This is a genomic window from Sphingobacterium tenebrionis, from assembly GCF_037126265.1.
In the GTDB taxonomy this organism is placed as follows: domain Bacteria; phylum Bacteroidota; class Bacteroidia; order Sphingobacteriales; family Sphingobacteriaceae; genus Sphingobacterium; species Sphingobacterium tenebrionis.
Genome location: NZ_JAYLLN010000035.1, coordinates 1 through 42620 on the forward strand (window position 1 = coordinate 1; position 42620 = coordinate 42620).

The following is a 42620-nucleotide window of genomic DNA, read 5'->3' on the forward strand; positions in this document are numbered from 1 at the left end:
GGCATCAACAAGGATAGTAATTTACGTTCGGCTTCTTGCAAGGGATAACTGTTTTAAAGATGCTAAACTAAGAAATTTTTAGTATTCCCCCCCAAGGATTCAGCTTGATCCTCAATAGCGAGCCTGGGGAAAAGCAATTGGATTTTTTGTCGAAGCTTTGTGATAAGTATGATATTAAGCTGGCGATCCATAATCATCCGGAGCCTTCGCATTATTGGAATCCGGATGTGATTCTGAAAGCTATTGAGGGTAAGAGTGCAAGAATTGGTGCGGCTGCAGATGTGGGGCATTGGATGCGGTCGGGTTTGGATCCGATAGCGTCTTTGAAGAAGTTGGAAGGGAAGATTTTTCATCTGCATTTTAAGGATTTGAATGAGTTTGGGAGTAAGAAAGCGCATGATGTGCATTGGGGAACGGGAAAGCTGGGTATGGAGGCTGTCCAAGCTGAATTGAAGAGACAGGGTTTTAAGGGGATGATTTCTGCGGAGTATGAGTATAACTGGAAAAACAATATGAATGATGTGAAGGTGAGCGCGGAGAATTTCAGGAAGGCTGTAGGGTTATTGGGGAGATAAGGATTCTGCGTCATTGCGAGGAGGTACGACGAAGCAATCTTTCGTTTAGTAGAAAGATTGCTTCGTTCCTCGCAATGACGCGGTTGTGCAAAGCCTATCTAAACAACTCATTGATATCCTCTTTTGTAAGGGATTTCACAAAAGATTCCTCCGTATTTATCAACGAGGTCGCTAAATATTTCTTCATGCCCTGCAAAGCCAGTATCTTTTCCTCAATACTATCCTTCGCTATAAATTTATAAATAAACACATTCTTTTTCTGGCCGATCCTATGGCTACGATCAATAGCCTGCTGTTCTACAGCTGGATTCCACCATGGATCTAAAATAAACACATAATCCGCCTCCGTTAAATTCAACCCCGTTCCACCAGCTTTAATGGAAATCAAGAAAACCTGAACATCATCCTGCTCTTTAAATTTCCGAACCGCCTCATTTCGATCACTCGTCCCCCCATCCAAATAAGCATATTTTATCTTATTCCTATCAAAATAATCCCTGAAAATCTGAAGATGCTTCACAAACTGTGAAAATATCAACACCTTATTACCTTCCTTCAGAATGGATTCCATGGTTTCAATAGCGGCATCAAATTTTCCGGAACCATCTTTATAATTCGCATCGATCATCAGTGGATGGTTTGCTAATTGCCTTAATTTGGTCAAGCCCTGCAACAACGCGATCTGTGAAGCTTTTCCCGAAAACGCCCCATCCAATAACGCATTTCTATATTCCGATTTTACCGTTTCATAGTATTCCTGTTGTTCCTCGGTCATACTGCAATAAAAGATCTGTTCGGATTTTGGGGGCAATTCCGTTGCTACCTGCGCTTTGGTCCTCCTCAAAACAAAAGGCTTGATAATAGCCTGCAATTTTTTCGCTTTGGCCTCATCCTTCTTTTTCTCAATCGCCAGCACGAATTCATTCTGAAAATAGGAAAAGCTTCCCAATAGACCTGGATTGACGAAATGCATCTGAGACCAGATATCTGCTACCGAATTCTCGATCGGTGTTCCACTCAGTGCCAATTTATTTCGGCCTTTAAAATGCTTGATCGCAGTAAAAGACTTAGACCTTGGGTTTTTTATGTTTTGACTTTCATCCAGGATGATGTAGTTGAAATAATAATTGCTAAAAAGTTCCTCATCGATCCGCGCAATGCCATAGGTACTTATCACAAGATCAAAATGTGAAAATGCAAAGCTATCTCGACTCCGAGTCCCTCCGGTATGTAACAATACCCTCAGTTTGGGAACAAATTTCTCCGCTTCCTTTTGCCAATTGAAAATCAATGAGGTAGGAACAATCAAGAGGGATGTTTTAGGAAGGTCGGTACCCACATTGGCTTCTTTCTGCTTCTGCAACATCGCTAGGGTCTGCACCGTTTTTCCCAAGCCCATATCATCTGCCAACAAACCACCAAAACGGTATTCATCCAAGAAATGAAACCAATTATAACCAGCCTTCTGGTATGGCCTCAATTCTCCTTTAAAATATGCTGGTGCAGCCTGATCAACAATTTCATCAAATTCACCGAGTTTATTGAGCTTCCGCTGAAGACTTACCTGCGTATGCTCACTAATCTCATTCAAAAGACCAATATGCGTTTTGTTCAATCGCAATTCTTCCTTATGAGCAGAAAACTGGAAGAGATGTTCGTATTGGGAGAACCATTCCTGCGGAATGATTGCTATTTCGCCATTTGGCAACTCAAATTCCTGGATTTTTTGGAGGATATGTTGCCGCAGTTGCATGAAAGGGATTTCATAATCCCCAAATCGGACAACCGCTTTAATATCAAACCAGTCATTCTTTTCCTCAATTTCAATGCTGATACTAGTTTTCCCGATCAAGAACCGCTTGTCACTTTCTGATTGAATAACCTCAAATCCTTTTTCCTGGAGTTCGGTCAAATGTTCATTGACCCATTCAATGGCCGACATCCGTATACCTAGGGCATTGCTGCTGGTAGCATAAGTACCAAATAGAGGGTCTACCTTTTCTAATCCCAAATCTGAAAGATATTTCGATCGGTTTTCCTCCCATGCCATGGATCTTTTGATACGATAAAATTGGTGTTTATCCAGTTCCCGGTTATAGACATATTTTACGGTTACAGCATGCTGACCCCCTGCGGGGAAAGTAAAATCGCCATATTGGAAGTTTAATTGGAGTTGGGTTTCCTGTTCTGGCGAATGTATGATCCTTAATTGGGGTTTCGCGTTTTCCTTATACACGATAATATCAAACCCTTCGGCATAAACATGATGCTTCTCGATCAGGGAAGTGACAAATGTTTCGAAATACCTTCTTTCGGTATTCCTAGGGATGGAAATAAAGCGTTTATTTAAAAATGGCGTTAGTTTTTTGCCTTCTAGCTCTTCATCAAAATGATATAAGGTGTTGTCCAATAATAACCAAGCCTGTTGATTGACAATGACTTCGGCGTTCTTGAACATGAATTCCATTCGGAAACCATCATATTTTAAAGTTGGAAAATAGCGAGTCTCTGTTTCATTTCTTCTAAAATGAAAGAGGATGGATGTTGGTTTTTCAGCTAATTTAAGTTCTTGTTCGGCCGGATACCCATCTTTGCTCATTAAAAATAACGGTTTATCACCAATTATTTTAAGGATGGCCAACAATCCCTTTTCAATCTTCGGGCGAATGGAATCATAGATCTGCTGGTCGAAAATCTTGCTGAAATAGGTGATTGGACGGATGGCTTTTTTATGAAATCTTTTGATGATCTGGGTCTGCTCCATTTCATCGCAGAGTTGGATCAATTTTGCATCCACTTCATCTATTGCCTTGGCATATTCATCCACCGTGTTACTAAAAACCCGTTTATAGGATAAGGAATAAGATCCATTTTGATTTAGATACACGATATGTGGTTCGATGAGGTAGCCCAGGTAAGGGTGTTTTCCCAAAGAATAAACCAAGCGATAGGGTAAAGAAGTGTCTGTCTGCTGCATGATGGATCGTTCCTTCTCGAAAAAGCTACTAATATACAGTTATTCGCGCTTTTTCGCCTCCAAATAGCAGATTAAATTATTGTGAAATATCTATTTTTCCCTGAAAGACTTGTTCCGCTGGCCCAGATAAATAAACCTGACTGAAGCTATTGCCTTCTTTGTGGAAGGAGATGTATAATTGTCCTCCTAAAACACGGATAGGGATGTTAAAATCGCCATCTTCCCCAGATTGAAGGGCAACCGACATGGCTGAAGCAACAGCACCTGTACCACAAGCATAGGTTTCATCTTCTACACCACGCTCAAATGTGCGGACAAAATAACCGTTTTCTTCTTTTTCAATAAAATTAACATTGATGCCTTCAGTTTTGTAGGTTTCATTGTTTCTGATGGCATACCCTTCTTGAAAAACATTCTTCTCTTGTAGGTTTTCGGTAAACTGAACATAATGTGGAGAACCGGTATTCATCACAAAAGCTTCACCATCCTTATGATGGTCATGGACATCAATCATTCCCAAATTCACCTGATTACCGTCAATACTGGCATCATGTTTTCCATCTACTGCCAAAAAGACAGTATTAGATCCCGCAACTCCCAGATCTCTGGCAAAGGCTACCAAACAACGTCCTCCATTGCCACACATACTCCCTTCTTTTCCGTCTGCATTGAAGTAAAGCATTTGGAAATCATAATTATTTGTGTTTTGAAGCAGCATAAGACCATCTCCGCCGATTCCAAAACGTCGATCGCAAAGTTTTTCGATCAAATCTTGGTTTTTAGCATCGAAAATTAAGTTTCTGTTGTCGATTAAGATGAAATCGTTGCCAGCACCTTGGTATTTATAAAATGAAATTTGTTGTGCCATAAGGTTGAAAATGTGCTGTAAATTTAATATTCTTGTTACAATAAACCCAGTTTTTGTTAAATCATGTTAAATGGTTGACATACATTGCTTCCATTAACATTTTTTAACTGACAAAACCAATTAAGAGAATTGTAATGGTATTACATTTGACTTAACGAAAATGAAATTATAACAAAAATAGATAAATCAACAATAGTATATGAAAAAGATAGGAGCAACATTATTGGCGGCCATTGTTGGAGGAGCTGTAGCTGTAGGGGGTTTCAAGCTTCTTGAAAAGAAACAAATGGACGGCATGACGTTCGAAGAGCGTCAGAAAGTATATTACGCAAATAATCCGGGGGAGGAAATCATGTCCTCAACTGGAAATCCAGATTTTACCCAGGCAGCAGCTGCTGTATCGCCTGGCGTAGTGCATATTCAAGTAACGGTATCAAGCCGTAACTCAGGAGGTGGCGGTGGTTCGCCATTCGATATGTTTGAAGAATTCTTCGGAGTTCCTCAGCAAAGACGTGGCCAGGGTCGCCCGATGACAGCCTCAGGTTCTGGCGTGATCATCTCTCCTGATGGATATATCGTGACAAATAACCACGTGGTAGAAGAAGCAGATAAAATTGAAGTGGTATTAACGGATAAAAGATCCTATGAGGCCAAAGTAATCGGTCGTGATCCGAATTTTGATTTGGCTTTGATCAAGGTTAATGCAACAGGATTACCAATGGTTAAATTGGGTAATTCAGATAATGTACAGATCGGAGAATGGGTGTTAGCAGTAGGGTATCCGCTTGGATTACAATCTACAGTAACTGCTGGTATCATTTCAGCAAAAGGTCGTCAGATCGGTATTTTGGGAGAATCGCAGCAACCACAGCGTCGATATGGACAAGGACAACAAGAGCAGATTATCAATACTGCAGTAGAATCCTTTTTACAGACAGATGCGGTTATCAATAAAGGTAATAGTGGCGGTGCATTGGTCAATGCGCGCGGTGAATTGATCGGTATCAATTCAGCGATTGCTTCGCCAACAGGAACTTATGCAGGATATGGATTTGCTATCCCAATCAATCTAACCAAGAAGATCGTAGATGACTTCAAAGAATTCGGAAGTGTTAAGCGTGGATATATTGGGGTAACATTCAGTGAGATGAATGCTGATGTGAGAAAGCAGTACGGAATTGATGATCTGAATGGGCTTTATGTAAGCGATGTGGTGAAAGGTGGAGCGGCGGAAGCTGCAGGCATCAAATCTGGTGATATTTTGACCAAAGTTGAAGGAAAAACCATCTATGGATCTCCAGATCTACAAGAGCATGTAGCAAGATTGCGTCCAGGCGATAAAGTTAAATTGACCTACAAGCGTGATGGTAAAGAAAAAGATGTTACGATTACTTTAAAAGGCGAAGAGGCAAATAAGTCTAAATCACAGGATGAAGAGTCTAGTGCATCAGCAACTGAAATCTTCAACAAGTTGGGAGCTAGCTTTGTCCCTGCAAATGCACAAGTTAAGAAAGAATTGGGTATTAATTCCGGTGTAGTTGTTTCTCAAGTACATAGCGGAGGTATCTTCGAATACTTCGGTGTGGAAAGAGGATTGGTTATCACCCATATTAACGGAAAAGCCGTAAATAATGTGGATGATGTGGAATCTGCATTAGGTAGTACACAGCGAAATATCGTAAGGATAAAAGGAGTTCCTGAACGAGGAAGCTCTGTTGAATTTAATGTTCCTTTGAAATATTAGGAATAGATTATAGGCGTTAGATTATAGGCGATAGATAATAGACGATAGACCTTTCCCGTCATTGCGAGGAACGAGATTCCGTCATTGCGAGGAACGAAGCAATCTTTCGATTAGTGTAAAGATTGCTTCGTTCCTCGCAATGACGGTTTTTTTATAACAGCTAATATCTAATATCTAACATCTAATATCTATAATCTATCATCTAACATCTATCATCTAATTTACTATCTTTGAAACCATGAGAATTTTAATGGTGTGCCTGGGCAATATTTGTCGTTCTCCATTGGCACATGGGATTTTAGAACATAAGGTAAAAGAGGCGGGCTTGGATTGGGAAATTGATTCTGCTGGTACAGGTGATTGGCATATTGGACATGCCCCCGATAAAAGATCGGTACAGGTTGCAAAAGACCATGGCATCGATATTTCCATGCAACGTGCGCAGTTCTTCATCCCTGATCTATTCGAAGCCTATGACCGTATTTTAGTGATGGACAGACAGAACTATAAAGATGTTATTGCCCAGACTGAAAACCAGGAGCATAGAGATAAAGTCACTCTATTTTTGGATAATGACATCGTTCCGGATCCCTATTATGATTCCAATATGTTCAAGCCGGTTTTTGACCTGATCGAAAAACGTTGCCAACAGCTGGTTGCTGAATGGCGATAATTCGATTTAACATTAGCTAAAGGTCTATAAGCGAATTAACATCAGCAAAAGGTCTAAAAGCGAATTGACATCAGCAAAAGACTATTTACAAAATGATTTCAAATGCAAGCAGCAGAAATAAATACCAAATGGAAACACCTTCAGCAAGTCATTGCTGATCGATTTGAAATGGATACGCCAGATATCAAGATCATGCTTTTTTTGATCGGGGTGCAGGAATTGGGAAAGGGACCTCAAGCCTTTTCAAAAAGAGAAAAAGAGGAATTGATGCATATCGCCAATTGCCGTTTGTTCAGTAGTTTGGGATTTTATGAACTGGAAGGATCAGATGAACAAGGTTGGCCGCATTGGAAATTGATAAAACCCATTCCAAATTATACCCTCATGGAACAAGAGATGATCATCAAATCCTTGGTTATCGACTATTTTGAAGAACAAAACATTATCTAACAAAAGAAAAGCAAAATATTATCCAAAAAATATATGAAGAGATTACTGTTTTTATGCGCATTATTCTTAGGGATTTCCTTTGCGCAGGCACAAACGCCTCAATTTTATTATGTGGAAATCAAGACCAATAAAGGCGATGCGCTTTTAAAACTCTATAATGAGACCCGAAAACATCGGGACAATTTTGTGAAATTGGTTAGGGAGGGATATTATGATTCTCTCATGTTTCACAGGGTGATCAACAACTTCATGATTCAAGGTGGAGATCCGGATTCCCGTTACGCAGCCAGCAGACAAAAACTGGGCGAAGGTGGACCAGATTATAAGATCCCTGCAGAAATCCAACCAGAATTGATCCATAAAAAAGGAACCATTGGTGCGGCGAGGGATAACAATCCAGCCAAAGAATCCGCAGCATCTCAGTTTTATCTGGTTCAGGGACGCGTATTTTCACAAACAGCCTTGGACTCCTTGGAAAAATTTAGATTAAAGGGGGTAAAACTTACGCCTTTACAACGCCAGACCTATTCCACCATTGGTGGTACGCCACATCTGGATGGAAACTATACTGTTTTTGGTGAATTATTGCGTGGTGTAGATATGGTCGACAAGGTGGCTATCGTTAAAACCGATAGTAATGATCGTCCTTTGGATGATGTTCGTTTTGCAATGCGCGTGCTGAACAAAAGAGAAGCTCAGGATCTAGAGCGCGAATTACTGGGATTGCCACCTAAAAAAGGCTTGTTCAGAAAATTATTCGGCTCCAAAGGACCTTATAAACTTCCTTAAAATAGAGATATAAACTTCCGTAAAATGAAGATATTAACCTATAATGTAAACGGTATCCGCGCAGCGCTTAAAAAAGGCTGGTTGGAATGGTTAAAACTCGAAAATCCTGATGTCATCTGTATACAGGAGATCAAAGCAAGCCCTGATCAGGTTCCAGAGGTCGTATTATTGGAGGAAATGGGCTATGAACATTACTGGTATCCAGCGCAGAAAAAAGGCTATAGTGGAACGGCCATTTTCACCAAAATAACGCCTAAGCATATTGAATATGGCTGTGGACATGAAGATTATGATTTTGAGGGAAGAGTGATCCGTGCCGATTTTGATAAAGCATCCGTGATGAGTGTTTATTTCCCATCAGGGACTACTGGAGATGTAAGACAGGATTTTAAATATAAATTCCTGGATGATTTTCAGATGTATTCGAACGATCTATTGAAAGAGAAACCAAACTTGGTGGTTTGTGGTGATTTTAATATCTGTCACCGCGCCATCGATATTCACAATCCAAAATCCAATGCCAATAGTTCGGGCTTCCTTCCTGCCGAAAGGGAATGGATGGAAAACTTTATCAATTCGGGATATATAGATTCCTTCAGGCACCTGAATCCTGATCCGCATCACTATACCTGGTGGTCTTATCGTGCGGGAGCCAGAGGTAAAAACCTGGGCTGGCGCATCGATTACAATATGGTCTCCAATGGCCTAAAAGATAATATCGTTTCTTCTAGAATCCTTCCATCTGCGGTTCATTCCGACCATTGCCCGGTGGAATTGGTATTGGCTTAATCATATTCCCGAAGAGCGGAATCCAAAAGATATTTAAACAGACCTCAGGGTCTGTTTTTTTGTTTTTAAGGATTTTTCTCGTTAAATTAGTTTTTATGAACAAATCCTTCATCCTGATTTGCTTAGGGTTAGCCGTATTTCTGCTGCTGCTATCAGGCTTCCAATTATACGCCCAGTATAAAGGAGGTGAAGGTTTTTCATTTTCTGATTTTCTTGTCCCCAGCTCGCTGCTGCTCTCTTGTATTGTTTTTATCAATCTCTGGAGAACCTATAAGCAGCAATCTGCTGGTTAAGCTATGCTTTTCTAAAAATCAACCCTAAATTTTATTCATGAAAAAGCCAATTTTAGTCATAAAATTTGGTTCGGCTTCCATTACCAATCAAGGTGAGGTGGATGATCGGATCGTGTTGGAGATTGCCCGACAATGTGCGCAACTTCAATCAACCTATAATATTGTTTTAGTTTCTTCGGGTGCGGTTGCTGCCGGCAAACGATTTATTCCGAAATATACCGGCGCTTTGTCGCAGCGGAAAGCCGCAGCAGCCATTGGAAACCCCTTATTGGTCATGACCTATGCCTCCTTTTTTCGTCCTTATAAAATAGCTTTGGCACAGAGTCTATGCGAAAGACATCATTTTTCCAATCGCAGTCAATTCCTGCAATTGAAAAGTACCTACGAAACCCTATGGAAAAACAATGTCATCCCCATCGCCAACGAAAACGATGTGGTGAGCAATAAGGAATTGAAATTCTCCGACAATGATGAATTGGCTACCCTTATCGCAGTAGGATTTGGGGCAGAGAAACTGCTTTTCAGCACTTCCGTACCAGGGGTTCTGAATGAAAGGGGAGAGGTTATCCCGCAGATTGATAAGATTGATCGTTCGATTTTGGCTCTGCCGAGCAAGGGAGTTTCTGATGTCGGTTTGGGTGGTATGGTATCCAAACTGAACTTTTCCCGAATGGCTACGCAGATGGGAATTGAAGTGGTTATTTTTTCCATGGAATCGGAGAATGGGCTGCTTAAGGCCGTTCGAGGCGAAAACGGTACAGTATGCTTGCCCCAGAAAAAACAATTATCCTCCAAGAAAAAATGGTTGGCAAGTGGGAGTTTGATTTCGGGTTTGATTCAGGTAGATGATGGCGCTATTGAAGCGATCCTGAAAAGGAAAAGTTTATTGGCTGTTGGGATTAAGAAGGTTGTTCAGGATTTTGTAGTAGGGGAAGTTTTTCAGATTATGGATGAACAGCAGGTGGTACATGCGGTCGGAAAATCCAGAATTGATTCTGTTAGCCTGATGCATGGATTGAAATCAAGGGAGGGACTTCGGAATCTGGAAATTGCTCATGCAGACGATATCGTCCTGTTATAGGCAGCAAAAGTTTATGTCAAAAAGAAGAAAGATGAAAAACTTAGAAAAAGAAGATAAAGTAGGAATACAAGCGGAACTGGAACAGGCTAGGCAAGCTAAATGCACCATGGCCAGCATGTCAAATGCCGATAGACAAGAGGTTTTGAAAAAAATTGCTTCAAGTCTTTTAATAAACAAGCAGCGGATCATCCAGGAAAATCAGAAGGACTTGGTAAAATTGGATGATAAAGATCCAAAGCGCGATAGGTTATTATTGGATGAGGCCAGAATAGAACAGATGGCAAGTAGCGTTTTGGAAGTGTCGGAATTGGAGGATCCAACAGGTCAGCTGCTCTTGGAAAGGGAGCTTCCGAATGGATTGTTGATCCGTAAAGAAACAGTTGCCCTTGGGGTCATCGCGGTCATCTATGAGTCCAGGCCAAATGTGACCATTGATGTGGCCAGTCTTTGTTTGAGGTCTGCGAATGTCTGTTTATTGCGAGGAGGCTCAGATGCTTGGTACAGTAATTCCTGTTTGGTTGAAATCCTTAAGGAGGTTCTGGTCTCTGTTGGTTGTAATCCCCATCTTGTTCAATTGCTTCCCGTAGAGCGAGAACATGTGGATGAGCTGTTGCATGCTCGTTTCTATGTCGATCTGATTATCCCAAGAGGGTCGCAAAGTCTTATCAATTATGTAAGGGAGCATGCTAAGGTCCCTGTGATTGAAACCGGAGCAGGCGTATGCCATACCTACGTGGATAAAACAGCTGATCTGAACATGGCTGCCAATATCATTGCCAATGCCAAAATCTCAAGGCCTTCCGTATGCAATGCCCTGGATACCATTTTAGTCGATGCGCTCGTCTTGAATGGCTTACTGGAACGCTTGGTTCCAAAATTTGAAAGCGCGAAGGTCGAAGTACTGGCAGATGAAATATCCTATCCAGTTTGGCAATCCTTTGCCTACCAGCACCTAGGAAGAGCCACGGAAGACGATTTTGGTCGAGAATTTCTTGATCTGATCTGTTCCATGAAAGTAGTGAATGGGCTTGAAGAGGCATTAGACCATATTGCACATTATTCTTCCAAGCATTCGGAATGCATTGTCTCCCAAAATCCCAAAAATATTGCGACATTTATGAAGATGGTCGATGCAGCAGCAGTATATGCCAACGCTTCCACGAGATTTACCGATGGAGGAGTGTTCGGTTTAGGGGCAGAAATTGGCATTTCTACGCAGAAGCTGCATGCTAGGGGACCATTTGCACTGGAAAAACTAGTATGTGAAAAATGGTTTATTAATGGAGATGGACAAATTAGATAATTATGGGAATACGATATGAAAAGGATACGATCCTGAATTGGATCAATGAGATGGGTAAATTTTTACGCTTATTGGTAGAAAAGAATGAGCAATTGCAAATCTTAACGACAGATGAGTTCAACCAAGAAGGATATTTGCATTTTTTTAATAAGGATAGGGCATTTTTTATAGAAAATGACCTTAAATCCTTAACGGATTTTGTTGCTGGCTTGGAGATCGAACAGATTAGACCCCTTGCGCAGCTATTAATGTATGATGGTTTGATGTCTGATGATCAGTATCTCTTGAAAAAATCAAAATTTTTATTCGAATTGAACATGAAAAAGTCGGGAGCTTTTTCATTTGATGATTATAATTATTTAAGCCTTATCGAGAATCGATTGAAATAAGTTGTTTTAACACCGATTGGAATAACCTCGAGGAATCGAGGTTATTTTTTTGGTTTGGGTTTCATAGTTCTCTAAAATTTTGAATGAATATTATTCAATTAAGCCAATTATTTTACAATTAGAAAGAGTTTGAATAATTTTTTTATCAATATACTGTCAAAATTTTAAAGAAATTAATAAAGAAACCCAATTAAAACTAAGTTTTTAATAAAAAAGTGAGAAAATATTAAAAGTTACAATGAAGTGTTAAGCTTTTGTTAAAAAAATATTATATGTTTGAATTGTGGAAATTATGCTAATTATGATAGTTCAGGTCTAACCAGCCGGAACTAACCAAAAAAGCAATTATTTAACAAACTCAAACAATTATTTATGAAACAAAATTTACTCAGTTTTATTCTGCTGTGTGCCCTATTTATAGGTGTTGCTCATGCGCAGAATCGTCAGGTGACTGGTCGAGTTTCTTCACAAACCACAGGAGAAAACTTGCCAGGGGCAACTGTTAAAGTTGTCGGGACTTCCATCTCCACACAGACGGATGGTGCCGGAAATTACAGTATTTCTGCGCCTGCGAATGGATCACTAACCATCACTAACGTTGGTTTCACTTCGCAAACAGTTCAAATCAACAATCGCTCTGTTGTAAATGTCGTATTGGCAGAAGATGAAACTTCATTGGACGAGGTAATCGTTGTTGCCTATGGTACGGTGAAAAAATCAGACTTTACAGGTTCTGCAACTCAAATTGGTGAGAAAGAATTGGATAAAAGACCTCTTTCGAACCCATTAGTTGCTTTGCAAGGTGCTGGACCAGGTATCCAAACAAGTGCACCAGGTGGTGCTCCAGGATCATCTCCAACCATCAGAATCCGTGGTATTGGTTCCTACTCAGCAGGATCAGGCGCACTTATCGTAGTGGATGGAGTTCCTTACGATGGCGGAATGTCCAATATCAACCCATCTGATGTAGAATCTATTACCGTGTTGAAAGATGCAGCCACCATCGCCATGTACGGATCTCGTGGTGCAAATGGTGTAATTATGGTTACCACTAGAAAAGGTAAAGCAGGAAGTCCTACTTTGCAAGCTTCTGCCCAATTTGGTTATAACCAAAATGGTGTACCTAATTACAATACCGTTTCTGCAGGGGAGTATTATGAGTTGATGTGGCAAGCTTACACCAATAACATGATCTATGGCGAGGCAAAACTTCCTGTGGATATTGCTCGTCAGATTGGTTCTGGTCTTTTGCCAAGAAATGCAGCTGGAAACCAGGTGTATAATGGAAAAGCCTACCAAGATATCGTTCAATTTTTAGGAAATTACAATGCTTATGATATTCCTAATAATGAATTGGTGAGTGTAGATGGTATATTCAACCCTAATGCTAAATTCAAATATTCTGATTACAAAACTTGGGAAGAGGAATCCACTAGGAACGGGAAAAGAACGGAGTATAATGTAAATTATTCAGGTTCTTCAAATAATACCGATTTCTTTGCTTCAGCGAACTATTTGAAGGATAATGGTTGGTCATACAGATCTTCCAAAGAAAGGTTTTTGGGTCGTTTAAACTTAAACTCTCAAATCAAGAGTTGGTTGAAAACCGGAATGAATTTATCTGCGGGTTCTCATACAGATAATAACGCATCTAGTGGTGATGGTATCAATAACCCTTTCTATTTCAGTAGAGGTATTGCGCCAATTTATCCTGTATACTTAAGAGATCCTCAAACAGGTAATCTTATCTTGGATGCAAATGGAGAAAAACGTTACGATTATGGAAATTTTGTTGCTGACTATGGGTTAAACCGGATTTTCAATAGTGGTCGTCATGCGTTGGCAGAAACCATGATGAACAATGACTTCGGTAATCGTGAATTCATTAATGCAAGAGCTTATTTAGATATTAATTTCTTGCCTTGGTTAACATTGAGCACAACTTTTAGTCCTGATTTTACAAATACTAGAGGAGAGAGCTATGAAAACACTGAGGTTGGTGATGGAGCTCCAGCTGGTCGTTATAGCCAAGGCTGGACGAGATCCTATTCGTATACCTTCAACCAAATCTTAAGAGCTAACAATACTTTTGGATTGCACAATCTAGAGACATTATTAGGTCATGAGGTTTATTCATACAAATACGAATCTATCGATGGTATGAGAACTGGACAAGGTTTCGATGGAATGCACGTATTCAGTAACTTTGTGGATATTGCTTCTTTGACTTCTGGTAAAACAGAAAGTACAATGGAAAGTTATTTCGCACGCGCAAACTATAATTACAATAGCCGTTATTATTTAAGCGCTATGATCAGAAGAGATGGTAACTCTAAATTCCATTCAGATTTAAGATGGAACAATTTCTGGTCTATTGGTGGTGCTTGGCGTTTAGACCAAGAGGCTTTCTTCCAAAATGAAAACATTAATTTATTGAAATTAAGAGCATCATATGGTGTGTTAGGTAATGCTGATGTAGGTTACTATCCTTATCAAGCTACTTATGGTCTTTATAACAATGCATCAGAATCTGGTTCAGCAATGACTTCACTTGGTAGTAGTGCCCTAACCTGGGAAACTCAAAAACCATTTGATATCGGAGTGGATTTTGCGTTCTTGGACAATAGAATCAATGGTACTTTAGAATATTACCACAGAAACTCTGATGGGTTATTATTCAGTGTTCCTCAACCTTATCATAATGGTGGTACTACTGGAGGTTCATTTGCTATCAACCAAAACGTTGGGGCAGCAACGAACAAAGGTATCGAGTTGTCTGTAAATGGTCAATTGATCAGAAAAGAAAACTTCAACTGGACGCTAGGAATCAACCTAACTACGATTAAAAATGAAATGACCAAAATGCCGTTAGAAACTCCAGAAATTGTTGATGGAGCCTACAAACGTTCAGTTGGCCATTCTATGTATGATTTTTGGTTGAGAACATATTATGGAGTAGATCCTGATAATGGTAATGCCTTGTATTTGGGCTTGGCGGAGAATGCTACTTTTGATCCAAAATACCACAAAGTGATTGATCGTGGAAATGGCGTTATGGATACAGTAACCTCAGATCACGGTACCGCAAGGTTATCCTACGTTGGAAAAAGTGCAATAGCTCCAGTTTATGGAAGTATTGTGAACACCTTCAACTATAAAGATTTTGAATTTGGATTTGTATTGACTTATGGTCTTGGTGGTTATGCCTACGATGGCCAATACGCAGGGTTAATGAGTGCAGGTCCTACAAATGGTGCGAATTTACATGAAGACTTATTAGGTGCTTGGAAAAACCCTGGAGATGTATCGCTTATTCCTGCGATGAATACATCTAGGACTGGTCAAACAAGCGCTTTATCGGATCGTTGGTTAAGAAAGAGATCCTATTTGAATATTAGCTCGATCAATTTAGCATACACAATACCATCTCAGTATGTTTCTCGTATAGGCGTAAAAAATGCGCGCTTATATGCAAGTGCAGAGAACCTTTATTTCTGGTCGGCGAAAAAAGGATTTAACCCGGTAGGAGCTTTTACAGGTAATACTGGAAACAGTACCTATACGCATGCAAGAACAATTAACTTTGGTGTTAACTTTGGATTCTAAGATTATGTTTTTTAAGAAGATTTTTAATAAAAAGACTGTTTTTGCAGCTACTGCAATGGCAGCCCTATTGATAAGTGGTTGTAAAAAAGATTTTTTACAAAAAGACCCTACAGGTAGTATAGGCCCAACCATCATTTTTTCCACAACGAAAAATGCACTTACTGCCATTAATGGTATGCACCGTTATATGTATTCACAATGGCACAGCAATCAGGCGGCCGGTGGTCAAAGTGGAAACATGATCTATACAGAAGTGTTAGGTGATGATTTTGTGATGACCGGTGCTGCAAACGGCTGGTTCAACAGTGAATATAAGTGGAATAGCCATAGAAACGAGACGGCAAGCATTCTGTTGTTCAATTATGGTTTCTACTATGCATTAATTGGTAATGCGAATGAAATCATTGCGAACATTGATGCTGCAGAAGGTCCACAAGAAGAAAAGGATTTTATCAAGGGTCAGGCATTGACTTACCGTGCATGGAGTTATTACCAAATGGTACAACTTTTTGGTAAACGATATGTAAAAGGCGGAGATAACTCTTCTATGGGTATGTCTTTGGTATTGGAAAAGACCGAAGGTGCTGTTCCTAGAAATACCGTAGAGGAAACTTATGACCAAATCAATAAGGATTTGGATGCAGCAATTGAGTTGTTCAAAACGGCAACTCCAAGACCTAATGTTTCCCATTTAAATAGCAATGTGGCAAAAGGAATTAAAGCGCGTGTAGCTTTGACCCAGCAAAATTACGATATCGCTGCTGCAATGGCTAAGGAAGCACGTCAAGGATATACCTTGATGACAGCTGCACAATACTTGAATAATTTTGTGGATGTAAATAATCCAGAATGGATTTGGGGTATTGAACACCGTGAAGATCAACCATTGTATTTCTATTCCTTCTATGCGTATGTAGGTAATTTTAGTTCTACCAATACCAGAGGTAATCCAAAAGCAATTAACTCTTTGCTTTATGATAAGATCTCAGCAACAGATATCCGTAAAAAGCTTTGGGATCCAACGGCAAAAGAGGCAGGTTTCCCAGTGGCTTCTGGCGGTGTAAGACAACCTTATATGACCAGAAAATTCACTTTGCCAAACCCTGGAAACAGTAACGGCGATTTGATGTTCATGCGTGCTGCTGAAATGTACCTTATCGAAGCAGAAGCTTTGGCTAGAACTGCAGGTAGAGAAGCAGAAGCTAAGCAAGTATTGTTTGATCTCGTAAAAACTAGAGATGCGGCTTACACATTATCGACAAACACAGGTGCGGCTTTGATTGAGGAAATCTTAGTACAAAGACGTGTGGAGTTATGGGCTGAAGGTTTCCGTTTTTACGATTTGAAACGTTTGAATTTACCATTGGACAGAAATGGATCAAACCATAACGCAACTTTGGCAGATGTAATGAGTGTTCCTGCTGGAGATAAAAGATGGGAATTCTTAATTCCAAGATCAGAATTGAACAGAACTTTAGGAGTAGTCGTTCAGAATCCTTTGTAAGAAGGATTATTATAAAAGCCCTGTAGAATCATCTACAGGGCTTTTTTTATTTCAAAATTTTATCTCATCCCCCTAATCCTTCAACACCTCCCTAGCAATAACCAACCTTTGTATCTCCGAGGTGCCCTCATAGATCTGCGTAATCTTCGCATCCCGCATCAACCTTTCCACATGATACTCCTTCACATACCCATACCCTCCATGAATCTGCACGGCCTCCACGGTATGCTTCATTGCTACTTCCGAAGCATGCAATTTCGCCATGGCAGCCACCTTTCCATAAGGCAAACCTTGATCCTTCGTCCAGGCAGCCTTATAAGTCAACAATCTTGCCGCTTCAATATCCACCTCCATATCCGCTAATTTAAACTGTATCGCCTGATGATTAGAAATCGGCTTGCCAAAAGTCTTTCTTTCCTTGGAATAAGCCAATGCCAGATCATAAGCCCCAGCAGCAATACCCAAGGCTTGTGCCGCAATCCCAATCCTACCACCATCCAACGTCTTCATAGCGAATTTGAAACCAAACCCATCCTCTCCGATGCGGTTCTCCTTCGGTACCCGCACATCAGAAAACATCAACGAATGCGTGTCCGAACTTCTGATACCCAATTTGTTCTCTTTAGGACCAATACTGAATCCCTCCATTCCCTTTTCAACGATAAGCACATTGATACCCCGATGTCCTTTCTCAGGATCAGTTTGGGCAATAACCAGATAGATATCCGCGTTTCCACCATTGGTAATCCAGTTTTTGGTGCCGTTCAAGAGGTAATGATCCCCTTTATCCTCCGCCATAGTATGTTGGGAGGAGGCATCAGATCCAGCTTCAGGTTCTGATAAAGCAAAGGCACCCAATTTCTCCCCAGAAGCCAATGGCTTCAAGTATTTCTGCTTCTGTTCTTCTGAACCATATTCATTCAATCCATAACATACCAACGAATTATGCGCCGACATGATCACTGCTGCAGAAGCATCGATCTTCGCGATCTCTTCTAATGCCAATACATACGCCAAGGTGTCCATTCCAGCACCGCCATAAGCCTCTGGGACCATGATGCCCATAAAGCCCAGGGAACCCATCTGTTTCACAAAATCGTAAGGAAATTTTGCCGCTTCATCTCTTTCTATTACCCCTGCTTTCAGTTCCTGTGCAAATTCGCGAGCGGCATCACGAATCATTTTATGCTCTTCGGATAGTTCAAAATTCATATCGTTTGTTTATATGGTATAACCAAATATACATAATAATACTATGCAAGCATAATAATAACCCTATCAATTTAATCATTTATCCTTCACATCGCTCCTCCGAACCTCAAACATTTGTCATCTTTAACTTTTCTCAAAACTTTATGAAAGCCCTCGTTGTTAAGTAGATAGTTTTAATTTACAAAATACTGACCATCATACACGGCTGTAATTTTGGAATTGAAAATAAATACTACTATATTGGTAGAGTATTTTTTAAAAACAAATAAAAGATTAATTATATGAGCTTAAGATTAGGAGACACAGCGCCAAACTTTCAGGCAAAGACATCTATTGGAGATATTGATTTCTACGATTATATCGATGGGAAATGGGCCGTATTATACTCACATCCCGCAGATTTTACCCCGGTATGTACCACCGAGCTGGGCATGACCGCCAAATTAAAAGAAGAATTTGAAAAAAGGAATGTTAAGGTATTGGCATTAAGTGTGGATTCTGTTCCTGAACATTTGGAATGGATCAAAGATATCAATGAAACCCAATCCACCCAGGTAGATTTCCCTATCATTGCTGATGAAGACCGTAAGGTGGCAGAATTATACGATATGATTCACCCGAACGCTTCGGCAACAGCTACCGTTCGCTCGGTATTTGTGATCGGACCGGACAAAAAGGTGAAATTAACGTTAACCTATCCGGCATCTACCGGTCGGAACTTCATCGAGATCCTACGTGTCATCGACTCTTTGCAGTTAACAGATGAATATCAGGTGGCAACTCCTGCGAACTGGGAGGATGGACAGGATGTAATTGTTGTTCCAGCTATTAAGACGGAAGATATCCCAGGTAAATTCCCGAAAGGTTACACCGAAATCAAACCGTATTTGAGAACAACTCCTCAACCCAATAAATAAATCCCATAACCCAATAAATAGATCAACTATTTATTTCGGGAAATTATTAAATACCATAAAAAAAGGTTTTGCCACTGGCAAAACCTTTTTAACATACATAAGTCTTGTTATTGTTTAATATACCTTCACCATGTAGATAAAGTCCTGCAACTTTTTGATCTGCTCGGTGCGAGGTAGATTTGATAGGCTGTTTTTACTGCTCAGCACGATATTTCCTTTTAGGGAATCCTTAGGGATCCGGTTCAAGGTTTCGATCAGCGCTTTGGTCTTAATGGCAAATGCGGCACCATCAATACCTTTTTGTTTTCCGGAAATAATCCCGATCACATTTCCTTGTTTATCCAATACAGGACCTCCACTGTTTCCTGGGTTTACAGGTACCGAGATCTGATAAGCGGTGGTATCACCACTATACCCGGTAGAAGAACTCAAATAACCTTCGCCATACACCGCTTCATCCCTAGGATATCCAATTGTGAATATGCCTTCGCCCAGATCCAAACCTTGACGCTTGAACGTATAAGGGATGTTTTGGCTCATAGAGAAACTGGTATCCGAAATATGAAGGATCGCCAAGTCTTTCTCCTCATCCACATGGATGACAGCAGCTCGGTAAATCTCCCCTTTATTGTTCTGGAGATGGATGGAATCAGCTCCGCTTACCACGTGGAAGTTGGTCACCACATAACCATCTTTGGTCAACATGAAACCAGTTGCTCCAAATTGTAAAGGAGTAGGGGCAGGGTTCTCTTTGCTGTTGATGTTACGGATCGCATTATGGTGCGCATTGACATTCCGCTTTACGTTGTTTATCTCACGTTTAAGCGCGCTATATTCTGTAGTGGTCTTACGTATCGTGGAGAAGTATCCGGTTAAATAGAGCGTAGCTAAAGAAGAAATGACAGCAACAGCAGCAGCTGCAACAGCATTGATCTTTAATTTTCTCCACATTCTTAACACAATCGGCTCTGTGGATGTATTTTTAACCACCTGATCCAGTGTAGCAATAAATTCTTTTCGGTTTTCATGCTTACGCAAGTCCGATACAAATTCCTTATGCGAAAGAAATTGTGAATTCCATTCAGCATCCTCGCGGCAAAGGCTTTCGAATTCCAATCGCTCCTTTGCGGTCATCTCTCCGCCAAGGTATCGGTCTGCTAATGTTAAAAATTCTGTTTGATTCATGTTATCTTTCATCCTTTACCCATTGGTCAAAAAATAATTTTTTCAACCGTTGTAAACACTTGTATTTTTGGTTCTTCGCATTGTCAGCATTCGTGTATCCCAATTGATCACATATTTCCTGCATGGATTTTTTCTTGATGTAGAATTCTTTCAGGATGCTGGCACAGGGCTCACCTAAGTTAGCCATGGCGGCTTCCATCTGGTTGAATTTTACTTCTTCGGCTTCATGGCTCTCCAAAGCTGAATCCATATCCGGAATATCCAAGTTCTCCTGGTCTATACTATCCAGGGAAAGATTCCGTCGATTCAGTTGTTTTAACCACAACCGCCTACAAATCGCATATAAGAACGTGTTTAATTTGCTGCTTAGCTCAAAACCTTCCGCTTGAGTAATCTTATCATACAATACGATCATTGCTTCCTGAAAGATATCCTTTGCTTCATCCTCTGTCCCCTTGTTGTTCAGGATCATGTGCGATACTGATGGATAACAGGTTTTGTAGATATCAGCAATCGCCGAATTCTCCCCTTTACGCATCCCTTCCAACAATTCCATGTCCGTGCGCGTCTTTACTAATATCTTTCTGATTTTACTCACTAATTAATACCCTTATTTTCAAATAGTAACCCATAATAATCAAAAAATTGAAATTATTATGAATTCTTTCCCAAACGTAAAAGAATTTTTATGTAATAACAATAACGTCTTCTAATCCTTATAAATTATTTAATTAAAGAAACCATATCTTTTTGGATATGGTTTATCGCTTATCTTTTAAAATACTGTTTTTTATGCTAAAACCATGGCATCGTTTTAGAAACAATATTAAAGTATGCTTTTAGTATGGTTAAAGCATGTGTTTATATGCTCAACATAGGAATTGCATACTTTCACATTACTTTCACTATGGTTTCAGAGCGAACCTAATCAGATAAAACCCTACGTACCTGATCCGATTAGATTCCCGAAAAAATACTGTTGAAATATTCCCCTAGAATAGGTACTGGTTTTTTATGGCCGTTCACCGCATTCATTACCCCAGCGATCCATAGAATAACCAATAAGACAAATCCTAAAACGGAGATGATCCAACCAATAAAAGGTAGATAACTGAACATCCCAAAGATAAACATAGCCAGGAATATGCCTAAGGATTGCCGGATGTGAAAAGTGGTAAAGTCGTTCCGTTTCTCGTTGTTCAATACAAAAGCAATGATGAGACCGATAGCCGTCAGGTAGGAGATGATGGCAAAATTCTTACCATCCTCCATCAAATTATTGCCTCGCTGATCAAATGGGCTTGATGAGTTTTTCATAAATAGTTTAAAAGTTCATTGGTTAGATGTATGATAAATATAACATAATTTTCCTAAAATTGTTAAACTACTAGAATCTCGGGTACAAATACGTTTAGGGTAAACTTATACCTATGATTTTTGTTTAAATACTAATGAAAAACGATTATGGAAGAAAAAACGATTAGATATCCACATCCGAATGGAGAGATCACCATTCTCTGGAAGCCTGAAAAATGTATACATTCGGGAATATGTGTAAAGACTTTGCCGCAGGTTTACGATCCGAAGGGAAGACCATGGATTACACCGGAGCCTGCAACTACGGAAGAATTGATTGATCAGATCAATCATTGCCCATCCGGCGCTTTGAGTTATGAACTTTCGAAGGATTAGGAAAAGATTAAAAACAAAAAAGGTCGCATTTTATAAATGCGACCTTTTTATTGCGGTCTGGACGGGACTCGAACCCGCGACCCCATGCGTGACAGGCATGTATTCTAACCAGCTGAACTACCAGACCTCATGTTTGCAAAATGATTTTCAAGTTAAACTTGACCAATATTGGCGGTCTGGACGGGACTCGAACCCGCGACCCCATGCGTGACAGGCATGTATTCTAACCAGCTGAACTACCAGACCAATATTTTGCAATTTCTTTTAAAGAACGTGGTCTTTTCAGACCTTGTTAATTCAATAATTAACTGTTGTTTTTGTTGTGGCGGTCTGGACGGGACTCGAACCCGCGACCCCATGCGTGACAGGCATGTATTCTAACCAGCTGAACTACCAGACCATTTTCCTTCTTTTCAGAAGGTGTGCAAATATAGTGTTTATTTCTAAATCTGCTAAATATTTTTGAAAAATATTAGTCTACAGCGCCCTCTTTCATCTTTTCGGCATTCTCTGCAAACTGTAGCTTGTCGATAATGTCCTGAATATCACCATCCATAATGGCAGGTAAATTATACATCGTCAAACCGATACGGTGCTCGGTTACACGACCCTGTGGATAGTTGTAGGTACGGATCTTCGCCGAACGGTCTCCGGTGGATACCATCGTCTTACGTTTCGCGGCTACATCACCATGTTTCTTCTGTACTTCAAGTTCGTAAAGCTTGTTCCGAAGCATCTCCATCGCCAACTCGCGGTTTGCCAATTGCGAACGCTCTACCTGACAAACAACCACGATTCCAGAAGGTTTGTGCGTCAACTGAACCTTGGTCTCTACCTTGTTCACGTTCTGACCACCAGCACCACCTGAACGGGATGTCTGCATCTCGATATCGCCTGGATTGATCTCCACGTCAACCTCTTCCGCTTCTGGTAAGACAGCTACCGAGGCTGCTGATGTATGTACTCGGCCTTGCGTTTCCGTATCAGGGACACGTTGAACACGGTGAACTCCTGATTCATATTTCAATTGACCATACACATCATCGCCAATTACTTTTAGGATCACCTCTTTATAACCACCCGATGTTCCTTCCGTTACATCCATCACCTCAGTTCTCCAACCTTTGGTCTCGAAATAACGGGTATACATACGGTATAGATCGCCAGCAAATAAGGCTGCCTCATCTCCTCCTGTACCACCGCGGATCTCGATGATGGCATTTTTACCATCCTCTGGATCTTTAGGGATCAACATCAGACGAATCTCTTCTTCTTTTTCCTCACGTTGGGTCCAAAGAATATCCAATTCCTCCTTCGCCATCTCCCTCAACTCCTGATCCTTCTCATTGGCAAGGATGTCTTTGTTGGTATCGATGTTGCTCACCATATTTTTATAGATATGGTATTGTTCTACAATCTTACCTAGGTCTTTATATTCCTTATTAAGTTTTGCAAAACGACTCATGTCGCTAATGGTATCAGGATTGGATAATTCCGCTTCTACTTCTTCCCAGCGCTCTTTTATCGCTTGTAATTTGTCTAACATAGTATTCCTCTGTTGAATAGTTCATTCCCAAATCGTTGGGAATGATAGTAATCGACAAAAATAAAGATTTTTGCGCTTTTTTTAAGGAACTAATGCGAAGAAACTGCTTTTAGCCCAACGATAGAGCCTATCAGGGTGATAATGAAGAAGATGCGCCAGAAATCTGTAGGTTCTTTAAAGAAGAAAATACCCATCAATACGGTTCCAACCGCACCGATCCCCGACCATACGGCGTAGGCAGTACCCAAGGGTAATGTACTGGTTGCTTTGATCAATAAGCCCATACTAACCGTTACACTTACCAAGAAACCCAAGTACCACAGGTACATTTCCGTTCCGGTGGCAAATTTTGCACGCCCGATACAATACGTGAAAGCGACTTCAAAAAGCCCGCCCAATACTAGAATAATCCAATTCATTTGCTGTATAATTTAATTACTGAGGCAAATTTCTGCTTTTACCTGCAATAAGCTTTTTACATTTGTTAAAAAAATCCCGAATGTTTTATTTTTTTGTTGCCCGGATGCGGCTCAAGGTAACCTGGCTTATCCCTAGGTAAGAGGCAATATAACCTAATTTGATGCGGTTCGTGATGTTCGGTGCCTTCTTCAATAGCTCTTCATACGATTCCAGGGAGGATTTAAAAAGTCGGAACATTAATCTATCTTCAATTTTCAGGGATTCCAATTCAGCCAGTTTTCTTCCCCAATTGGCAATTCCGATAGATTTTAAGAAAAGATTTTGCAGATCGGTGCTGGAAATGCGGTATAGGCTGGAATCTTCCAGGCTTTGGATGGTTTCATATCCGCGTTGCACATGTATATAACTGTTCAAAGAGATCAAGGCATCTCCAGGAAAAGTAAACGCTAGAATGATCTCCTTTTCTGCCTTGTGGTAATAGATTCGGCAGATTCCGGATTTCTGAAAATAGATATAGGGGCTGATCTTCTCCGACTCGATAAGCTTGGTATTCTTAGGTACATGGACCTCTTCGACGATTTCCTCCAATAATTCCAGATCGGAAGACGCTAATCGAAAAATAGAATCGGCTATTTCCCTGAATTCCATGTTTCCAGTGTTAATTGTTCCCCATCCCAAACGGCATAGGTATTATAATTGATCCATTCGCCAAGGTTGACGATGGTGGAGTGATTACCTATGCTCCTTTCATAAGGAAGATGCCGGTGTCCAAAAATAAAATAATCGTAATGTTCGCCCTGCAGGATTTCCTTCGAATACACGATCAGCCATTCATTTTCTTCGCCAAGAAACTTTTCTTCGTTGTTGTTGGCGATTCGACTGTGTTTCGACCATCTTGTAGCAATACCTATCCCCAGGTTAGGGTGCAGGCGGGCAAATAACCATTGGCAAAAACGCGATCTAAAAATTTTCTTCAAAAATTTATATTTCGCATCTCCTGGACCAAGACCATCCCCATGATGTATGTAAAAACGTTTCCCATCGATTTGAAGGACCTTTTCATTGGAGACGACTTCAGCACCCAATTCCTGTTTGAGGTATCCAAACATCCACATGTCGTGGTTTCCTTTGAAGAGGGTGATCTTAACGCCTAAATCGGCCAATTCAGCCAGTTTGCCGAGAAAACGGATGTAACCTTTGGGGACTACCGAGGCGTATTCAAACCAGAAATCAAAGATGTCGCCTACGAGGTAAAGTTCTTTTGCATCGGTTTTTATATGGTCTAACCAAGCAACAATTCGGCGCTCCCTATCCAAGGAATGTGAAGTAGGATAAGATCCTAAATGAAAATCGGAAGCAAAATAAATCTTGTTGCGTATGCCCATGAGTTCAAAACTAGCAAATTAAATCATTAGTTTTGTTATAAACTAATTGTAATAGATATGAGGAAATACACCTGTTTGGGCATCATTGTCCTGGGCTTGGCGGCCTGTAATCAAGAAAAAGCTATTGAATCAAAAACCGATATTACATTGAAACCCTATCCTAAAACTGAAAAAGGAACACAAACCGATACTTATTTTGGTGTTACCGTGGAAGATCCCTACCGATGGTTGGAAGATGACCTATCTGCTGAAACCAAAGCTTGGGTAAAAGCTGAAAATGAAGTCACCGAGGATTATTTAAGCCAGATTCCTTTCCGGGAGAACATCCGAAAACGGTTGGAGAACCTGTGGAACTATGAAAAATTCTCCGCTCCTTTTACCGAAGGCGAGTACACCTATTTTTATAAGAATGATGGTTTACAGAACCAATCGGTCATTTATCGTAAAAAAGGAGATGATGGGAAAGAAGAAGTTTTCTTGGATCCGAATAAGTTTTCTAATGATGGTACGACCTCTTTGGCAGGATTATCATTTAGCAAAGATGGTTCATTGGCGGCCTATCAGCTATCTGAAGGAGGTTCTGATTGGACTAAGGTCATCATCATCAACACGAATGATAATTCGATCGTAGGGGATACCCTGACGAATGTGAAATTCAGCGGCCTTGCTTGGCAGGGAAATGAAGGGATTTATTATTCATCTTACGATAAACCGAAAGAAGGATCTGCTTTGTCGGCAATGACCGACCAGCATAAGCTGTATTTCCATAAGCTGAACACTGCCCAATCTTCTGATGCCTTGATCTTTGGTGGGCCAACCATCCCGCGTAGATATATCGGTGCGGGATTGACCGAGGATGAAAGGTTCCTGATCGTTACGGCGGCTAATGCCACATCGGGAAATGAGTTGTACATCAAAGACCTGAAGAATCCGGGTTCAGATTTTGTTCCGATTGTGAACAACATGGAGTCCAACCATTATGTATTGGATAATGAAGGCGATAACCTGATCATCTATACCGAGTTGAATGCGCCGAACGGTAGATTGGTGCAGACCAGTTTTGCTACACCTACGCAGGAAAATTGGAAGGATCTGATTCCGGAGACGGAACAGGTGTTGAGCCCTTCTACTGGTGGAGGTAAAATCTTCGCTAATTATTTGAAGGATGCGACCACGCTTGTCAAACAATACGATAGACAAGGCAAATTGGAGCATGAGGTAGAATTACCGGGTGTGGGTACCGCTTCAGGATTTGGTGCCAAAAAGGATGAAAAATCCCTGTATTATTCCTTTACGAATTATGTAAATCCAGGAACCATCTATAAATATGATATTGCGTCAGGTAAATCAGAAGTGTATAAAGCTTCAGCGATAAAATTCGATCCTGCCAACTACGAATCGAAACAGGTTTTCTACACCTCTAAGGATGGTACTAAAGTTCCGATGATCATTACCTATAAAAAAGGAATCAAATTGGATGGGACCAACCCTACGATGTTGTACGGTTATGGAGGTTTCAACATCAGTTTGACGCCTTCTTTCAGTACCAGTAATGTAATCCTATTGGAACAGGGTGGCGTGTATGCGGTGGCTAACCTGCGTGGTGGTGGTGAATATGGGCAGACTTGGCACGTAGCAGGTACCAAATTGAAGAAACAGAATGTATTTGATGATTTCATTGCCGCAGCTGAATACCTGATCAAGGAGAAATATACCTCTTCGGAGAAGTTGGCGATTGCAGGTGGATCTAACGGCGGATTGTTGGTAGGTGCAGCAATGACCCAACGCCCGGAATTATTTAAAGTAGCCTTCCCGGCGGTAGGGGTGTTGGATATGCTGCGTTATCACAAGTTTACTGCAGGTGCCGGATGGGCATTTGATTATGGAACGGCAGATGATAATGCGGAAATGTTCAATTACCTGTATAAATATTCGCCTTACCATGCCTTGAAACAAGGGGTGGATTATCCAGCCACAATGGTTACTACAGCCGATCATGACGACCGTGTAGTACCGGCGCACTCCTTTAAATTCGCTGCGCGATTACAAGAGTATAACAAGGGAACTAATCCCGTTCTGATCCGTATCGATACAAAAGCTGGTCATGGTGCTGGAAAATCAACTGCTATGGTTATTGCAGAGCATACTGATAAGTGGGCTTTCATGTTCCAGAATATGAAGGTGGGATATCGGGATGTGAAATAATTAAAATAGTGAAATAAGAAAAGGATTCTTGCTGTCCATCGATTAAGTTTTGGACAACAAGAATCCTTTTTGTTTTGGCTACTGCTATTGAAGCAGCTCCATATCGGTGTGACTTATTCGGTTTCCCAAGTAGGAAGACCTTTTTTCATTAAGGCCAAATTTGATTCATAGTCTGCTTTTTCTTCCGCAGCTGCTAAGCTGATCGCTTTTTCTTGGATCGCAATGGCCTCTTTGGTTTTTCCAGATTTATGCAGAATGTTTGCATAGGTATCTAAATATTGCGGATTTTCTTTCTTTTCCAAGGATTTTTTGCTCCAGGCCAAGGCTGCTTCTAAACATACCGGATCGGTACAGTTTTCAAAGATAGTCCAGGCAAAACTGTTCAGTTGTGTTTCGGAAACCGCGGCTCCTGATGCAATTAAATGATTTACGGCCTCTCTGTACTTGGTCCAGTCCTTTTTAGCTCTATAATAATTAGGCTTGAAGGTCATGAAGGACTCTTGCAATTTCAAATCCGGATAAGCCTTAATAGCCTCTTCTGCTGCTTGGTCAAAATTATCCGTTTGAGAAGCACGTAATTTAGGCATAAGTACCGAATTAATTACGGCAGTTCCTAACATGGCATCCGCTTTTCCTGCACCCATCACTTCGTCTACTTTTGCTTTGTTATTGCGAATCAATTCAAATGCCTTATTATCCACACTTGTAATGGATGATCTCAACATAGGAATAAATTCCTTCGTTAAAACGGCATCAGCACTGGAATTCTCTATAACGGAAGCAATAGCTTCTGCTGCAGTATTTTTGTCATATGCCTTTGTCGCTGCTTTTGCCATGGCTTTGGCAGCTTCGACATCCTTAGGATTAGCTTTGTAATTTTTAACGATGGTTTCATATTGCGTACTCGGGTCAAAGCTTTCTTTGGCCATAGCGATAAACTCATCAGCTTCGCCACCACCTACAATACGGTGAACCAGTTCGCCATTTGGATTAAAGATCAAAAAGGTAGGATAAGCGGCAATGGCGTAATCTTTTGCGAATCGTTTTGCTTCGGCTCTCCAAGATTTCACATCCTCGTTATCCCCTGGGGTTTCATCCATTTGAATCTTCAGGTTCACAAACTTTTCATTGAAAAATGTTCCCACTTTTTCCTGTGGGAAAATGTTATCCGACATGTATTTACATGGGCCACACCAGGTGGTAAATGCATCCACGAAAATAAATTTATTTTCCTTTTTGGCTTTCTCCTTAACCTTGGCCCAAGTGGTATTGTGCTCAAAGTGAATACCTTTTTCCTGTGCAAAAACCAAGAAAGGGAGCGTGAATAAAATGAATATTAGCTTTTTCATAATTAACTTTACATTTCTAAATATTTAACTAAAGTAACCATTATTAACAAAAAAAGTCCTTGTAGAGACAAGGACTTTAAAAGATTTAACATTTTTTAGATAGCTAATTGCTTCTGCATTTCTTTGGTTAATGCTTTTTTGTGCAATAACAAAGAGATTGTTTTATAGCGAACAAACTCTTTTGTTGCATACATATAACCTTTATAATCGTTGGTAGTTCCCCATGAGTTCTTAACGATATAATATTCTTTTCCGTTCTGATCTTTTACCAAACCTACGATGTGCATTCCGTGGTCATCGGTTGTGGTATAGTTGTCAAAAGCTTCTTGACGTTGCGCAGGAGTGATCTTCGCTTCTGGTTTCGGACCGTTGAACATATTATCCAACTCCTCTTTGCTCATTTGCTCGATCGGTTTTTCTGGCACATAAGCTACGCCATTCTTCCAGCTGAAGCTTTTCTCGGATACGTCAGTTGCCCATGCTACTGTGAATCCTTTTTCCAAAGCCTGGTCGATGATATCGGTAAGATCATTGATCTTCACGTTATAGAAACTTTCGAAAGACCAGTTGTCAGGGATCAATAGGACAAATGGTTTGTATAAAGCATGCTCTTCAAAAGAAGAGATTCCTACATAATCATCCGGGTTGATACCCACTACTTGATCGGCAAAGGTACGTGGTGTATAGGTTTTTCCTTTGTATTGGAAGGATTCAGGTACCTTTCCTAAATAAGAATCCATCGCCGCAGTAAATGAATTGATCCAGTTTGCTCCTGGTTTCTTGCTTTTTGCCACAGATTCTGTGATGGATTGAAGGATTGGGCTCATCTCCCCAAAGTTATTGCGTGTCTGTCCTTCTGGTAATCCGGTATACGCCTCGTAAGGAACTGCACCGTATTTTCTGAAAATTGTCAATACATCATGCAATTGGCCACCATCGCCTTGTGCCTGTTGTCCATGCAGACGCACAAAGTTTTTCGCTTTTTCAATGTAGGTATTACGGGCGGTATAGATCTGGGAAATATTCACTGGTTCCTTGCCCATTCGGATCATCTCGGATTCTAAGAAGGAGTTTCCAGAATATGACCAACAGGTACCAGATGATCCTTGGTCCTTAATAGAAGTGTTTCCAAGGTTGATCACTTCCGTGAACTTGAATCCTGCTTTACTGTTGTCGCTGGCATTGCCTTTTAAGGCATTTATTAAGTTGTCTTGTGCGAATGTTTGGGTTGTAGCAAATAGAGCTGCTGCAAAAAGAATAGATTTACTCCAATTCATGTTATTATAATATTAAAAAACTGTGTACGAATTTATAAAATAATAAAGAGTAGCTAGGCCACTCTTTGTAAAAATATTAGCACATACTAAAACAGGCCCCTTTTCGGAGCCTGTTAATATGATTAGGATTTTTCAAAATCTTGTTTTTTCGGAAACATCAGCGATGCGATGATACTCAACGCTAGGATTCCCAGAATGACAATCAGGGAATGGGTGGTGGTAAAGCCCCATTCTTTCAAGTAGCTATGCAATAGCATTTTCAGACCGATGAAGATCAATAAGAATGCTAAACCTACTTTTAGGTAATGGAATTTGTGGATGATGTTGATTAAAAGGAAGAACATCGAACGTAATCCTAGGATTGCAAAAATATTCGAGAAGAATACAATATAAGGGTCTTTGGTTACCGAGAAGATCGCAGGGATCGAATCCACCGCAAAGATCAAGTCGGTAAATTCAATCACCAATAACACCAAGAATAGGGGAGTCATGTATTTCTCGCCATTTTCTACATGGAAGAAATTTCCTTGATCCAACTTATGGGTTACTTTGAACCTTTTGGACATGAACTTAACCACAGGGTGGTTTTCTGGATCCACTTCCTCTTCTTTATTTCTGTTCATGTACATGGTAAACCCGGTGTACACCAAGAATGCACCGAATACATATAGGATCCATCCAAATTTGGTAATCAATGCAGCACCTACGAAAATGAAGATACAACGCATGATGATGGCACCTAGGATACCCCAAACCAATACTTTGTGGTAATATTTTTCTGGAATACCAAAGGAACTGAACAGCAATACCATAACGAAGATATTATCTACCGAAAGGGCGTATTCTACTACATAACCGGTTAGGTATTCGAGGGTAAGGTTCTTATTATAGGCCTGGATACTTCCTACAAGGTCATTTTCATTGATGGTAATATTATGCAGGTGTTTGGCGACGACCTCTTTGAGCCGTGCCATATCATGCACATTATGCAGTTCATTTCCCCAATAATAAAGTAATAGACCAAATAAAAGCGCAAAAGTAACCCAGATGGCACTCATAATGGCGGCCACTTTTAAGGATACAGGTTTATCGCTTTTGGAAAATAGTCCCAGGTCAATTGCTAACATCAGAATTATAAAAATTATAAATCCGATCATAAAGAGTGCTTCGTGGCTCATGGTAGATGTTTATTTCTTTCTTTCTGTAGTATACTTAACGAGTTGTTCTAGTCCGGTTTTATATTCCCCACCGTTCGGGATTTCGGCTAATATGTCAAATGCTTCCTGTTGATATTGCATCATTTTTTCAGTCGCATATTCCATTCCACCGTTTATCTTCACAAAGTTGATCACCTCTGCTACTTTTTCTGGATCTTCATTATGGTTCTTCACCAGGTTGATGATCTTTCTTTTTTGGCTTTTATCCACCGTGGATAACGCATGTATCAATGGCAGCGTCATTTTCTTTTCCTTGATGTCATTTCCTACGGGCTTTCCTACATCATCCAATCCAAAGTCGAAAAGGTCATCTTTAATTTGAAAAGCAATACCCACCTTTTCGCCAAACAGCCTTAGTTTTTCCACGGTTTCTTCATCTGCTCCCGCAGAAGATGCTCCGCAGGCACAACATGAAGCGATTAGGGATGCTGTTTTTTTTCGGATCACCTCAAAATAGATGGATTCCTTGATGTCAAGATGTCTGGCTTTCTCGATCTGAAGGAGTTCTCCCTCCGACATCTGCTGAACCGCCTCGGAAACAATCCGCAATATATCAAATTCTTTGTGTTTTACGGATAATAATAATCCTTGGGAAAGCAGAAAATCGCCTACCAAAACCGCAACTTTGTTTTTCCAAAGCGCATTGATAGAAAAGAATCCTCTTCTTTCATTGGCGTTGTCCACTACATCATCATGCACCAAAGAAGCCGTATGCAATAGTTCCACTAAGGATGCTCCATGATAGGTTGCCTCGGTGATGCCACCACATACGCCAGCAGAAAAGAAAACAAACATCGGACGCATCTGTTTTCCTTTTTGCTTAATAATATACCTTGTAATTTTATCTAATAAAGGAACGGAACTACGCATCGAATCCTTAAAGGTTTTTTCGAAGCGCTTGAGATGTTCTTTAATAGGAAGTTGTATTTCGTCTATTGTTAACATGAAAATGGTTTAAGACCATTAATAATCCCTGAAATTGACCATAAAAATAATAAAATTATGCTTGGGAAGCTAAGGTAATTTCAAGCTGTTTATACCAATCTTCACCATATTCTCGAATCAAAGGGTCTTTTAGGAATTTATAGACCGGGACCTTCAATTCTTGGCCGAATGTACAGGCATCTTTACAGATATACCAACGATCATAATGCAGTACATCAAATTCAGGGTAGTGGGTAGCACGGATAGGGTAGAGGTGACAGGAAATAGGCTTTTTCCATTGTACATCGCCCATCTCATAGGCTTTCTCAATACCACATTTGGTGATGCCGTTTTCCCAGGTTACATAGGCACATTCTTTATTGCCATCTACACAGGTGGTGGTCAGATCGCCATCGGAATCTACCACATATTTACCTTGCTCCTCAATGGCTTTTATGCCTTTTTCGGTTAGATAAGGCTTTACTTTAGGATAAATTTCTTCCAGGATTGTTGTTTCTGCCTCCGTTAATGGTGCGCCAGAATCGCCTTCAATACAGCAAACCCCTTTGCATTTGCTCAGGTTACAAACAAAATCGTTGTTCACGATATCCTCGTGAACAAGTACATTTCCTACTTCAATCATTTTTATTTTGAATAACTAACCCGTTGGCCTAACGGGAATTTTAAGCCATCTGCACTAACCAAATCCATCGTTACAGAGCCAATTAGAATATCTACTTGCGCTTTAACGGGGATACGGTTTCCATCATTCGTAACCCAAAGATACAAACGACTGTTCTTTTTAAAGATTCTTCCTGGAGAAATTTCAGGACTCAGCTTGATACACTCTAATGTTCCAAGAACAGATTTGACCTTCTCTACACCGATATATTCCACACCCAATTGTGCGACCTCATCATTCAAGAAATAAGTAATCTTGAATTTATCGCCTTTTTTCAACGTGGAGAAATCAAGGTTACGCGAGAAGTAATAAGCAGATACCAAATCGAATGTTTGCTGGGTAGGACTGGTGAAAGTCCCTTTTTTACCTTTTACTTTCTTTGTTTTATGGTCGAAAGTAGCATACTCCACCCGACGATAATTGTTCTCCCGAATATTTTCGGTATACAGGATCGGTAGGAAATTCTTTTGGTCTATATAGGAATCATATTGATTCTTTACGGTATAGAATTTTGAAAATGCACCAGAGGTTTGACCAAAGGCAGATAGATGTACCGCATCCATATTACCAAAATTGTATTTTGATTGTTGTACAGATAGGGTACCTGTAGCCGCTGACATAAAGCCATAACGCAGTTTGTATTTCAATACCTCGCCGGCTTTGAAAGTGGGTTCTGATAAGTATGGTAATGTTTGTGCCTGACCAATAGTGGTCAGCGTAATAAACAAGACTAGGGCTGAAATAATTCTTTTCATATAACTAAGACCGTGGGTTGAATAAATAGTTTAAGTTTTACGCTTAAACACAGGTACAGTAGAGCATGGCTCGCCATACATGATGCTCTTGGCTACTTTACTTAATTGGGCTGTAAAGGTCACGAAAGCCGATTCTGGAACAAAGATATCTCCACATCCCTTTACGACGATACGCTCATCCTGGTATACACTATAATCTAATCTTGCTAATTCTTGCTCAAATAAATCCTGACGCACCTTATCCTCATCTCCAAAATGTACGGAAAGAGCATGCTCCACCAGTTTGTTCGTCAACAACATATAAGCCCATGTAGGGACAATCGCATCGGCAGTACATACAATACCGATGTGCTTGCCTGCATATTGAGACCAATCATGTGATTTGATGAATTCCCGGAAATCCTTTTCCTTCAGGATCAATCCATGAAAGAGGTTCTCCTTGATATCGTAGATGACAATAGGTGCTGTTGGGGCATATTTAGCCAAATCAATGGTCACCAAACCACTTTGGGCTACTTTATTTACAATGTTCTCTTGAATATCCATTTCTCTAAAAATAAAAAAAGCTGGGCAACTTTGGGTTACCCAGCAACAAATTTAACTATTCTTTACTAATAGAATTTAATACGATTGTCAACAATCTTGGCGTTATCCTGCAAAGCTTGGAAAATTACGTTCTGATCACGTTGAGCTTTAGACGCTGTAATTTGCTTTTGTTGAGCGGTTAATTCTTCACCCGCCAAAGCTTTTGGATTTACGAATCCTAATACCTGAACAGCATATACACCTTGAGAACCTTCAATAGATTTTGATGGTTTGTTAGGCTGTAATCCGAATACGGTACCTACAACTGCGTTTTCAACTGCTACACCAGGAATAACTGGGTTAGCTAGAACAACATTCTCAACAGATTGTGCGTTCTTGCCTAATTTTTGAGCCACTTGGTCGATGGAAGTTGAACCATTCAATGCATTGTTCATCTTCTCTTTCAACATACGCGCCTTCACCAAATTCTTTACAACCGGCTCGATCAATTTCTTAACCGACTCCAATGGTTGGATTCCTTTTGGTTGGATATCTGTAACACGAGCAACGATAAAGTTATCTGCAGTTTCGAATACTTTGTCTCCATTTGTTCCAGCTTTCGCTTCAAATGCCCAACGGCTTAATTCACGAGGAATTTCAACCGCGCCGAAACTGTTGTCCATTGCTTTTGTTCCTTCGTTTTTAAGGATGGTCAAGTTTTGTTGTTTCGCTACTTCCTCAAAATTGGTTCCGTTCAATGCGGAGAAGAATTTGTTGGCTTTAGAATATGCTGCATCAGTAGTTTCTTTTCCAGAAACGATTGATTTATCAACGATAGCTAACTTGGCAATTTTTGAACTACCGATCTGTCTATTCACTTTTACAATGTGAACACCATTGTTGGTAGGAACCACTTTAACATCGCCCGTTTGGCCATCAAATAAGATAGCATCTAATTCTGGGATCTGACCTCTAACCAATGTTCCGATTTCACCTCCATTGGTTTTTGAATTCGGATCAGCACTAAATTCCAATGCCAGGGTAGAGAAGTTTCCGCCAGCAGTAATTAAGTTTTTGATAGAGTCTGCTTTGGCAATCGCTTTATCCACACCACCCTCAGTTGCTGGGTTGATGACGATCGTGCTTGCATTAACCGAGTCAGGGCTCATCTTCACGTTGATTACCTTCGCGATTTCATATACGTTTTGGGTAAGGTATGGACCAACTACGGTGCCTGGAGCTGCGTTGAAAACCACAGAATCCAAAGCTGCGCTTAATTGGTTCTTTCCGTAATACGTAACTGGATATTTTCTTTCTGAGTTTACAGTTACGAATGAAGAATCATTGGTTGATGCCTGTAAATCTGTTTTTAATTTTTGGATAGCTGCAGTGGCTAAAGCCGTATCAGCTTGGTTTGGACGTGCGTCAAAAAGTACGTATTCAATGTTACGGGATTCCTCTTGGTTCTTGAATGCGTTCTTGTTTTTGTCGTAATATTCCTTGTAATCAGCATCTGTCAATTTTACTTGTGCATCTGCGATCGAAGCATAATCCAACATCACGTATTTGAAGTTCGCCAATTTATTACGGGAATTGTAATCGTATTGCGCTTCCAAAGCGGTTGTATATACGCTATTGTTCACCAATGTGCTGTATTTTTGGAATAAACGATCTGTTTTGATGCTTTCCAATAAAGCTTCCCATTCTCTTTTGGTGTTAGGATCTTGTTTTGCTTGTTGCATCACTGCGTTGATAGACGCTTTGTCGATCTGACCAGTTTGAGGATTGGTAAAGTATTGTGCGATCAACATGGACGGATTGTTTCCGGTCACTAAGTTGTTCAATTCATCTTTACCTACTTCGATACCGATTTTCTCGATTTCTTGTTTGATCAACTCTTGGGTCAAATATTGGTTCCACACTTGTTGAACTGCATAGCTTTGCATTTGAGGGGTGTTTTGACCGCCCATTTGCTGCGCGAATCTCGCTGCAGTTTGTTCAACTTGTTGGTTGAATTCGTTGTAATCTATACTTTCACCATTCACATTTCCTACTTCAGATTGACTAGCACGCCAAAATGGAGTACCCATGTTGATGATGTCTCCTAATAAAAACGCGATAATTGCTAAACCGATCACGAAAATGACTAGCCCCGCACGGTTCCGCAAATAGCTCATTAATCCCATAACTGTATTCTATATTTTTGTTATAAATGCTTGATTTGTTTACTTAATTGTGTTTGTTAAAAAACAAGGCGCAAGATACAACTTTTATGAAAAAAAGTGTAAAAATTTATTTTAGTTCCCTAAACCCGGAAATCCCGAGTTGTTCTGCATATAAATCAAGCCTGTTCCATTGGTCCATTCGATCATGTTAAAATCGAGATCTGAAGTAAAGGAAGTTCCTTGCATATTCCCGCGGCCATCTGTGAAAATGGCTGAAATAGGTTGACTTCCATAGTATTTTTTCTGTTTATCGTCATGGATCAATTCCTCGGTATTCAGAATGGAACCATTCGCCAAGGTGATCACCACATTCTTCCGGAATTCTGTAATCCCTTCCTGTTGTTTTAGGACACCATAATTGGAGGTTATACGTTGCGACTCTTTTCCGTCCGGGCCATAAAAAATCAAGAGCAGTCCTTTTTGGAACTCCATATTTCCTACTCGTGCGGAATCGTGGTATTGGCGCATTTCCGGTGCTTTCAACTCTGCTTTCACTTTTGCAGAGTCGCTGTAAATCACAGTAACATGCTTGGAAATATCAACAGCCTCTTCTGCTTCGATATTGGCCAATCGATCGATATCTTTTTGGTCGTTTTCGCAGGCAATTGACAAGATTGCCCCTAACAATAACATTGATAGGGGCAAAATTGATGATATTTTCAATGAATTAATTTTCATGTTAATCGTAACTTCTTCTCTGGAACCAAGCATCATTGATTGTAAATCCTAGGTTGATGTTGATATAACGCTCTCTAACCAGGTTATTGTTCATAGTGCCTTGTTGACCAAACTCTGCTGAAACATTCACATTGGAGAATGTTCTACCAAAATTGGTCTCTGGTAATGGGAATCCCATACCTACGGTAATCGCCATATCGGAAATACGGTGGTTATCTACCGAAATATGTGTTTTGTTATACCTGAATCCTAAACGATAATCAACCAGGTTCAAATATTTTAATGAAGTAGCATCTGGTTTGAACTGTCCACCAACTGCAATTCCGATGTTTTTGCCCAATGGTGGCTCACCCATTTCGGTATGATATTTTGACCAATCTGCATATTTAAAATCAGCTCCAATACTCCAGTTGATACCTTTGCTCAAGGTAAATCCAACACTGTGTTTTAGAGGTAGATTTAAGTTTCTGTTTGAAAGTGGTTCAAAGGAGGAAGTATCGATAGCCACTTGTTCACCATCAGGATCTGTTGCATCCGTTTGGGTCAGGGTAACTAAAGAAGTGGTCTTGCTATTTACGGTATTGTTCAATGAACCTGAATAACCTATGGTAAAATTGACTTTGTTGCCCAATGCTTTGAAATATTGTGCTCCGTAGTCAAAAGTAGCCCCTCTAATTTGTTGGGTAATGGTTTCTGAGGTATTATACATCCCTGCTTCATAAGGGAATTGGATCATTGCTTTATCGAAAAGGTTTCCAAAAAGAAAACCGGCATTTGCCCCAATGCTGAAACCAGCAAATGGAGAAACCCCATATCCTACATAGGCTTTGTTGATACCACCTTCACCTACCAAACTGGTTTGGTAAGGGATATTATCAATCTGACGAGCAGATTTTACATTATAACCTACATCCGAATAAGGCATCAAACCGAAAGACACACCACCTACTTTTGGACCATTCTGTTTGTTCAAGGAAAAACCGAAGGCAAAATGGCTGAATGCAAAGTCTGCTGTTTTACCAGTAGAACCAGATTTAGCCAATTGGGTGAAGTTACCATATAGACCAGCATCTAAGATCGTTCTGTTTAATGCAGAATAACTGGCAGGGTTTGCCATGTTTAAGATTGGTAGACCACCTTGATAACGAACACCACTGGAAATTCCGCCCATTGCGCGAGTTTGAGGCAATAGATCCTCCCTCATCTGTCCCAAACCATATTGTGAGTAAGGTGAGTGTGAAGTAGATGACTGTGCTTTAACCTCCGTAAAGCCCAACATCAGTACCCCAATACCCAATGCTGTAAGCAGGTTTTTGTGTGTAAATATTCGTCTCAATTGTATCAACTTTAAAATAATAATGGCCCTGTTTAGGCTAAAATTTCGCTACAAAACTATCTAATTTTTAATAACCACGTAAGATTTTGTTGTTAAAAAAGGTTAAACAGCTAACTGTCAGTTTTTTAGAAAAACTGAAAATAGATTATGGTGGCCAATATAATCAGGTACAAGGTTTCATAAAACCATTTTATCTTCGCATAGGTAAAGAAGTAGGCTAGATAAATGGAAAGCGCTGGAATGGTCAATAAAAAATGGTTTACCGATTTATCCGGGTTTAGATAGAATGATCCAAAGATGAGGATCAGCATCACGAACAATAATTGGAAACTCTTTCGGACCTGGACCACGCTCTTGAAAAAATTATCCTTTAATATAAATAAAAACCCTCCTATAGCCACCACGATAGGAATCAGTACAAAATAATCATGTACATCCATATTCAATCGGGTTGGAAGGGCATAGGTGAATGGTCTAAAGATTTCATAGAACTCATTCATTCTTTCCAGCCAATAATAACAAACGGCCAGCAGGAAATAAACAACGGTAACACCCAATAAAGGCGTAATCCATTCTCTCCAGGAGAATGCTCTAAAAATTACCAAGCTTGCCCAAATGAGCAAAAGCATCACAATAAATGGAAAATAGATCAGGCTTCCCAATGCAACCAATAAGCCCAAGTCAAACATGATCCCCTTGACATCTGCGTGTTTATAGATATTGAACAGCTTCTGCACCATCCAAATGGTGATGAAGTTACAGATAAGGGTGGGGGATAATACCAAAAACGGTATGAACACACTGACCAAGGTCATGAACATCAAGGCCGTCAGGAAATTGGGTTTTCCAAGGAGGTTGAAATGATTGACGACCCTATTCAGATAGAAAGCTTGGAGGATGGTCAAGATTAATGTGATGAACACATTAGATTGGGGGGATAATTCCGCCCCGATCTGAAAACCTAAAAGGTTACTGATGCCGGGTTCAAAAAGCACGGGAGTAAGTTTCTCCGGCAAGTGTAGATATACCCCAAGGCATAGTACCGTCCCAACAAGAATAACCAGGAAAACATTCAGCCCTGATAATGTCCGATGTTGGTTGATTAACATACGCTATATGCTATTTGTCTTTTTCTAATTTGCTGACTTTACGGTCGATGGTGAAAAGGTAGATGGCAACCACCAAGAAAATCACCAACATCACCAAAACAACCACATAGATTTTTCCTTCAGAACGAAGGCCTTCGGCCATAGGAACCTTTTCTTGCGCGAACGCTGTCCCAAAGCTAAAAAGCAGTGCAAAAAGAGTGTATAGGAAATTTCTCATTGTATTAAAAACTATTTCTTTTATCTTCTATTAATCGAATTCTATAACGTAGGGTGGCAATCCAGGTACCGATCAAAATCCAACCGATTACCGCTGTATAAAATACCGGTCGCATATAATTGTCCATATCCAAGTCCCCAAAAGTGGAGTTTCCACCACTACCTGGGTGAAGCGAATCATTCATTTTTGGGAGGATATAAATCAGCACAAACATGATCGGAAAAGCGAAAATATTATAGATGGCTGATATTTTGGCGCGTTTTTGTTCTTCTTCAAGGGCATTCCTTAAAACTAGGTAGGCCAGATACATCAAGGTTGCAATGGCCGCCCCATTCAATTGGGGGTCATTCGTCCAAGGGGTTCCCCAGGTGAAATTTGCCCAAAGCATACCTGTCAATAAACCGCAAAAACAGAAGATAACACCCGTATTTACAGCTTCTACCGCCATAAAATCATGCTCTCTTTTTCCGGTATTCAAGTATTTGATGCTATAAATTAAGGAGATCAGGTATAAAATCATCATGGTAAACCACATAGGTACATGGAAATACACATTTCTGATGGTTTCATTCAAGATGTACAAAACGGGTACTGGACCTAATAAACCAGCAACTACGGTACTTGCAACCATGACAACTGCAAGAATTTTCCACCAACTTTTTCTCATAAGAACAAAAAAATCAATCTCGCCAAAGGTAAGGAAATAACAGCAAAGAAATGGCAATAGTAACTATATTAATTGCCAATAATACAGCAATATCTCCCCAACTATCAGCGATCACACCGCCTATGGCAGCAGCTTTTGATAATTTGATGAGGACGATCAATAGGGGGATGATTACCGGAAAACTGAGGATGGCCATGATGGTGCTGTTGTTCCCAGCTTTCGCACTGATCCCTGCTACCATGGTAAATACTGTAGCAAAGGAAATGCTCCCTAAAAATATACTCAATAAATAAACAGGTAGATTGCCGATCGGGGTTCTAAAAATCAGGTTGTAAACAATAAAAGCGATCCCTGTCATTAAGATCATGATCAAGGAATTATAGATGATCTTTGCCAAAATTATTGCTTTTGGGCTTACCATGCTATAATAATAAAGTTGTCTATTACCGGTTTCCTGAAGGAAGGAACGGCTCATGGCATTGATGGCCGCGAAAAGAAGAATGATCCAGAACAGGGTGTTCCAAACAGAAGTATCCACGGATTGGAATGATTGATAACAAACAAATACCGTGGATACTACGTAAAGAAGAATGCTATTGATAGCGTATTTAGAACGCCATTCCAATAAAACATCCTTATATATTAAAGTCTTGACTTGTGTTAACAGATCCATGATATGCAAAGATACAAATCAATCTGTCTAGCCAAGACGGATGTCTAGAAATTAAGCGTTTTTAATTTCTGATTTCGCTTTATCAGCAACATCGTTTGCTTTGTCAGCCATGCCTTGTGCTGCATCTGATGCACGGCCAGCCCATTCGTTAGCTTTTGAAGAAGCTTTGTCTAATGCTTCTCTACCTGCATTTTTAGCACGGTCTTTTAAGTTCTCTAAATCTTCTTTTGCGGATTTTGCAAATTTAGAAGCACGTTTTGCTTCTTTTTTAGAAAGATCTTTAATGGATTTTGTTAAGCTCTTGATTCCGTCGTTTGCACGGTCTAATTGCTTTTTACCATCCTCTGTTCCTAATAAATAATATGCAGCAGTTCCGACAGCTAATCCTAGTAGGGCGAATGCCACTAATCCATTTCTATTCTTTTCCATGATTATAATTTTTTATCCTATTTTGTAATTACATGTTATTGTATAATGGAAACAAGCAATAAGCCAAAATGTTTGTGGGTTTTGGAAATTAACAAAAATTAACTTTCAAAAACCTGAAGAGACTGTAATTGATAGAGATGTTGGTATAATCCCCCGCCTTTATTCATCAATTCCTGATGGGTTCCAACATCGGATATGAAGCCATTTTCTACGACGATAATCATATCAGCGTCCCGTATGGTAGACAATCTATGGGCAATAATCACGGATGTTCTGTTCTTCATCAATTCTTCCAAAGCCAATTGCACCAAACGTTCGGATTCGGAGTCGAGAGAGGAAGTCGCTTCATCCAAGATCAATATGGCTGGGTCTTTCAATAAAGCCCGCGCAATAGCGATTCGCTGCCTTTGTCCACCGGATAATTTAACCCCTCTTTCACCAACAACCGTATCATATCCATCTGGAAACTCCATGATGAAGTTATGGGCATTGGCCCGCTTTGCTGCTGTGATGATTTCTTCGGCATCAGCTTGAAGGTTTCCATAGCTGATGTTCTCCCGAATCGTTCCTCCGAAAAGAAGTACATCTTGGGGAACCACGGCTACTTGGTTTCGGATATCGGTCAATGCCAATTCTGAAGCAGGGATGCCATCATAGTAGATTGAACCATCAGTAGGTTGGTAAAACTGCAATATGAGCGAAGCAATGGTCGACTTTCCAGTACCGCTTGGACCAACAATAGCCAATTTCTTCCCGGCTTGGATCTGGAAAGAAATATCTTTCAAAATTTGAATATCTGGACGTGTCGGATAAGCGAAGCGGACATGATCAAAGGCGATGGCACCTGTTAAAGGTTGTTTGATGTTTTTGTCGGTTTCATCTACTTTGATATCTTCCTGATCTTCGTCAAGAATTTCCAATACTCGCTCACTTGCTCCCAAGGACCGTTGGATG

40 protein-coding genes and 3 tRNA genes are annotated in these 42620 nt (G+C 40.2%); 14 read left to right on the forward strand and 29 right to left on the reverse strand.

The window, feature by feature from the left end:
- Positions 1-104: 104 nt before the first annotated feature.
- On the forward strand, positions 105-575 hold the full coding sequence (locus tag VJ786_RS12960) for a sugar phosphate isomerase/epimerase family protein (protein WP_336557837.1): 471 nt from the start codon (positions 105-107) through the stop codon (positions 573-575).
- Between the two features lie 94 nt (positions 576-669).
- On the opposite strand, the gene VJ786_RS12965 is transcribed toward VJ786_RS12960, so the two are convergent.
- The gene (locus VJ786_RS12965) at positions 670-3552 is read right to left on the reverse strand and encodes a DEAD/DEAH box helicase (protein WP_336557838.1); all 2883 of its coding nucleotides are present in this window, start codon (positions 3550-3552) and stop codon (positions 670-672) included.
- A 76-nt stretch (positions 3553-3628) separates the two neighbouring features.
- The gene (dapF, locus tag VJ786_RS12970) at positions 3629-4420 is read right to left on the reverse strand and encodes a diaminopimelate epimerase (protein ID WP_336557839.1); all 792 of its coding nucleotides are present in this window, start codon (positions 4418-4420) and stop codon (positions 3629-3631) included.
- Positions 4421-4619: 199 nt separating this feature from the next.
- Between dapF and VJ786_RS12975 the strand changes: the two genes are divergently transcribed.
- The 10 genes from VJ786_RS12975 (at position 4620) to VJ786_RS13020 (ending at position 17041) form a co-directional block, all read left to right on the forward strand.
- Positions 4620-6164 (forward strand): Do family serine endopeptidase, encoded by a 1545-nt coding sequence (locus VJ786_RS12975; protein ID WP_099367794.1) that lies wholly within the window; start codon positions 4620-4622, stop codon positions 6162-6164.
- A gap of 238 nt (positions 6165-6402) precedes the next feature.
- A complete protein-coding gene (locus tag VJ786_RS12980; RefSeq protein ID WP_099367793.1) occupies positions 6403-6837 on the forward strand; it encodes a low molecular weight protein-tyrosine-phosphatase in 435 nt (144 codons plus the stop codon).
- Between the two features lie 102 nt (positions 6838-6939).
- Positions 6940-7287 carry a hypothetical protein gene (locus VJ786_RS12985; RefSeq protein WP_336557840.1) on the forward strand — a complete coding sequence of 116 codons (348 nt, stop codon included), beginning with the start codon at positions 6940-6942 and terminating at the stop codon, positions 7285-7287.
- 33 nt (positions 7288-7320) lie between these two features.
- Positions 7321-8076 (forward strand): peptidylprolyl isomerase, encoded by a 756-nt coding sequence (locus VJ786_RS12990; RefSeq protein WP_336557841.1) that lies wholly within the window; start codon positions 7321-7323, stop codon positions 8074-8076.
- A 24-nt stretch (positions 8077-8100) separates the two neighbouring features.
- A complete protein-coding gene (locus VJ786_RS12995) occupies positions 8101-8865 on the forward strand; it encodes an exodeoxyribonuclease III (RefSeq protein ID WP_336557842.1) in 765 nt (254 codons plus the stop codon).
- Between the two features lie 330 nt (positions 8866-9195).
- Positions 9196-10239, forward strand: coding sequence for a glutamate 5-kinase (gene proB, locus VJ786_RS13000; RefSeq protein WP_336557843.1), 1044 nt, complete (start codon positions 9196-9198; stop codon positions 10237-10239).
- Between the two features lie 31 nt (positions 10240-10270).
- The gene (locus VJ786_RS13005; protein ID WP_336557844.1) at positions 10271-11542 is read left to right on the forward strand and encodes a glutamate-5-semialdehyde dehydrogenase; all 1272 of its coding nucleotides are present in this window, start codon (positions 10271-10273) and stop codon (positions 11540-11542) included.
- Positions 11543-11544: 2 nt separating this feature from the next.
- Positions 11545-11931, forward strand: coding sequence for a hypothetical protein (locus tag VJ786_RS13010; protein ID WP_336557845.1), 387 nt, complete (start codon positions 11545-11547; stop codon positions 11929-11931).
- Positions 11932-12303: 372 nt separating this feature from the next.
- Entirely contained in the window at positions 12304-15537 is a 3234-nt protein-coding gene (locus tag VJ786_RS13015; RefSeq protein ID WP_336557846.1) for a SusC/RagA family TonB-linked outer membrane protein, read from the forward strand.
- Positions 15497-17041: a RagB/SusD family nutrient uptake outer membrane protein gene (locus VJ786_RS13020; protein WP_336557847.1), complete on the forward strand. Its 1545-nt coding sequence runs from the start codon at positions 15497-15499 to the stop codon at positions 17039-17041. The genes VJ786_RS13015 and VJ786_RS13020 overlap by 41 nt, the downstream gene beginning before the upstream one ends.
- Before the next feature lie 72 nt (positions 17042-17113).
- On the opposite strand, the gene VJ786_RS13025 is transcribed toward VJ786_RS13020, so the two are convergent.
- The gene (locus VJ786_RS13025) at positions 17114-18253 is read right to left on the reverse strand and encodes an acyl-CoA dehydrogenase (protein ID WP_336557848.1); all 1140 of its coding nucleotides are present in this window, start codon (positions 18251-18253) and stop codon (positions 17114-17116) included.
- A gap of 281 nt (positions 18254-18534) precedes the next feature.
- Here VJ786_RS13025 and VJ786_RS13030 point away from each other — a divergent pair, with 281 nt between their 5' ends.
- Positions 18535-19170: a peroxiredoxin gene (locus tag VJ786_RS13030; protein WP_099367783.1), complete on the forward strand. Its 636-nt coding sequence runs from the start codon at positions 18535-18537 to the stop codon at positions 19168-19170.
- Positions 19171-19284: 114 nt separating this feature from the next.
- Here the strand turns inward: VJ786_RS13030 and VJ786_RS13035 are convergent, their stop codons facing one another.
- The 3 genes from VJ786_RS13035 to VJ786_RS13045 all read right to left on the reverse strand — a co-directional run bounded on the left by VJ786_RS13035 (position 19285) and on the right by VJ786_RS13045 (position 21672).
- Positions 19285-20355 (reverse strand): S1C family serine protease, encoded by a 1071-nt coding sequence (locus tag VJ786_RS13035; protein WP_336557851.1) that lies wholly within the window; start codon positions 20353-20355, stop codon positions 19285-19287.
- Position 20356: 1 nt separating this feature from the next.
- Positions 20357-20953: an RNA polymerase sigma factor gene (locus VJ786_RS13040; RefSeq protein ID WP_245153264.1), complete on the reverse strand. Its 597-nt coding sequence runs from the start codon at positions 20951-20953 to the stop codon at positions 20357-20359.
- A 359-nt stretch (positions 20954-21312) separates the two neighbouring features.
- Positions 21313-21672, reverse strand: a complete 360-nt coding sequence (locus tag VJ786_RS13045) for a DUF4870 domain-containing protein (protein ID WP_099367781.1) — start codon at positions 21670-21672, stop codon at positions 21313-21315.
- A 147-nt stretch (positions 21673-21819) separates the two neighbouring features.
- Here VJ786_RS13045 and VJ786_RS13050 point away from each other — a divergent pair, with 147 nt between their 5' ends.
- The gene (locus VJ786_RS13050) at positions 21820-22047 is read left to right on the forward strand and encodes a (4Fe-4S)-binding protein (RefSeq protein WP_099367780.1); all 228 of its coding nucleotides are present in this window, start codon (positions 21820-21822) and stop codon (positions 22045-22047) included.
- 53 nt (positions 22048-22100) lie between these two features.
- On the opposite strand, the gene VJ786_RS13055 is transcribed toward VJ786_RS13050, so the two are convergent.
- From VJ786_RS13055 to VJ786_RS13085, 7 genes are all read right to left on the reverse strand, one after another.
- A tRNA-Asp gene (locus VJ786_RS13055) sits at positions 22101-22174 on the reverse strand.
- Between the two features lie 42 nt (positions 22175-22216).
- Positions 22217-22293 (reverse strand) — tRNA-Asp (locus VJ786_RS13060).
- 77 nt (positions 22294-22370) lie between these two features.
- Positions 22371-22447, reverse strand: a tRNA-Asp gene (locus tag VJ786_RS13065).
- 72 nt (positions 22448-22519) lie between these two features.
- Positions 22520-23593, reverse strand: coding sequence for a peptide chain release factor 1 (prfA, locus tag VJ786_RS13070; RefSeq protein WP_099367779.1), 1074 nt, complete (start codon positions 23591-23593; stop codon positions 22520-22522).
- Positions 23594-23682: 89 nt separating this feature from the next.
- Positions 23683-24012 (reverse strand): DMT family transporter, encoded by a 330-nt coding sequence (locus VJ786_RS13075; RefSeq protein WP_099367778.1) that lies wholly within the window; start codon positions 24010-24012, stop codon positions 23683-23685.
- A gap of 85 nt (positions 24013-24097) precedes the next feature.
- Entirely contained in the window at positions 24098-24661 is a 564-nt protein-coding gene (locus tag VJ786_RS13080; protein WP_336557852.1) for a Crp/Fnr family transcriptional regulator, read from the reverse strand.
- Positions 24643-25398, reverse strand: a complete 756-nt coding sequence (locus VJ786_RS13085) for a UDP-2,3-diacylglucosamine diphosphatase (RefSeq protein ID WP_336557854.1) — start codon at positions 25396-25398, stop codon at positions 24643-24645. Before VJ786_RS13085 ends, VJ786_RS13080 begins: the two co-directional genes overlap by 19 nt.
- Before the next feature lie 57 nt (positions 25399-25455).
- On the opposite strand from VJ786_RS13085, the gene VJ786_RS13090 reads away from it, so the two are divergent.
- Positions 25456-27603 carry a prolyl oligopeptidase family serine peptidase gene (locus VJ786_RS13090; protein WP_336557855.1) on the forward strand — a complete coding sequence of 716 codons (2148 nt, stop codon included), beginning with the start codon at positions 25456-25458 and terminating at the stop codon, positions 27601-27603.
- A gap of 113 nt (positions 27604-27716) precedes the next feature.
- Here the strand turns inward: VJ786_RS13090 and VJ786_RS13095 are convergent, their stop codons facing one another.
- The 16 genes from VJ786_RS13095 to VJ786_RS13170 form a co-directional block, all read right to left on the reverse strand.
- Complete coding sequence (locus tag VJ786_RS13095; protein ID WP_336557856.1) at positions 27717-28952, reverse strand: thioredoxin family protein; 1236 nt, start codon at positions 28950-28952, stop codon at positions 27717-27719.
- A 95-nt stretch (positions 28953-29047) separates the two neighbouring features.
- Positions 29048-30229 (reverse strand): C1 family peptidase, encoded by a 1182-nt coding sequence (locus VJ786_RS13100; RefSeq protein WP_099367774.1) that lies wholly within the window; start codon positions 30227-30229, stop codon positions 29048-29050.
- A gap of 122 nt (positions 30230-30351) precedes the next feature.
- A complete protein-coding gene (locus VJ786_RS13105; RefSeq protein ID WP_134776178.1) occupies positions 30352-31407 on the reverse strand; it encodes a TerC family protein in 1056 nt (351 codons plus the stop codon).
- A gap of 9 nt (positions 31408-31416) precedes the next feature.
- Positions 31417-32391 (reverse strand): polyprenyl synthetase family protein, encoded by a 975-nt coding sequence (locus tag VJ786_RS13110; RefSeq protein ID WP_099367772.1) that lies wholly within the window; start codon positions 32389-32391, stop codon positions 31417-31419.
- A gap of 55 nt (positions 32392-32446) precedes the next feature.
- Positions 32447-33013 (reverse strand): DUF3109 family protein, encoded by a 567-nt coding sequence (locus VJ786_RS13115; RefSeq protein ID WP_099367771.1) that lies wholly within the window; start codon positions 33011-33013, stop codon positions 32447-32449.
- Between the two features lie 2 nt (positions 33014-33015).
- Entirely contained in the window at positions 33016-33807 is a 792-nt protein-coding gene (locus VJ786_RS13120; RefSeq protein WP_134776179.1) for a DUF3108 domain-containing protein, read from the reverse strand.
- A 30-nt stretch (positions 33808-33837) separates the two neighbouring features.
- Positions 33838-34353, reverse strand: a complete 516-nt coding sequence (locus VJ786_RS13125) for a DUF2480 family protein (protein WP_336557858.1) — start codon at positions 34351-34353, stop codon at positions 33838-33840.
- Between the two features lie 65 nt (positions 34354-34418).
- On the reverse strand, positions 34419-36518 hold the full coding sequence (locus tag VJ786_RS13130) for a peptidylprolyl isomerase (RefSeq protein WP_099367768.1): 2100 nt from the start codon (positions 36516-36518) through the stop codon (positions 34419-34421).
- A 111-nt stretch (positions 36519-36629) separates the two neighbouring features.
- A complete protein-coding gene (gene lptC / locus VJ786_RS13135) occupies positions 36630-37235 on the reverse strand; it encodes an LPS export ABC transporter periplasmic protein LptC (RefSeq protein WP_099367813.1) in 606 nt (201 codons plus the stop codon).
- A 1-nt stretch (position 37236) separates the two neighbouring features.
- On the reverse strand, positions 37237-38571 hold the full coding sequence (gene bamG, locus VJ786_RS13140) for a BamG family beta-barrel-assembly machinery protein (protein WP_245153265.1): 1335 nt from the start codon (positions 38569-38571) through the stop codon (positions 37237-37239).
- Positions 38572-38696: 125 nt separating this feature from the next.
- Entirely contained in the window at positions 38697-39680 is a 984-nt protein-coding gene (locus VJ786_RS13145) for a DUF6427 family protein (RefSeq protein ID WP_134776181.1), read from the reverse strand.
- 10 nt (positions 39681-39690) lie between these two features.
- The gene (locus VJ786_RS13150) at positions 39691-39897 is read right to left on the reverse strand and encodes a CcmD family protein (protein WP_099367765.1); all 207 of its coding nucleotides are present in this window, start codon (positions 39895-39897) and stop codon (positions 39691-39693) included.
- Positions 39898-39901: 4 nt separating this feature from the next.
- Positions 39902-40564, reverse strand: a complete 663-nt coding sequence (gene ccsA, locus VJ786_RS13155; protein WP_099367764.1) for a cytochrome c biogenesis protein — start codon at positions 40562-40564, stop codon at positions 39902-39904.
- A gap of 13 nt (positions 40565-40577) precedes the next feature.
- Positions 40578-41237, reverse strand: coding sequence for a heme exporter protein CcmB (locus VJ786_RS13160; RefSeq protein WP_099367763.1), 660 nt, complete (start codon positions 41235-41237; stop codon positions 40578-40580).
- Positions 41238-41288: 51 nt separating this feature from the next.
- Positions 41289-41666 (reverse strand): YtxH domain-containing protein, encoded by a 378-nt coding sequence (locus VJ786_RS13165; protein WP_099367762.1) that lies wholly within the window; start codon positions 41664-41666, stop codon positions 41289-41291.
- A gap of 98 nt (positions 41667-41764) precedes the next feature.
- Positions 41765-42620 (reverse strand): ABC transporter ATP-binding protein (locus tag VJ786_RS13170; RefSeq protein WP_336557860.1); only part of this gene is annotated, 856 nt, incomplete at its 5' end.

Excerpts from the sequence above, each read along its gene's own strand:
- VJ786_RS12965 (WP_336557838.1), bottom strand. The coding sequence starts at position 3,552 with ATGCAGCAGACAGACACTTCTTTACCCTATCGCTTGGTTTATTCTTTG.
- dapF (WP_336557839.1), bottom strand. The coding sequence starts at position 4,420 with ATGGCACAACAAATTTCATTTTATAAATACCAAGGTGCTGGCAACGAT.
- VJ786_RS12975 (WP_099367794.1), top strand. The coding sequence starts at position 4,620 with ATGAAAAAGATAGGAGCAACATTATTGGCGGCCATTGTTGGAGGAGCT.
- VJ786_RS12980 (WP_099367793.1), top strand. The coding sequence starts at position 6,403 with ATGAGAATTTTAATGGTGTGCCTGGGCAATATTTGTCGTTCTCCATTG.
- VJ786_RS12985 (WP_336557840.1), top strand. The coding sequence starts at position 6,940 with ATGCAAGCAGCAGAAATAAATACCAAATGGAAACACCTTCAGCAAGTC.
- VJ786_RS12990 (WP_336557841.1), top strand. The coding sequence starts at position 7,321 with ATGAAGAGATTACTGTTTTTATGCGCATTATTCTTAGGGATTTCCTTT.
- VJ786_RS12995 (WP_336557842.1), top strand. The coding sequence starts at position 8,101 with ATGAAGATATTAACCTATAATGTAAACGGTATCCGCGCAGCGCTTAAA.
- proB (WP_336557843.1), top strand. The coding sequence starts at position 9,196 with ATGAAAAAGCCAATTTTAGTCATAAAATTTGGTTCGGCTTCCATTACC.
- VJ786_RS13005 (WP_336557844.1), top strand. The coding sequence starts at position 10,271 with ATGAAAAACTTAGAAAAAGAAGATAAAGTAGGAATACAAGCGGAACTG.
- VJ786_RS13010 (WP_336557845.1), top strand. The coding sequence starts at position 11,545 with ATGGGAATACGATATGAAAAGGATACGATCCTGAATTGGATCAATGAG.
- VJ786_RS13015 (WP_336557846.1), top strand. The coding sequence starts at position 12,304 with ATGAAACAAAATTTACTCAGTTTTATTCTGCTGTGTGCCCTATTTATA.
- VJ786_RS13020 (WP_336557847.1), top strand. The coding sequence starts at position 15,497 with ATGCAAGAACAATTAACTTTGGTGTTAACTTTGGATTCTAAGATTATG.
- VJ786_RS13025 (WP_336557848.1), bottom strand. The coding sequence starts at position 18,253 with ATGAATTTTGAACTATCCGAAGAGCATAAAATGATTCGTGATGCCGCT.
- VJ786_RS13030 (WP_099367783.1), top strand. The coding sequence starts at position 18,535 with ATGAGCTTAAGATTAGGAGACACAGCGCCAAACTTTCAGGCAAAGACA.
- VJ786_RS13035 (WP_336557851.1), bottom strand. The coding sequence starts at position 20,355 with ATGAATCAAACAGAATTTTTAACATTAGCAGACCGATACCTTGGCGGA.
- VJ786_RS13045 (WP_099367781.1), bottom strand. The coding sequence starts at position 21,672 with ATGAAAAACTCATCAAGCCCATTTGATCAGCGAGGCAATAATTTGATG.
- VJ786_RS13050 (WP_099367780.1), top strand. The coding sequence starts at position 21,820 with ATGGAAGAAAAAACGATTAGATATCCACATCCGAATGGAGAGATCACC.
- prfA (WP_099367779.1), bottom strand. The coding sequence starts at position 23,593 with ATGTTAGACAAATTACAAGCGATAAAAGAGCGCTGGGAAGAAGTAGAA.
- VJ786_RS13075 (WP_099367778.1), bottom strand. The coding sequence starts at position 24,012 with ATGAATTGGATTATTCTAGTATTGGGCGGGCTTTTTGAAGTCGCTTTC.
- VJ786_RS13080 (WP_336557852.1), bottom strand. The coding sequence starts at position 24,661 with ATGGAATTCAGGGAAATAGCCGATTCTATTTTTCGATTAGCGTCTTCC.
- VJ786_RS13085 (WP_336557854.1), bottom strand. The coding sequence starts at position 25,398 with ATGGGCATACGCAACAAGATTTATTTTGCTTCCGATTTTCATTTAGGA.
- VJ786_RS13090 (WP_336557855.1), top strand. The coding sequence starts at position 25,456 with ATGAGGAAATACACCTGTTTGGGCATCATTGTCCTGGGCTTGGCGGCC.
- VJ786_RS13095 (WP_336557856.1), bottom strand. The coding sequence starts at position 28,952 with ATGAAAAAGCTAATATTCATTTTATTCACGCTCCCTTTCTTGGTTTTT.
- VJ786_RS13100 (WP_099367774.1), bottom strand. The coding sequence starts at position 30,229 with ATGAATTGGAGTAAATCTATTCTTTTTGCAGCAGCTCTATTTGCTACA.
- VJ786_RS13105 (WP_134776178.1), bottom strand. The coding sequence starts at position 31,407 with ATGAGCCACGAAGCACTCTTTATGATCGGATTTATAATTTTTATAATT.
- VJ786_RS13110 (WP_099367772.1), bottom strand. The coding sequence starts at position 32,391 with ATGTTAACAATAGACGAAATACAACTTCCTATTAAAGAACATCTCAAG.
- VJ786_RS13115 (WP_099367771.1), bottom strand. The coding sequence starts at position 33,013 with ATGATTGAAGTAGGAAATGTACTTGTTCACGAGGATATCGTGAACAAC.
- VJ786_RS13120 (WP_134776179.1), bottom strand. The coding sequence starts at position 33,807 with ATGAAAAGAATTATTTCAGCCCTAGTCTTGTTTATTACGCTGACCACT.
- VJ786_RS13125 (WP_336557858.1), bottom strand. The coding sequence starts at position 34,353 with ATGGATATTCAAGAGAACATTGTAAATAAAGTAGCCCAAAGTGGTTTG.
- VJ786_RS13130 (WP_099367768.1), bottom strand. The coding sequence starts at position 36,518 with ATGGGATTAATGAGCTATTTGCGGAACCGTGCGGGGCTAGTCATTTTC.
- lptC (WP_099367813.1), bottom strand. The coding sequence starts at position 37,235 with ATGAAAATTAATTCATTGAAAATATCATCAATTTTGCCCCTATCAATG.
- VJ786_RS13145 (WP_134776181.1), bottom strand. The coding sequence starts at position 39,680 with ATGTTAATCAACCAACATCGGACATTATCAGGGCTGAATGTTTTCCTG.
- VJ786_RS13150 (WP_099367765.1), bottom strand. The coding sequence starts at position 39,897 with ATGAGAAATTTCCTATACACTCTTTTTGCACTGCTTTTTAGCTTTGGG.
- ccsA (WP_099367764.1), bottom strand. The coding sequence starts at position 40,564 with ATGAGAAAAAGTTGGTGGAAAATTCTTGCAGTTGTCATGGTTGCAAGT.
- VJ786_RS13160 (WP_099367763.1), bottom strand. The coding sequence starts at position 41,237 with ATGGATCTGTTAACACAAGTCAAGACTTTAATATATAAGGATGTTTTA.
- VJ786_RS13165 (WP_099367762.1), bottom strand. The coding sequence starts at position 41,666 with ATGGAAAAGAATAGAAATGGATTAGTGGCATTCGCCCTACTAGGATTA.